58 protein-coding genes (2 of these 58 cut by a window edge) are annotated in these 55636 nt (G+C 71.2%); 32 read left to right on the forward strand and 26 right to left on the reverse strand.

Features of this window, described 5'->3' with window-relative positions; all coding sequences use genetic code 11:
* Nucleotides 1–707, forward strand: the end of a protein-coding gene (locus E9998_RS07025) for an FAD-dependent monooxygenase (protein WP_136528996.1). The gene continues 793 nt to the left of window position 1, outside the view; only the last 707 of its 1500 coding nucleotides appear in the window; its start codon lies off the left edge, out of view; its stop codon occupies nucleotides 705–707.
* A 201-nt stretch (nucleotides 708–908) separates the two neighbouring features.
* Here E9998_RS07025 and E9998_RS07030 read toward each other — a convergent pair whose 3' ends face one another.
* From E9998_RS07030 to E9998_RS07045, 4 genes are all read right to left on the reverse strand, one after another.
* Nucleotides 909–1364, reverse strand: a complete 456-nt coding sequence (locus E9998_RS07030) for a hypothetical protein (RefSeq protein ID WP_136528997.1) — start codon at nucleotides 1362–1364, stop codon at nucleotides 909–911.
* 148 nt (nucleotides 1365–1512) lie between these two features.
* Nucleotides 1513–1920, reverse strand: a complete 408-nt coding sequence (locus E9998_RS07035) for a hypothetical protein (RefSeq protein WP_136528998.1) — start codon at nucleotides 1918–1920, stop codon at nucleotides 1513–1515.
* Nucleotides 1917–2222, reverse strand: a complete 306-nt coding sequence (locus tag E9998_RS07040; RefSeq protein ID WP_136528999.1) for a hypothetical protein — start codon at nucleotides 2220–2222, stop codon at nucleotides 1917–1919. Before E9998_RS07040 ends, E9998_RS07035 begins: the two co-directional genes overlap by 4 nt.
* A gap of 782 nt (nucleotides 2223–3004) precedes the next feature.
* Nucleotides 3005–3895, reverse strand: coding sequence for a hypothetical protein (locus E9998_RS07045; RefSeq protein ID WP_136529000.1), 891 nt, complete (start codon nucleotides 3893–3895; stop codon nucleotides 3005–3007).
* 490 nt (nucleotides 3896–4385) lie between these two features.
* On the opposite strand from E9998_RS07045, the gene E9998_RS07050 reads away from it, so the two are divergent.
* The 4 genes from E9998_RS07050 to E9998_RS07065 all read left to right on the forward strand — a co-directional run bounded on the left by E9998_RS07050 (nucleotide 4386) and on the right by E9998_RS07065 (nucleotide 6935).
* Entirely contained in the window at nucleotides 4386–4763 is a 378-nt protein-coding gene (locus E9998_RS07050; protein ID WP_136529001.1) for a hypothetical protein, read from the forward strand.
* Entirely contained in the window at nucleotides 4760–5140 is a 381-nt protein-coding gene (locus tag E9998_RS07055) for a hypothetical protein (protein WP_136529002.1), read from the forward strand. Before E9998_RS07050 ends, E9998_RS07055 begins: the two co-directional genes overlap by 4 nt.
* Nucleotides 5141–5397: 257 nt before the next feature.
* A complete protein-coding gene (locus E9998_RS07060) occupies nucleotides 5398–5865 on the forward strand; it encodes a hypothetical protein (protein WP_136529003.1) in 468 nt (155 codons plus the stop codon).
* 137 nt (nucleotides 5866–6002) lie between these two features.
* Nucleotides 6003–6935: a UbiA family prenyltransferase gene (locus E9998_RS07065; RefSeq protein ID WP_204745304.1), complete on the forward strand. Its 933-nt coding sequence runs from the start codon at nucleotides 6003–6005 to the stop codon at nucleotides 6933–6935.
* A gap of 76 nt (nucleotides 6936–7011) precedes the next feature.
* Here E9998_RS07065 and E9998_RS07070 read toward each other — a convergent pair whose 3' ends face one another.
* Nucleotides 7012–7356 carry a hypothetical protein gene (locus E9998_RS07070; protein ID WP_158299718.1) on the reverse strand — a complete coding sequence of 115 codons (345 nt, stop codon included), beginning with the start codon at nucleotides 7354–7356 and terminating at the stop codon, nucleotides 7012–7014.
* Nucleotides 7353–7835 carry a hypothetical protein gene (locus tag E9998_RS07075; RefSeq protein WP_136529005.1) on the reverse strand — a complete coding sequence of 161 codons (483 nt, stop codon included), beginning with the start codon at nucleotides 7833–7835 and terminating at the stop codon, nucleotides 7353–7355. Before E9998_RS07075 ends, E9998_RS07070 begins: the two co-directional genes overlap by 4 nt.
* Before the next feature lie 474 nt (nucleotides 7836–8309).
* Between E9998_RS07075 and E9998_RS07080 the strand changes: the two genes are divergently transcribed.
* The 4 genes from E9998_RS07080 (at nucleotide 8310) to E9998_RS25195 (ending at nucleotide 12958) form a co-directional block, all read left to right on the forward strand.
* Entirely contained in the window at nucleotides 8310–8825 is a 516-nt protein-coding gene (locus E9998_RS07080) for a helix-turn-helix domain-containing protein (RefSeq protein ID WP_158299719.1), read from the forward strand.
* Between the two features lie 111 nt (nucleotides 8826–8936).
* Entirely contained in the window at nucleotides 8937–9539 is a 603-nt protein-coding gene (locus E9998_RS07085) for a hypothetical protein (RefSeq protein WP_136529007.1), read from the forward strand.
* A 142-nt stretch (nucleotides 9540–9681) separates the two neighbouring features.
* The gene (locus E9998_RS07090) at nucleotides 9682–11784 is read left to right on the forward strand and encodes a GNAT family N-acetyltransferase (protein WP_136529008.1); all 2103 of its coding nucleotides are present in this window, start codon (nucleotides 9682–9684) and stop codon (nucleotides 11782–11784) included.
* A 25-nt stretch (nucleotides 11785–11809) separates the two neighbouring features.
* Nucleotides 11810–12958, forward strand: coding sequence for a hypothetical protein (locus E9998_RS25195; RefSeq protein WP_158299720.1), 1149 nt, complete (start codon nucleotides 11810–11812; stop codon nucleotides 12956–12958).
* Here E9998_RS25195 and E9998_RS07100 read toward each other — a convergent pair.
* Together E9998_RS07100 and E9998_RS07105 are read right to left on the reverse strand one after the other, a co-directional pair.
* The gene (locus E9998_RS07100; RefSeq protein WP_136529009.1) at nucleotides 12955–14160 is read right to left on the reverse strand and encodes a hypothetical protein; all 1206 of its coding nucleotides are present in this window, start codon (nucleotides 14158–14160) and stop codon (nucleotides 12955–12957) included. The two genes, E9998_RS25195 and E9998_RS07100, sit on opposite strands and share 4 nt — an antisense overlap.
* A gap of 132 nt (nucleotides 14161–14292) precedes the next feature.
* On the reverse strand, nucleotides 14293–15027 hold the full coding sequence (locus E9998_RS07105) for a hypothetical protein (protein ID WP_136529010.1): 735 nt from the start codon (nucleotides 15025–15027) through the stop codon (nucleotides 14293–14295).
* Nucleotides 15028–15423: 396 nt separating this feature from the next.
* Here E9998_RS07105 and E9998_RS07110 point away from each other — a divergent pair, with 396 nt between their 5' ends.
* The 4 genes from E9998_RS07110 (at nucleotide 15424) to E9998_RS26680 (ending at nucleotide 19753) form a co-directional block, all read left to right on the forward strand.
* Complete coding sequence (locus tag E9998_RS07110) at nucleotides 15424–15918, forward strand: hypothetical protein (protein ID WP_136529011.1); 495 nt, start codon at nucleotides 15424–15426, stop codon at nucleotides 15916–15918.
* Between the two features lie 68 nt (nucleotides 15919–15986).
* Nucleotides 15987–16721, forward strand: coding sequence for a DUF7873 family protein (locus E9998_RS07115; RefSeq protein ID WP_136529012.1), 735 nt, complete (start codon nucleotides 15987–15989; stop codon nucleotides 16719–16721).
* A gap of 449 nt (nucleotides 16722–17170) precedes the next feature.
* Nucleotides 17171–17608 (forward strand): hypothetical protein, encoded by a 438-nt coding sequence (locus E9998_RS07120; protein ID WP_136529013.1) that lies wholly within the window; start codon nucleotides 17171–17173, stop codon nucleotides 17606–17608.
* A gap of 156 nt (nucleotides 17609–17764) precedes the next feature.
* The gene (locus E9998_RS26680; protein ID WP_136529014.1) at nucleotides 17765–19753 is read left to right on the forward strand and encodes a TIR domain-containing protein; all 1989 of its coding nucleotides are present in this window, start codon (nucleotides 17765–17767) and stop codon (nucleotides 19751–19753) included.
* On the opposite strand, the gene E9998_RS07130 is transcribed toward E9998_RS26680, so the two are convergent.
* Nucleotides 19719–20288 carry a hypothetical protein gene (locus tag E9998_RS07130; RefSeq protein WP_136529015.1) on the reverse strand — a complete coding sequence of 190 codons (570 nt, stop codon included), beginning with the start codon at nucleotides 20286–20288 and terminating at the stop codon, nucleotides 19719–19721. The genes E9998_RS26680 and E9998_RS07130 overlap by 35 nt on opposite strands.
* Nucleotides 20289–20569: 281 nt before the next feature.
* Between E9998_RS07130 and E9998_RS07135 the strand changes: the two genes are divergently transcribed.
* Entirely contained in the window at nucleotides 20570–20980 is a 411-nt protein-coding gene (locus E9998_RS07135) for a hypothetical protein (protein WP_136529016.1), read from the forward strand.
* 106 nt (nucleotides 20981–21086) lie between these two features.
* On the forward strand, nucleotides 21087–21785 hold the full coding sequence (locus E9998_RS07140; RefSeq protein ID WP_136529017.1) for a sensor domain-containing protein: 699 nt from the start codon (nucleotides 21087–21089) through the stop codon (nucleotides 21783–21785).
* Nucleotides 21786–21842: 57 nt separating this feature from the next.
* Here the strand turns inward: E9998_RS07140 and E9998_RS25200 are convergent, their stop codons facing one another.
* Nucleotides 21843–22943, reverse strand: a complete 1101-nt coding sequence (locus E9998_RS25200; protein ID WP_158299721.1) for a HEAT repeat domain-containing protein — start codon at nucleotides 22941–22943, stop codon at nucleotides 21843–21845.
* Nucleotides 22944–23366: 423 nt separating this feature from the next.
* Between E9998_RS25200 and E9998_RS07150 the strand changes: the two genes are divergently transcribed.
* The 5 genes from E9998_RS07150 to E9998_RS07175 all read left to right on the forward strand — a co-directional run bounded on the left by E9998_RS07150 (nucleotide 23367) and on the right by E9998_RS07175 (nucleotide 31282).
* The gene (locus E9998_RS07150) at nucleotides 23367–24212 is read left to right on the forward strand and encodes a hypothetical protein (protein ID WP_136529018.1); all 846 of its coding nucleotides are present in this window, start codon (nucleotides 23367–23369) and stop codon (nucleotides 24210–24212) included.
* Between the two features lie 185 nt (nucleotides 24213–24397).
* Nucleotides 24398–25243 carry a hypothetical protein gene (locus E9998_RS07155; protein WP_136529019.1) on the forward strand — a complete coding sequence of 282 codons (846 nt, stop codon included), beginning with the start codon at nucleotides 24398–24400 and terminating at the stop codon, nucleotides 25241–25243.
* 903 nt (nucleotides 25244–26146) lie between these two features.
* Nucleotides 26147–26737: a DUF1707 SHOCT-like domain-containing protein gene (locus tag E9998_RS07165; protein WP_158299722.1), complete on the forward strand. Its 591-nt coding sequence runs from the start codon at nucleotides 26147–26149 to the stop codon at nucleotides 26735–26737.
* A 304-nt stretch (nucleotides 26738–27041) separates the two neighbouring features.
* Nucleotides 27042–30035: a S8 family serine peptidase gene (locus E9998_RS07170; protein WP_158299723.1), complete on the forward strand. Its 2994-nt coding sequence runs from the start codon at nucleotides 27042–27044 to the stop codon at nucleotides 30033–30035.
* 182 nt (nucleotides 30036–30217) lie between these two features.
* Nucleotides 30218–31282, forward strand: coding sequence for an arabinan endo-1,5-alpha-L-arabinosidase (locus tag E9998_RS07175; RefSeq protein WP_136529022.1), 1065 nt, complete (start codon nucleotides 30218–30220; stop codon nucleotides 31280–31282).
* Between the two features lie 263 nt (nucleotides 31283–31545).
* Here the strand turns inward: E9998_RS07175 and E9998_RS07180 are convergent, their stop codons facing one another.
* The 3 genes from E9998_RS07180 to E9998_RS07190 form a co-directional block, all read right to left on the reverse strand.
* Nucleotides 31546–33375 carry a hypothetical protein gene (locus E9998_RS07180; protein ID WP_136529023.1) on the reverse strand — a complete coding sequence of 610 codons (1830 nt, stop codon included), beginning with the start codon at nucleotides 33373–33375 and terminating at the stop codon, nucleotides 31546–31548.
* 5 nt (nucleotides 33376–33380) lie between these two features.
* Nucleotides 33381–33698 (reverse strand): hypothetical protein, encoded by a 318-nt coding sequence (locus tag E9998_RS07185; RefSeq protein WP_136529024.1) that lies wholly within the window; start codon nucleotides 33696–33698, stop codon nucleotides 33381–33383.
* A gap of 295 nt (nucleotides 33699–33993) precedes the next feature.
* A complete protein-coding gene (locus E9998_RS07190; protein ID WP_136529025.1) occupies nucleotides 33994–34716 on the reverse strand; it encodes a winged helix-turn-helix transcriptional regulator in 723 nt (240 codons plus the stop codon).
* Nucleotides 34717–35028: 312 nt separating this feature from the next.
* Here E9998_RS07190 and E9998_RS07195 point away from each other — a divergent pair, with 312 nt between their 5' ends.
* The 4 genes from E9998_RS07195 (at nucleotide 35029) to E9998_RS07210 (ending at nucleotide 38489) form a co-directional block, all read left to right on the forward strand.
* Nucleotides 35029–36060 carry a hypothetical protein gene (locus tag E9998_RS07195; protein WP_136529026.1) on the forward strand — a complete coding sequence of 344 codons (1032 nt, stop codon included), beginning with the start codon at nucleotides 35029–35031 and terminating at the stop codon, nucleotides 36058–36060.
* Nucleotides 36061–36129: 69 nt separating this feature from the next.
* Nucleotides 36130–36858 carry an LmeA family phospholipid-binding protein gene (locus E9998_RS07200; RefSeq protein ID WP_136529027.1) on the forward strand — a complete coding sequence of 243 codons (729 nt, stop codon included), beginning with the start codon at nucleotides 36130–36132 and terminating at the stop codon, nucleotides 36856–36858.
* Nucleotides 36859–37296: 438 nt separating this feature from the next.
* A complete protein-coding gene (locus E9998_RS07205) occupies nucleotides 37297–38148 on the forward strand; it encodes a sulfurtransferase (protein WP_136529028.1) in 852 nt (283 codons plus the stop codon).
* Between the two features lie 29 nt (nucleotides 38149–38177).
* Nucleotides 38178–38489, forward strand: a complete 312-nt coding sequence (locus tag E9998_RS07210; protein ID WP_136529029.1) for a DUF1416 domain-containing protein — start codon at nucleotides 38178–38180, stop codon at nucleotides 38487–38489.
* 65 nt (nucleotides 38490–38554) lie between these two features.
* On the opposite strand, the gene E9998_RS07215 is transcribed toward E9998_RS07210, so the two are convergent.
* From E9998_RS07215 to E9998_RS07225, 3 genes are all read right to left on the reverse strand, one after another.
* Nucleotides 38555–39322, reverse strand: a complete 768-nt coding sequence (locus E9998_RS07215; protein WP_204745305.1) for a phosphotransferase — start codon at nucleotides 39320–39322, stop codon at nucleotides 38555–38557.
* Nucleotides 39323–39385: 63 nt separating this feature from the next.
* Nucleotides 39386–39880, reverse strand: a complete 495-nt coding sequence (locus E9998_RS26685) for a carboxymuconolactone decarboxylase family protein (protein ID WP_204745306.1) — start codon at nucleotides 39878–39880, stop codon at nucleotides 39386–39388.
* A 15-nt stretch (nucleotides 39881–39895) separates the two neighbouring features.
* Nucleotides 39896–40804, reverse strand: a complete 909-nt coding sequence (locus E9998_RS07225; protein WP_204745307.1) for a sigma-70 family RNA polymerase sigma factor — start codon at nucleotides 40802–40804, stop codon at nucleotides 39896–39898.
* Nucleotides 40805–40892: 88 nt separating this feature from the next.
* Here E9998_RS07225 and E9998_RS07230 point away from each other — a divergent pair, with 88 nt between their 5' ends.
* Genes E9998_RS07230 through E9998_RS07240 form a run of 3 tightly spaced genes read left to right on the forward strand, consistent with a single transcriptional unit; the run spans nucleotide 40893 to nucleotide 42557 of the window.
* Nucleotides 40893–41540, forward strand: coding sequence for a hypothetical protein (locus E9998_RS07230; RefSeq protein WP_136529030.1), 648 nt, complete (start codon nucleotides 40893–40895; stop codon nucleotides 41538–41540).
* Nucleotides 41541–41572: 32 nt separating this feature from the next.
* Nucleotides 41573–42307, forward strand: coding sequence for a DUF1963 domain-containing protein (locus E9998_RS07235; protein WP_136529031.1), 735 nt, complete (start codon nucleotides 41573–41575; stop codon nucleotides 42305–42307).
* 52 nt (nucleotides 42308–42359) lie between these two features.
* A complete protein-coding gene (locus tag E9998_RS07240; protein WP_136529032.1) occupies nucleotides 42360–42557 on the forward strand; it encodes a hypothetical protein in 198 nt (65 codons plus the stop codon).
* A gap of 17 nt (nucleotides 42558–42574) precedes the next feature.
* On the opposite strand, the gene E9998_RS07245 is transcribed toward E9998_RS07240, so the two are convergent.
* Entirely contained in the window at nucleotides 42575–43660 is a 1086-nt protein-coding gene (locus tag E9998_RS07245; RefSeq protein ID WP_136529183.1) for an NADH-quinone oxidoreductase subunit D, read from the reverse strand.
* A gap of 184 nt (nucleotides 43661–43844) precedes the next feature.
* Here E9998_RS07245 and E9998_RS25660 point away from each other — a divergent pair, with 184 nt between their 5' ends.
* The 5 genes from E9998_RS25660 (at nucleotide 43845) to E9998_RS07270 (ending at nucleotide 50637) form a co-directional block, all read left to right on the forward strand.
* Nucleotides 43845–44285: a DUF1707 SHOCT-like domain-containing protein gene (locus tag E9998_RS25660; RefSeq protein WP_192907051.1), complete on the forward strand. Its 441-nt coding sequence runs from the start codon at nucleotides 43845–43847 to the stop codon at nucleotides 44283–44285.
* Nucleotides 44286–44288: 3 nt separating this feature from the next.
* Nucleotides 44289–44870, forward strand: a complete 582-nt coding sequence (locus E9998_RS07255) for a hypothetical protein (RefSeq protein ID WP_136529033.1) — start codon at nucleotides 44289–44291, stop codon at nucleotides 44868–44870.
* Nucleotides 44871–44939: 69 nt separating this feature from the next.
* Entirely contained in the window at nucleotides 44940–49259 is a 4320-nt protein-coding gene (locus E9998_RS07260) for a DUF4132 domain-containing protein (RefSeq protein WP_136529034.1), read from the forward strand.
* A gap of 14 nt (nucleotides 49260–49273) precedes the next feature.
* Nucleotides 49274–49672: a hypothetical protein gene (locus E9998_RS07265; RefSeq protein WP_136529035.1), complete on the forward strand. Its 399-nt coding sequence runs from the start codon at nucleotides 49274–49276 to the stop codon at nucleotides 49670–49672.
* On the forward strand, nucleotides 49669–50637 hold the full coding sequence (locus E9998_RS07270; protein WP_136529036.1) for a hypothetical protein: 969 nt from the start codon (nucleotides 49669–49671) through the stop codon (nucleotides 50635–50637). The genes E9998_RS07265 and E9998_RS07270 overlap by 4 nt, the downstream gene beginning before the upstream one ends.
* Here the strand turns inward: E9998_RS07270 and E9998_RS07275 are convergent, their stop codons facing one another.
* The 9 genes from E9998_RS07275 to E9998_RS07315 form a co-directional block, all read right to left on the reverse strand.
* Complete coding sequence (locus E9998_RS07275) at nucleotides 50638–50958, reverse strand: thioredoxin family protein (RefSeq protein WP_136529037.1); 321 nt, start codon at nucleotides 50956–50958, stop codon at nucleotides 50638–50640.
* Nucleotides 50959–51282, reverse strand: coding sequence for a hypothetical protein (locus E9998_RS07280; RefSeq protein WP_136529038.1), 324 nt, complete (start codon nucleotides 51280–51282; stop codon nucleotides 50959–50961). It abuts the gene before it with no gap.
* A gap of 3 nt (nucleotides 51283–51285) precedes the next feature.
* Entirely contained in the window at nucleotides 51286–52038 is a 753-nt protein-coding gene (locus E9998_RS07285) for a hypothetical protein (protein ID WP_136529039.1), read from the reverse strand.
* Between the two features lie 8 nt (nucleotides 52039–52046).
* Nucleotides 52047–53102 (reverse strand): hypothetical protein, encoded by a 1056-nt coding sequence (locus E9998_RS07290; RefSeq protein ID WP_136529040.1) that lies wholly within the window; start codon nucleotides 53100–53102, stop codon nucleotides 52047–52049.
* A 2-nt stretch (nucleotides 53103–53104) separates the two neighbouring features.
* Complete coding sequence (locus E9998_RS07295; protein ID WP_136529041.1) at nucleotides 53105–53806, reverse strand: WXG100 family type VII secretion target; 702 nt, start codon at nucleotides 53804–53806, stop codon at nucleotides 53105–53107.
* Nucleotides 53803–54135 carry a type VII secretion target gene (locus tag E9998_RS07300; RefSeq protein WP_136529042.1) on the reverse strand — a complete coding sequence of 111 codons (333 nt, stop codon included), beginning with the start codon at nucleotides 54133–54135 and terminating at the stop codon, nucleotides 53803–53805. The genes E9998_RS07295 and E9998_RS07300 overlap by 4 nt, the downstream gene beginning before the upstream one ends.
* The gene (locus tag E9998_RS07305; protein ID WP_136529043.1) at nucleotides 54135–54545 is read right to left on the reverse strand and encodes a YbaB/EbfC family nucleoid-associated protein; all 411 of its coding nucleotides are present in this window, start codon (nucleotides 54543–54545) and stop codon (nucleotides 54135–54137) included. The genes E9998_RS07300 and E9998_RS07305 overlap by 1 nt, the downstream gene beginning before the upstream one ends.
* Nucleotides 54546–54712: 167 nt before the next feature.
* Nucleotides 54713–55135 carry a hypothetical protein gene (locus tag E9998_RS07310; RefSeq protein ID WP_136529044.1) on the reverse strand — a complete coding sequence of 141 codons (423 nt, stop codon included), beginning with the start codon at nucleotides 55133–55135 and terminating at the stop codon, nucleotides 54713–54715.
* A 14-nt stretch (nucleotides 55136–55149) separates the two neighbouring features.
* On the reverse strand, nucleotides 55150–55636 hold the 3' portion of the coding sequence (locus tag E9998_RS07315) for a hypothetical protein (RefSeq protein WP_136529045.1). It continues 20 nt past the right edge of the window; only the last 487 of its 507 coding nucleotides appear in the window; its start codon lies off the right edge, out of view — the gene reads right to left on this strand; the stop codon is at nucleotides 55150–55152.

The following is a 55636-nucleotide window of genomic DNA, read 5'->3' on the forward strand; positions in this document are numbered from 1 at the left end:
TCGCCGGAACCGATCTCGGGGTGCACTCACCGACCTGGCTGTCCCGCTTCGGCGACGCGACCCGACTCGCCGAGCACTACCGGGTCGGCCGGGTGCTCCTGGCCGGGGACGCGGCGCACATCCATCCGCCGATCGGCGGCCAGGGCCTCAACCTGGGCATCCAGGACGCGTTCAACCTCGGCTGGAAGCTCGCCGCACAGGTCCAAGGTTGGGCGCCCGAAGCGCTGCTCGACACCTACGAGGCGGAACGGCATCCGGTCGCCGCGGACGTCCTCGACAACACCCGAGCGCAAATGGAACTGCTAGCGCCCGGACCAGGTCCGCAGGCCGTGCGCAGGCTGGTTTCCGAGCTGTTGGACTTCGACGAGGTGAACCGCCTCCTGACCGGGAAGATCACCGCGGTCGACGTCCGCTACGACTTCGGCGAGGGCCCCGACCTGCTCGGCCGCCGCCAGCGCGACATCGAGACGTCCCACGGCCGCCTCTACGACCTCCTGCACCGCGGCCGCGGGCTCCTGCTGGACCGCACCGCACGGCTCACCTCGGCCCGCTGGTCGGACCGCGTCGACCACTTGGCCGACACGACCGCTGAACCCGAGGTCCCGGCGCTCCTCCTGCGCCCGGACGGCCACATCGCCTGGGTGGGCGACGACCAGCGGGACCTCGACGATCAACTCGTCCGCTGGTTCGGCGAACCCACCGCCTGAGGCCCCGGCTTACCTGGGCACCGCCCCGTTTCCGCCGCCTCCAACGAATCGGTCCGAATTTTCCGGCGCGACTCGGCGGCGCCCGATTCGCGATTGTCGGTCCGGTATGGCAGAGTCAGGGTGTCGGCGCGCTGCCCCACCGCGGCGCGCCGACGTTCCCCTTGCAGCGGTAGCGGCCTCGCCGCTTCGACGGGACCGGATTCAGGTCTTCGACTGGAACTGCGGTCTGGTCTCCTCCGGCAGGAGCCCGATGAACTTGGTCGTCGCCCCCTCGCAGACCTCCGGGTCGTATCCGGTCGCGATCCTCATGCCGAGTTCCGGATAGGCGTACACGCCGCCGTACGGACCGGCCAGTTCATGCCCGAGACCCCGCATGTTCTCGAGCACCTCCTCCAGCGGCCGGTTGAGCAGCCGGACGCCTCCGAGCCGAACATCGCCTTCATCGTTGTTGATCTCGATGAACACCAGACGGTCGTCTGCGTCGTACTCAAAGGAGACCAACGAGGCGGTGTAGAGGTCCGTGAGCCCTGAATGCGATTCGGACGGCCAGGACTCGAACTCGCCGAACAGTCCCCGGTGCTCGGCTCGATGCTCGCCGAACCGGGCTCCCTCCAATCCGAGCCTCGGAAGTACGGAGAGAGGGAACTCGAGCATCATGAGCACTCCTGTCGGAAGAGGTGGGTTCATCGGCATCGTAGTGGCGTCTCGCCCGTCGATTCAGGCCGAGATCGCCCTCCGATTTCTTCATTCGAAGCGCTGGCCGGTGCGCTACCGCCGCGTCGCACCGACCAGCACCCCGTGTAGGTCAGCCTTCGCAGTTGCGGGCAAGGCTGCCCCAGATCCGAACGGCTTCGGCCACGATCTCCTCCATGTTCGTTGAGGCCCACTCGACCTCGAGCGGTGCGCTCACTCGCAGGCCCGGTTCCGTGGTGTCGAGCCGGATCACCGATCCGAGCGCGCTCTCGGGCACGGTCCCAGCGCTCAGGGTCGTGATCCGAAGGCGCGCTTGCGAGGGGAACGCCTCGAAGTGCAGTTGCCTGCCGCCGATCCGTCTGACGGCATGGGCGGAGGTGAATCCGTGAGCTGATGCGGGCTCCTTCCCTGTCGGGTCCGGTTCGGCGTTCACCAGGCGAAACCTACCCACGGCACCGCTCACCAGGGCGCGCAGGAATCCCGATGCCGGGCCGTTCGGGCAATAGAGTTCGTAGCTCACAGCGCGACCGCCTCTCGGAGGGCGTAACCCGCATCGAAATGTCGTTCCCATTGGGCGAGGTAGGGGTTGACGGGGCGCCGATCCTCGCCCGGCGCCCCGGTGAGCAGCGATGCGGCCTTGACCTTCGCGAGCCCGATGGCGGCGCTCGCGGATCTGGGACGCGCGGGCCGGGGCGCTCGCCTCCATTCGACTTCGATGCACGGCAGCGCCGTTCCGAGTGCGGGTGCCTGCTCGGTCCGCTTGGCCCAGGGCGTCAGGAGCCGAAGCCAGAGGATTCGCAGCGAGGTCCAGAGCCGCGGCACGCGGCGCTCTCTGGTCAGGTCGGCGACGAGGTGTGCTCGGTGCAGCTCATGGGATTCGATCAGGAATCGCGACCAGGCCTGTTCTCGGAGGCGCCCGAAGTCGTGGCGACGGCCGTCGTCTTCGGCGCCGCCTCGGCCCCTGGTCGGCGGTGTCGAAGGCGGTGGCGGCGGTCCGCCGAAGCGACCGCCGCGCGGTTCTTCGGCTCCTTCGGAGGGCGGGCCCGGAGACGGCCTGTGTTCCGGGCGTTCGCCCTCGGCCGGATCGGGCAGTTGCCCTCGCCGGTGCCTGCCGGTCCGCCGGTCGGCGTACCACCCCGGGGAGCCGAAGGACCCGGGATCGGCCGGGTCGTCCGGGCGGTCCCGGTCGATGATCCAGGTGTCACCGGGCCTGTGGCGAAGCTGGGCAGTGTCGGGTCGGGGGTCGGGCCTCTGCGATTCGGGGTCGCAGCGGCCGGAACCAGACTCCTCTCGGCTGGCTCCGGCAGCTTGAACCACCTGGTCAAGGTACGCGGGAAGATCCGGTCGGCGATTCTGGTTCGCACCGGAATGACTGTTTCCGGGCAGCCCGGAATAGCGTATGGTCGAAGACGACAACGGAGCTTGCTCCCTTGTTTTGGAGCCGCCCGGTGGATCTTGTTTGGCGACTAGGGCCACCGGGCGGCGTCGTTGAGACGGCCATATGAAGTTGGAACACGCTTCGAAGCGCGCTGACCAAATGGTGAGGGAACAACTCCCGGTTGTCAACCACCCCTCACGGAGTGTCGCGAAGTCTCAAATGGACTTCAGTCCTCCGGCCCGGCGACCAGCCCCTCCCCGCCTTCGACGGATGAGACGCAGTCTCCTTGTACGCCAACAATAAAGTCAAAGGTCTCAACGGCGATCTCGCCCTCGAGCTTGATGCTCACATCGAAAATCGTGGCGGAAGTCTCTGAGTTTTCATTCTCCACGGCCCCCAAGGAGTACCCGGATCTCCAGCCATTCTCCGTCTCCCACTCGCCGATGACCGAGTTGAGCTGCACAGCCATGATCCCGAAGAACGAGTCGCATTGCATCTCAGTAGCGGCGGTGACATCGCGATTTCCAACGATCTGGGTCATGTAGTCGTTGGCGATCAGGGCCGGATCGCCGACTTCAGTCGAGGAGTCATCAGAGCTCGGCTCTTGGCTCGCAGTCCTAACGGCGTCGGAAACGCAGAACTTCCCACTATCGAATTCCTGCACTGTCACCATGAACTCTTCGAATCGACGTTCATTCCTATAGTTGTAACTGACAGTTCCCGTGATGCTCACTCCAGCCGCCACGCTGATCGGATCACCGGTACTCGCATCGATACGAGGCGCACCACCGAGCTCCTTCGCGTAGTCCTCACTGATGGAGTTCAAGTCCGAAGGCTTTACCTCAGGAGAAGCGTCAGCGCAAAGTACGTTGTCCGCATCCTTCAGGTCTCCAGACGAACCAGCGACCAGGTAACTCCAGGCCGCCCCCTTTGCATCGGTTGCGTCTGCTTCCCAGGGATCCTCATCTTCGGGACTGCCGGTGGCGGCGAAGCCTGGAGCCACCCAAGCTCCGAGGGCCAGAAGGATGATCCAGCCTGCGGTCAGGGTGCCGACGCGCTTCCACTTGCGGGGCGGGTCGGCGAACTCGGTGTTCTCGTCCTCGTCGACCTCGACCACGCGGTACTGCTTCCCCGAGGCGCTCCGGACGACCGAGGCGGAAGCTCGGTTGGCAGACCGTCGCGCACGACCACGGCCGGCGACACGCCGGAAGACACCTCTACGCATGAGGCTCACCCTATTGGACGAGGCCCACCGACATCAAGCAACAGACCAGCTCTCGACCTCACGCGAACACTTCGGTCACCCGCCCTGCCTGTATGAAAGCTACGATTGATCGCCACAGAACGAAACTCGGCCTCACCTCGCCAACAGGAAGACCTGCCGCGGACACGCCGCCTCCGCTCCGAAATCTGTGCCCATGCCCTCCTCCTCCGGCGAGACGAAGAGCGGCACTGGCAAGTACTCCCCCTGAGCAGCGGGCGGTCGACGCCTGGCTTGAGACCCCCGGCAATACGCTGACCACCACCCACGGTCTGGAACTCACGGGAGTGATCTTCCAGAAGTACGAGTATTGAGCGATTCACGATTCGAGAGGGGCATTCTGATCATGATCGAGCTCGCGATCTGGCAGCACGCAGGCGTTCCGGGCCTGAGCGAGGCCAAAGCGCAACTCCAGAGCATCATCGGCGACCAGCATCCTGTCCCCGTGCAGGAACTCGGGCCATCGATGCAGGAGTTCGTGCGAGAGGTTCAACGGCGGGTTCCCGGCATCGGGCTCGTCGGTTCGCAGGGGCCCGCCGAGGACTCGCGCTACTCGCGCCACGGCGTCGTGGTGCAGCTCGGGAACGACCTGCCCGAGAATGCCTACGAACTGGTGTTGAGCACCGCGAACAAGCTGAAGCTCGCGTTCTACGACCCGGACATGGACCTCGCCGTCGGATCCGAGGACATGAGCGACATCGCCATTCACGATAAGAAGTCTTGATTCAAGTTCGGGAGCTGGGGATCTGGTCGGCGCCGCAGTTGCTCGACGTCGCCGCCGCCGAAGCGCGGTTCCAGTCCGTGCTTGAGGACGAGGCGCCCGTGCCACTGGACGGCCTCGAACCACGACTCCAGGCGTTCGTCGGCCGGGTCGCCGAGCACGCCCCACAAGCCGAGATCGTAGCGGTAGGGCGCGGCGGCGGGGGGCCGCTGTACTCGCGTTCAGGAATCGTCGTCCGATTTCCCAACGAGATCACGCGAGAGGTCTACCCGAGTGTGATCAGCTCTGCCATGAAGCTTGATCTGCACACTTATGACCGCTTTCGAAAGTCCGTCACCGGCAGAAGCGTGGATCCCGACATCACCACCCGCTCAACCTGAGCCGTCAGCTCTCAGTCAGGTGGAAAGGCGACGACGATGGCGGTCTTTCACGCCCTCGTCGAACTCGCCCGCCCGAAGCGCTTGTGGCCCGGCAGACTCGTACTCGCCCGAGTCGGTTATCCGACAGCGCTTCAGCGCAGACCCGTGTTGCGATGGCCGGTGCGGGCGGCTTCCGTCGCTCCGAGCGGATTCATCACTGAACGAATCGAGACCGGACCATGGCATCACGTCAGGCGGGCGACAGGATCAGCTTTCGAGTGCGACACCCGTCGATGAGGATCGACTGCCCGACGACGTTCGAGGCCGAGATCCCGTCTCCTGAGGCAGGTCCCAGTTCCTCCCACGCCATATGCGACGAGTGCGGAGAGACGGTCTGGGTCCAGGTCCTACCCGCCCGGCCGCCTCGCACCTGGAAGGGCCGGACGGCCATCGCGGTCCTGGCGACGGCGGCGCTGGGGATGTTCATCGGCGCCATCGCGAGGATCAGCACCTGGACCGACGAGAACATCGACGCGCCACCGAGCATGTCCGCCAACAGGGCCGGTGCCATCGACGCCCTCTTCAGCGACGGCGCATCGGCGGCACTCTTCCTCGGGTTCGTCATCCTGCTGATCGCGCTGATGGCAACGGCGTCGCGAGGCGCCGCCCTCCAACCCCACCCCGACTACATCGGCAGGCACGGACTCAGCGAGGTCAAACGACAGGAGCACCGCGCCGCCGAATGAGCAAGTCGCCCTGACCTTCGAGACCGCCCGATCAGGTCGCTGCGACCGAACCGCCTCCAGGCCCCTCCCTCGCGCGGGGGAGGCGGGACCCGCCGGAGAGGGACGCCGATCGGTTGCGGCGATTCGAGACTGGGGGCATGAGCCTCTCGTTTCAACAAGCGCTGCATATCGTCACGACCGCGCCGGCGCCGCGGCGGCGGCCGGTGCGGGATGTGGTGGCGATGTCCAGGCCGCGGTTCTGGACGGCGTCGGTGGTGATGGCGGAGATCGGGTTCGTGCTGGCGACGCAACGGCTGGTGCCGCGCGGGCCGGAGCTGGTGGTGATGGCGCAGTTGATACTGGTGACGGGCCCGCTGCTGTGGCTGGCGGTGCTGGCGGTCAACGACGCGCACGACCTCGCGAGCGACCGGTTGAACCCGCGCAAGGCCGCCTCGCCGCTCGTGGCGGGCAGGGTCTCACCGCAGGGCGCCGTGCGGATCGCGCTGGCGGCGGGCGGCGCCGCGGTGTTGGCCGCGTTGTCGATCGGGCCGCTGTTCGCGTTCGGGACCGCGCTGGTGGTGGCGCTCGGGTGGGCGTACTCGGTGCCGCCGGTGCGGTTGAAGGCCAGGCCCGGCGCCGATCTGCTGGCGAACGCGGTCGTGGGGGTGCTCGGGCCGCTGGGCGGCTGGGTCGCGTTCACCGGTGGCGCGCACGGCTTCCCGTGGCAGCTGGCGGTCCTCGGGGTCCTCGCGGCGGCGGCGCTGTACCTGCCGACCACGGCCGCCGACAGGGACGCCGACCGGCGGGCGGGGATCGCGACGATCGCGGTTCGGCTCGGCCCGCGCGGGACGTTCGAGCTCGGCTTCGCGCTGTGGACGGCGAGTGCGGTCATGGCGTTCTTCCTGTCGTACAACGGCGTCGTCCTGGACCGCTCGCTGCTGCCCGTCCAGGCGGTCGCGACCCCGATCCTGCTGGTGCTGTATCGGGTGCTGCTGAAGGGCAGGCCGTCCTTCACGGCCATCACGGTGGTCGCGACCGCCTATCTGGTCCCCTGCGCGGCCTTCGCACTGACCTATGTGGAGTCCATCTGAGGCCGGTGCGGCGGGCTGCGGGCGCTTGTCCTTCCCGAAGCGCCGCTGCTGAACGGCCGCGCCCGAAGCGGTGACGTCACTCGGGGAGGTTCTCGAGTTCGGGGAGGCGTCCGTGTGCGACGGCGGCCGCGGCGGCGGCGAAGTCGGGGGCTTCGCCTGCCGCGACGAGGAGTCGGGCGAGCGCGTCGGCGGCGGAGGCCTTGTCGGCCGCCGCCGCTCTGCGTTCGAGTGCGTTCGCGCCGTTGAGGGCCCGATGCGCGCGGAGGTAGTCGGCGACGAGGAGGGCCCGCAGTTCGCTCCAGCGGACGGCGTTGCCGAGTTCGGTCGCGGTGCACTCGCAGTCGGGCCTGGGCTCGCGGCAGCGGCGGCAGGGGCGGTCGGTCGTCCGCGGTCCGCCGGCCTGGGGACGGGCGCCGGTCATCGGGTGCCGTTCACGCGGGTCGGGCCGGGGCTCGGCGAGGCCCGGAGGCGCTCGCCGAGGGCCGGGGCCGATTCGAGCGGGAGCCCGTTGTCGCCCTTGCCTTCGGGACTGAACCGGTGCGAGTACCCCTCGGTCATGGTCGCCGACACGCCTTCGAGCCGGCCGGCGGCGGCTTCGAGCTCGACCGAGATGGTGCGGACCTGGTAGGCGACCTCGCGCAGGCGCACGACGACGTCTCGTTCCTTGGTGCCGTCGTCGAGGTGGATGACGTGGTTGGCGAGGGCGCGGCTCAAGTCGTGGAAGCGCTCGTCGAGGGCGCCGACGACGGTGTCGTACTTCCAGGAGGAGAGGCCGCGCTGATGCAGGCCTGCGGCGGCGAGCGCGAGGTCGTCGAGAGCGTCGGCGACGAGCTGCCTTGCGGTGAGGACGCGGACGACGGCGTCGTGCACGTCGACCGGTTTCGTCGTGGACTCGGTCATGTGGGACTCCAAGCATGGTGCGGTGGATCGAGGGGGCCGACGGAGGATCGCCGCATTCGGCGTCCCGCTCGCCGCGGGTTTGCAGGGAGGCCCCGCCCCCTCCAACGGGGCCTCCCGATCGGGGGAGTCGTGCTCTACCCCGTTCTCGGCGGCCCCCCACCCTTCAGAAGTGACCGGCCGAGCGTCCGAGGGCTCCCGCAGCGGAGTGCCCTCTCGCATCTGGTGGCATATCAGGTTTCCACTCAGATGACGTATCGATGCGTCGTATCTTAGCCACATGACCTACAGATAGGTCAAGACTTCCGGGCGAAAAACTTCTGCCATAGCGAGAACTCCCTGTTCAAGTGCGCCATGAAACCTGAGCGTCACCCCCCGAACACCCGCAGCAGCGACCGCATGGCTACGATGACGTATCCATGAGCACTCCTATATCGGACAAGGAGGGAAGATTCATATGCCAGCTACACTGTGACCGTGACAGATGAAGACTCCATCCAAGACGGGCCCGGCGAAGTTCCGTCGCTGCGGAACCCCGCGTTCAAGGACTGGGTCGAACGTTCCGTCACCGAACTGCAACGGCTACACGGCTGGACGAAGGCCGAGGTCGCAAGGCGCGGAGGCCTGTCGCGTCAGCAGGTGAACCGGTGGCGCGGCATCGGCGGACCGCAATCGCTCCCCGAGGCCGAGACGCTCATCGTCTTCTGCCGGAGTCTGGACCTCGATCTGGCAGAGCCCTACCGCATTCTGGGATGGGACGCCGCGACGCCGACGGCCGGCGGTCGCAGGCCCGCCCCGCACCCCGTCGCCGACCACGAGCTGCGCATGAAGATGCAGCGGGTCCGCTTCCTACTGGAGGACCCGTACCTCGACGATGACGATCGCGCGCTCCTGGAGCACATGATGGACACCCTGATCGTCCAACTCGAGGTCCGCGTGGCGCGTCGGCGGGAAGCCGTCGAGCGGGACGGGACCCGGTCCGCGGGAGGGTGACGACGACGGTCCCGATCGGATACCGTCGCCGTCGAGTACGTGAGCGTCTCGTAACCGGCCGCCACCACTGTGGCGTCCGAGGATCGTCACCACCTGAAGATTGGTCTCGTCATGGCCTATCAGCACAACGGGATTCGCATCCCCTCCGATCACATCAGACACCGGAGTTCACGCTCCGCCTCCGCCGCCGCGCTCATCGCAGGACTGGCAGGGCTCCTCGGCATAGGAAGCCTCGTCCTCCTCCGCCCGAGCCCCTCGGCGAGCACGGCGATCGCGGTCCTCGCCAGTTCCGCGTTCGTCTGGGCCATCGCGTACTTCGCGGTGTTCTCCATCAAGCGGGCGGTCGCCCGGGCCTGCACCACGCAGACCGAAGAGGCCGCCAACCTCCTGGCGCACCTGATGGTGCTGTCGCAGGAGAACGCGGCACTCGCGAACGACACCGTCCTGTTCCGCAGCGCCCTGTCCCGGCAGGCCCTGGAGATACACGTCCTCAACGGCCACCACACCGAACTGCGCCTGCGGTTCGACGAGCAGCAGCTCCTGCTGCGACGCCAGGCGAAGTCCTCGGCCGACGCGCTGCGGCGCGTCAAGTCCATTCAGTACATCCTCAGGATGGCGCCCGAGGAGGAGCCGTTCCCGAGCGCCTATGCGGGGGTGGACGAGGTCGCCTCCGGGCGGCGCCGTCTGCGGCTCATACGAGACGACCAGTCCTGACCGGACGCGGCGGGGCGGGCGGGTGGGCACCCGTCCCGACGTGGGACGAAGGCCCGGTGGGACCGAATCGGGTCGGGCGCGCCGCTCCCGCTGGGATACTGGTCGCGTCCGGAACGGCTCGCGGAGGGGCACGGTGGGGGTCGTGGAGTTCGCGGTGGTGGAGGTGCGGCGTCCGGGGGCGATGAGCGCCCGGGTGTACCGGGAGTTGTTCGCGCCCTCGTTTCCGGCCGAGGAGCTGGAGAGCGAGGCGAGCGTGGAGGCGGCGCTCGACGCGGGCGAGGGGAGCCTGCTGGTCGCCGTCGACGAGGACGGCGCGCCCGGCGGGGCGGCGTTCGGGCGGTGGTCGGAGGCCTCGCGGGTGCAGTTGCTGACGTACCTGGCGGTGGACGGGCGCACGCGCGGGCACGGGGTGGGCGGGCGTCTGCTGCGGGAGGCGGTGGGGGTGTGGCGGGAGCGGTACGACCCGTGCCTCGTCGTCGCCGAGATCGAGTCGCCCGACGCGCCCGCGAGCGAGGCGCACGGCGATCCGCGCCGGCGCCTGGCGTTCTACGAGGCGGCGGGCGCGAGGGTGCTCGACCTGCCGTACTTCCAGCCGGGCATCGGCGGGCCCGCGCACCGGGTGCCGGGGATGCTGCTGCTGGCGCTGCACGTCGCGCCGCCGTTCACGCCGGACGGACCGGACCTGGTGGCCGCGGCGCCGCTGCGCCGGTTCATCGTGGAGTACCTGGAGGCCTCCGAAGGCAAGGTCGGCGCCGACGCCGAGACCGGGGAGCTGCTGCGGGCCCTCGACCGGCCCGGCGGCGTGCGGCTCGACGCGCCCGGAGGTGGCCGGGCCTCGTTAGCCTCGGGCGACATGACCTTCGGACCGCCCGCGCCCCATTCGCACCTCGACGTCCTCGACGGCCTCGGGCTCTTCGAGTTCGCCGTGGGGCACAACGCGTTCGAACTGCGCATCGGCGGCGACCCGATCGCCTGCGACGAGCACGACCAGGGCGGCTCGATCGGCTGGATCGCGAAACGCCTGGTGCCGCAACCGGACCGCGACGCCCTGCACCGCCCGGACGCGTGGGTCGAACCCGAGGAGTGGGACGTGCTGCGGCAGTGGCTTCGCCATGTCGAGCCCGGCGACGACCCGGCGCCGCTGCGCCCGCTCGTGTCGCTCATGGAGTCCGGCTCCTACCGGGTCTCGATCCAGACGCTCCCGTACGTCCACATCAGAGCCGCTGATCCGGCGAAGCCGTCGTTCTGGTACGCCGACGAGGACCTCCCCCAGTTCGGGAACACGTTCATCCCGACCCACCACTGGCCGCCGCCGGACCGGGAGGCGGTGGCCGACTACCGGGCCCGCCTGCGCACCGGGCGGGCGCATCCGGCGGTCGTGCTGCTCACCCACCCCGAGTCGGCCGCGTACTACGTGCTCGACGGGCACCACAAGCTCGCCGCCTACCTCGCGCTGGAGCGGGACCCGGTGTGCGTGATCGTCATGCCCGAGACCGAGCGCTCCCGCGGACACCTGTCCTATCTGGACCACGAGTCGGAGGAGTACCGGTTCGAGGAGAACGCGTTCGGCGAGGGCGTGCTCGCGCTCCACGGCGTCGACGGGGCGAGCGCGCTGCGCATCGGCGGGAAGCCGTTCCTGGTGGAGGGCTACACGGGCTCGGGCACGGTCGACCGGTTGGCGGTGCGCTCGGGCAATCCGTGGTTCCGCCGCAAGGTCCGGCACCTGCGCGACTGGCTGCGCGAGCCCGACCAGTGCAGCGCCGCGGAGATGACGCGCACCATCTGGCGGCTGCTCGCCCCCGGCCGGTACGGCCTGCGTCGCTGGACCCCCGAGGTCTACTACGTCCAGTCGACCGCCGAGCGCCGATACACGAGCTGGTACGTCGGCATCACCACGCCTGATCTGGGCCCGGTGCTCGTCCCGACCGACCAGTGGCCGCCGCCCGACCGAGACGCCGTGCACGAGTACCGCCGCATGATCGAGGACGGCAAGCGGCCCTTGGTGCTCACGATGCGGGCCGGGCCCGCCGAGGACGAGGAGGACGCCGTCGCGTTCATCGTCGACGGGCACCACAAGCTCGCCGCGTACGCCCTCGCGGGCGTCGCCCCGCACTGCCTCGACGTCGCGAAGTCCTCCGAGGAGGTCGCGTGCGCCCCGCACGACCTGGTCACCGTCGTCGGCGGCGATCCCGAACTCGCACGGTTGACGGCGAACCTGCTGCGCTACCTTGAGAAGCCGACCTGACCGAGGGATCGCGAGGAGCGCCGACATGCCCGAGACCCCGCAGCGCGACAATCCCTGGATCCGCTGGAGCCCGCCGGGCAAGGCCCTGCGGATGCGGGCCCTGCGCGCGGACGCCGCGGTCTCCCACGACCGCGCCGAGCTCGACGCCGCCGGCGAGGCGCGGCCGGGCCTGCTGCGCCTGCGCGTGGTGACGACCGCGACCGCGGGACCGGTCGACCAGGTCCGTGCCACGAAGCGGGGCAAGGACATGTGGGTCCCCGTCTGCACTGTCGACGACGAGCCGGTGTCCACCGGCTTCGGCACGCTCACCGTCCCCATCGGACCGGGCTCGCATGTGGTCGCGGTGCAGACGCAGGACTCCGCCGAGCCCTGCTGCACCGCACTGCTCGTGGACGGGGAGGCGGGCGCGAACCTCGTCTACGCCGCCCCGCACCTGCCTTCGGGGGCGGGACTGACCGAGGTGTCCCAGCACGGGCGCCTGGGCCGCCCGGGCGTCATGCCCGCGCTGTGGCCCGACTACCGGTACCTGCGCTGGTTCTCCTACGCCGTGCTCGCGTTCCTGCTGACGGCCTTCGCGACCGGCGCCGTCGGCGCGCTGACCGTCGGCTCGGGGCCGGTCGCCGTCGCGCTCGCCGCCGCGATGGTCCTCGTACCGTCCACATTGGTCGCCTACGTCGTGGGCGGCCGCGTCAAGCGCCGCCGCGACCGCGCCGTGGCCGACGCCGCCGCCCGCACCGAGACCGCGCTCGACTTCGCACCCGTTGCGGCGCAGGACTGTTGGCATCTCGCCGAAGGCACCGAAGCCCCTGCGCCGCGGCGGCCGGGCCACGGCCTCGTCGTGGTCCGTCAGGAACTGCGCCAGTGGCCCGACCCGGTCCCGCAGGAGCCCTTGTTCAAAGCGCTCCCCCAGGCCGCGGCGACCACGCCCGCGCCCCGCGTCGCCGTCGGCGGCCGCAACCTCCCGACCGGCTGGGGCGCCTGGGCCCTCGAAGTCCCCGTCGGCCGCCACCTCGCCGAAGCGACCCTGAACGGCGCCAAGGGATCGACGCAGGTCGAGGTGACCGCGGGAGGCCACACCGACGTGGTGGTCGCCGTCCGCACCGAGCACCGCTGGAGCGGCACCGGCGCGGACGCGACGCTCACCGCCTCCACGCACCGGGTGGAGGTCCGCTAGCCCTCGGCGACCGCGTGCAGGTCGTCGTGGATCGTGCGGTCGGTGCCCTCGTACGTGTCGCGGACCTGCTGCATCTTGTCGCCGTGGTCGGCGAGCGTGATCGATACGAACTGGACGTCCTGCTCGTACGTCGCGGTATTGTCGTTGTAGCTGCCCGCGAAGAACAGGCCGCAGATCCCCCAGGTCATCTCGCCGCCGGCGATCTCCTTGATCTTGTCGCTGATGTCGGCGGCGTTGCCCGACTGGGCGACGAAGCTCGCCTTCGCGGTCGTCAGCTCCTCCAGGTCCACCGCCAGGCCCGCGTCGAGGTTCGCCTCGACCGCGCCCGCGTTCCCGCCCCGGTCGAAGCCCTCGCCGAACAGCGTCCGCGCCGAAGCGGCCGTCGCTGCCACGAGCGCGCCCAGCAGCACCCCGTAGATGCCCTTCGTCGTGAACACCTTCTTCAGCGCCTTGAGCAGCGCCCGGAGGATGCCCTTGACCGCCCAAGCGATGAACGCGCCGATCGACCCGCCGAACGTGAACGTCGAGGACGCCAGCGCGATCGCGCCCGCGTACAGCAACTCCTCCAGCAGCGCCGCCAGGATGCCCTTGATGACCTCGTAGATGAGGTTCGCGAGCGCCTGCGCCCAGGCCAGGCCCCGCTGGATGACGTCGGCCTGGTCGGAGAGCGCGTCGATCGTGTAGCACAGGGCCGCAACGCTCTTGCTCGCCCCGTTCGCGGCCGCGCCGCCCCAGGACTGGAGCGCCGTGGCGGCCTTCTCGGCGACCTCGCCGGAGAGCTCGTGCAGGGCGACCTTCACCATCTCCCAGTCGTCGATCTGGTTCTGCATCTCCTCGGCGTCCCCGGCGACCTCCTTGAGCAGGTCGTCGAGCGGCTCGATGTAGGCGAGCAGCAGGTCGATGATGAAGTTGGCGCCCAGGAACGACAGCGGCGACTGGCCCGCCGCGCCCATCTTCCCGGTCATGTCGGCGAGCTTGAGCCCGAAGTCGGCGACGCTCGCGGCCGCGCCGACGACGCCGCCGAAGATCTCGTCGCCGCCGCCCTCGTTGATGCCCTGGAGGTTGTCGTACATGCCCTTGAGCATCCCGCCGAACAGCGGCATGGTGCCGAACGCCTTGATGGCCTCGGTCGTCGATTCAGGAGGCTTGTCCTCCTTGTAGGCGTTGATGTCGGAGCCATGCTCGGACCACTGGTCGCTCACGGTGCACCTCGTTCGTGCTCGCCTCCGCGCCCGAGGGGACCGCGCGTGCGCGCACCGGCGGGGAAGGGGTGATCAGGTAGGACCCGACGATACCGAGCACCCGCCACCGCACGGCCCGTTCAGGACCGGGCCTCAGCGTCCGCCCTCCAGGTAGCGCAGGAGGTTCGCGGCCGACGCTTCGAGGCGCCGGTCGCCGCCGGTGACCTCGCGCAGGTCCTCGGGCCTGCACGGCCTGCGGTCGGCGAGGCGGGCGATGTCGAGGAAGTGCGGGGCGACCTGGGCGCGGCGGTAGGCGGCGAGCTTGTGGTGGCCGTCGAGGAGGAACGCGGCGCAGTCCTGCTCGTCGCCGGGCGGCTCGGAACGCAGGAGGACCGCCAGGGGCCGCTCCCCGCGCTCGATCGCGGCGGCGTACCCGGCGAGGGCCTCCTCGTCGGGCGGGGGCCACTGGTCGGTGGGGATGACCGCGGTGCCCTCGGTGCCGATGGGCTCGTACGGGTACCACCAGGCCGTCCGGTTCTCCCCGAACGGTTCGATGTGGACGTTCGCGTCACGCCAGACGCGCACGCCGTAGTCCCCCGGTTGCAGCAGCGCCAGCAGCGGCCGCGCCAGGCCCACCGGGTCCTCGTCGGGGACGGTCGCGGCGAGGCGGTCGCGCAGGACCCGCAGCGAGGAGCGCAGGCGGGTGTCGCGGGAGCGGATGGCGAACCGGTCGATCGAGCCCGAGCCGGTGTAGCCCTCCACGATGACCGGCCGCCAGCCGACGCGGAGGGCGCTGGCGCCGTCGTGGCCGCCGACGGCGATGGTGCCGTCGCCGTCGCCGACCTCCACCACCCGGTATCCGAGTGATTCGGCCAGTCGCGTGATCATCCGCCCCTCCGTCCGCGTGCGGCCGGCCCGGGCAGGGCCGACGGGCCCGCCCGGTGCGCGCCCCCTGCCGGCCTGGGCCGCCGCGAGGCGGCCCGGGCCGTGGCGCGATCGGGCTCCTGGCGGGCCTCCGCACATCGTAGGGCCCGGCGGCGTTCCGGGCCGGTGCGGCCGCGTCGGCCTCCGGGCCGTGGGGCGGATACCCCGGGCGGGGCCGGTTCGAAACCTGTTCGCGGCCCCCGATTCCGCCGTTCGGGGAGGCGCGGCGGCGCCGCGGGGCCATTACACTGAAGGGCACTGTCACTCAATGGCACGGCCGCTGCGCCGCACGGCCTTCCCCCGGCGCCTCGCCGTTCCCTTCCGCCCCCGGGCCGGTTCCCCCCTTCAGGAGTGCACGTCATGAGCGACCCCCTTCCTCCCTTCCCTCCCGGTCCGGCGCCGGGGGCGATGCCCGGTGCGACCAGGGCGGCCGTGGTGCTGCTGTGGATCGGTGTCGGCTTCGGCGTCTGCGGGGGTCTCGCGTCCCTGTTCGGTGCGGCGACGCTCGGCGCGCTGGAGGACGACGGGCAGGTCATCCTGCCCGAGTCGTTCATGCCGCTGCTGGTGGTGTCGATCGTGCAGATCACGGTGTGGACGGTGCTGCGCGGCGTCTTCGCGGTGAAGATCGCCCGGCGCAGCGCGACGGCCCGCAAGGGCGCGGTGATCCTGGAGGCGGTGGGGCTGGCCCTGTCGCTGGTGTCGTGGGTCGTCACGCCCGACATCGAGGTGGTGGGGGCGCCGACGCAGACGAACGAGGGCGCGGCGATGGTCGGCGCGGTCCTGGGCGCGGCCGTGGCCGCGGTCGTCATCGGCACGCTCATGTCCGAGGCGTCGCGGCGCTGGTGCGACCGCTGAGGCGGTTATCGCGTTGCCGGTGTTGGCGGCGGGACCCTATGGTGTTGAGCGAAAGTGAGGGTCGACCCGTGACGAAGTTGAATCAGATCATCGCGATCGAGAAGAGCGTCAAGGCGAAGGCGGGGCGCGTGCTCGGCGACGCCGGGCGCGAGCTGTCGAAGGCGCCGCTCCTGTCGGGCATCTCGCGGACCTACCAGCCCAAGGACGAGGAGGGCGAGCAGCTGCCGCCGGAGTCGACGAAGGTGCAGCGGCGGGTCGAGGAGCAGCTGCGGGAGGTCGCGTCGGCGATGACGCGCCTGTTCGACGTGACCGCCACGAAGGACCGCACGAACGCGGTCGCGACCGCTGACGTCGTCGTCGACGGCGAGGTGCTCGTGCCCGACGTCCCGGTGACGTACCTGCTGTTCCTGGAGAAGCAGCTCGCCGAGCTCCAGGCGTTCGTGAAGTCGCTTCCGGTCCTGGACGCGGCCGAGTCGTGGGCGTTCAACGACGCCGCCGACTGCTTCGCGACCGACCCGGTGAAGACGGTGCGCACCAAGAAGGTCCCGCGCAACCACGTCAAGGCCGAGCCGACCGAGGAGCACCCGGCGCAGGTCGAGGTGTACTACGAGGACATCCCCGTCGGCTACTGGACGACGGTGCGGTTCTCCGGTTCGGCCCCGGCCAAGCGGGTCGCGCAGCTCTCCGAGCGGCTCGAGAAGCTCCAGTTCGCGGTGAAGTTCGCGCGCGAGGAGGCCAACGGGACCGAGGTCGTGGACGAGAAGATCGGCGACAGGGTCTTCGGGTACCTGTTCGGCGAGTAGAGACTCCCCTGCTTTGAGCGGCAGGGGTGGCGCGCACAGCGCCGACGACGCTGAAACTGAAGTTCAGCCGCAATAGAGCGCGGTTCGAGTGGGGGGTTCGATTCCCTTCCTCCCGGGCATGACCGCCCGGGAGTAGCCCAAAGGCAGAGGCGACCGCGAAGACTGAGGCTCTCGCTCTAGATTCAGCATTTTCCACACCGCGCGGCTTCGCGACCGGCTCACCTGTACATCGGGGTTGGGGGTTCGAATCCCTCCCGCCGCACCACATGCGGCGGTAGCTCAACGGCAGAGCGCGATGCTAGCAGCAGTCTCAAAGGCCGGCGTAAGAAGCCACAGCGGCGACTATGTGGACTCAGCGGCCCGGTGTTGAGGTCAACAACCCGGGCCGCGCCACCCTCCCCCGCACCCCTGGTGCATCATGGTGTGTATGAGCGACAACAGAAAGGGCGATGCCGCGTAGGCCGCCCGCGCGAGTCCGCGCACAGCAGCGCCGCCGCCTCCCCGACGCGCGCCGCCTCCGCTATTACCATCCCGTACAGCGCATCATCCCCGCCCGCAAGGTCTTCAACATTCCCGGCGCCTCCGGGTCCCTCCGGGCCGCGATAGTCCGCCTCGAACGCGAACACGCCCGCCTGAGCTACGCCGCCGAGGCGTTCCGAAACTGGCGGCGCCTCGCCTACGGCCCGCTCCGCCACACCTTCAATCCCGGATGCGACTGGTGCGAGGGCCCGCACAACCGCGACCAGCTGGAACTGCTGCTGCACGTGCTGCCGAAACGCTCCGCCCGTGAACTGCGCCGGCTCCTGGCCCCGATCGACCGGGCGTACCTGGACCGCACTTTCAACAATCCGATGAGGGACGGCCCGTGGTGGCACCGGCGCTGCTGAGCCGTCCGTTCAGTCGCCGTCGCGCGGTTCGGGGAGGCGTGGTTCCTCAGGCACGAGCGCCTCGACGCGACGGCCCATGGTGGAGGAACCGGATCTGAACCCGTTGCGGCCCAATCGGGTGCAGCGGTCGCGGCACGGCTCCGCTACTGTCGGTGCATGCTGCTCAAACCCGGCCTCGACGTCATCGTGCTCTGCCATCCCGGCGATCACGGCCTGGCCGCGCGGCCGTTCGAGCGACTCTGGGAGCACGTGCACCGCGACCGGCCCGACGCGATGGCGGGCGGCAGCGTCGAGGTGTACCTCCACAGCCGCGCCTGGGACGGCGAGTCCGGGCCGCCGCGGTGGCTCGCCGCGCTCGAACGCGGCGCCGACCGCATGGACGAGGCCTGGTTCACCACGGTCGTTCCCGTCCTCGGGCCGGCCCTCGCCCGCGCCTACTCCCAAGACCCCGTCTGGGCCTCCGCGATCGACCACCTGCTCGCCGCCGCCGACGGCGGCGCCGACCGGCTCAAGGTCGCCGCCCTCCAGACCCCGACGGCCGGGATCATGACGAGTCCGCTGTGGCACACCGTGAAACGGCGGCTCACCCTCGACGCGCGCAGCTTCGACGACGGCGCGGTCCTGTGCCGCGAAGTCGCCCGCGTCAGCGCGCAGACCGTCTACACCGCACTCGGCGAGCCCGACCCGATCAAGGTCTTCGTCAGCCACGCCAAACGGGACCTCGAACCGGACGGCATCGTCGAAGTCGTCCGGGACGTCCTGCGCGACATGCACATGGGCGAGTTCTTCGACGCCGTGAGCCTCCAACCGGGAGAGCTCCTCTTCGAAGGCCTCGACGAGGGGACGGAGGCGTCGGCGATGCTCGCCGTCATCACCGAGCACTACTCCCAGAGCAAGAGCACCGCCAGGGAGCTCATCCGCGCCAAGACCGAGAACCGGGCCATCGCCGGCGTCGCCGACCTCGCCGGGCGCGTCGAGCACCGCACGTTCGCCACCAGCGACTTCCGTGTCGCCCACGCCAGTTCGAGCGACCTGCGCGAACCGGTCGAGCAGGCCCTCAACCACCTGGTCGACCGGAGCCTGGAGGTCGCCCTCGACCTGTACAAATGGGCCGCGCTCCAAGACGCGCTCGGCCACGCCGTCGCCACCACCGCCCAGCCGTGCATGGTCACCATCGACCACTACCGCGAACGGCTCGCCGCCCGCGGCGCCACGGACACGCCCGTCTGGGTGTACAGCGGCCCGCGCGCGTTCCCCGACGACCTCGCCATGCTCCACCGGCTCTCGCGCTCCCCCGAACTGCCCCAAGGCATCCGGATCGTGCACCAGCGCGAGATCAACGCCGCCGAGACTCGCGCCGACGCCCCCGGCGTGTTCACGCCCCTCCCCGAAGACGCCCTGGAAGGCGTCTGCGTCCAGTTGTCGGTCTCCGACAGCTTCGACCTCGAACGGCTCGGCCTCGACCAGCGCCACTGCCGCCTCGCGGTCGCCGAGATCGCCCAAGCGGTCTTCGCCGCCGGCGGCACCGTCGTCTACGGCGGCGACCTCCGCGAGGACGGGTTCACCTGGCTCCTGGCCGAACAGGCCGCGAAGTACGGGCGCCGCGGCTTCCCCGTCCTGCGCGTGTTCCTCGCCGCCGGCGTCCACGCCCGGCTCGGCCCCGACGACCTCGCCCGCTTCGACGCCGTCGCGGGCATCAACGGCGAGACCGTGCTCCTAGGCCCCTCCGGCGACACCGTCCCCCAGCCGGCGCCGACACCACTGCCCCAACAGGAGAAGGCCATCGCCATGTCGGCGGCCCGCCGCACCATGGCCGCCGCCTCGGACGCGCTCGTGACCGTCGGCGGCCGCTACGACCCGGTCCTGCGGCCCCGCCCGGGCGTCTGGGAGGAGATCCTCCACGCGGCCGCATCGAACAGTCCGCTGTTCCTCGCGGGCGGCTTCGGCGGGGCCAGCGCCGCCGCCCTCGCCGCCGTCGACACGCCCCGCCCCGACACCGGCGACCTCCACGCCGCGCTCCGGTCCGCGACCGTCAACCCCGGCCTCGACGCCGAGGAACGCGCCGCGCTCGCCGGCACGCACCGTTCGAGCCTCATCGCGTCGCTGGTCCTCAAGGGGCTGCTCGCCGTGAAGCGGGAGGCGTAGCGGCACCGCCCTCGCGCGGCTCGGGCAGCTCCAGGTCGCCCGGCAGCAGCGACTCCACGCCCGCGACCTCGCCCAAGAGCACCGCGATGTCGGTGAGGTTCCTGCGGACCTTGTCGATCTCGCCGCGCAGCTCGTCGATGCGGTCCCATCCGCGCTCGTGCGCCACCGTGTCGACCCCGTCGGGGCGCCGCTCCTCGTGCGCTGCCAGCAGCGGATGCCACGTCGCCAGAACAGGCCTGACCGAACCGTTCAGCATCGCGACGGCGATGCGCCCGAACGTGATCCTCTTCGAACCGCCGCGGGCCACCGCGGGCCCGTGACGCCGCAGGATCTCACGGGTGATCGCGAACAGCTGATAGAAGGAGGTCAGCGCCTCCCGGGCCTTGCCCTCGTCCGCGCCGAGCGGCACCACCGAGACACGGGTGATCATCTCGACGTACAGCTCCCAGGCCGCGTCCCGCTCGGCCCGGTCGGGCTCCCACGTGCCCTCGATCCCGCCGACGAACGGGATCTGGAGGTTCACCTTGACCTGCACGGACCCGGACTCCCCTCATCGGCACTCGACATTCGACTCTCGACCGCAGATGACCAGCATACCGGGAAAGCAGGTCCGCGTCGGTGCCCGCCGCCACAGTGTCAGGAACACGATTGTCCAAGGGGCGCATCAGAACCAGCCTCCGCTAACGCGAGCGGCCCGTACGTGCCGGACCCGGCGGAGCCGACGCAGCCCGATCCCCTGGCGCGCAGCGAAGTAGCCCGGATCGCCGAAGCGGCCTACGATGGGCACCTGCACACCGGCCGGCGAGAGGACGGGGAATGAGCGAGGCGACCATCGCGGCGGCGTTCGCGTTGCAGGTCGAACTGTCGACGCGCATCGCCACACGGCCCCTGCCCGAAGGACAGGGCCTGCTCAGCGAAGCGATCGGGTCGCTCAAGGCGCTCTTCGACGCCGCACGCGCCGCCATCAGGGAACTCGGGTCCGCCGACCGCGACGACGAGGTCGCCCTCCTCGCCGGGAAACTCGCCGAGACCCTGCGGCCGTTCCTCACCGAATGGCAACCCCGCCTCGACGGCCACCTCTCCACCCGCCCGCCCGGCGTCGGCGTCCTCACCCACGAACAGGCCTGGGAACACGCGGACGCGCTCCGCGCCGAACTGCCCGGCCTCCAGGCGACCCTCAGCGAAGTCCTCGACCGCCTCCGCGAAGTCACCGGCTCCGACCTCTGACACCCGGGCCGGGAACGCCCCCCGGACACCGGTAAGGCAGGCCCTACCGGTGAAATGCCTGCTCGCAGGCTCGTAAGCGAGCCCCGGGCGGCCGAGAATTGACCGTATGAACACGATCATCAAGCAGCTCGGCGCCGACACCGGCTACCTGCTCTCCTCGCTCCCGATCGCCCTGCCCGCCTTCGCCATCACCGTCACCGGCTTCGCCGCCGGCATCGGCACCGCCGTCGTGTGGGTCGGCGTCCCGATCCTCGCCGCCACCCTCTACGCCATGCGCGGCCTCGCCGCCGCCGGACGCGCACAGCTCGCCGCCGTCCTCGGCGAACCCGTCCACGCCCCGCACTACCGGCGCACCGACGCCACCGGCGTCCGCCGCTTCCTCGCGCCCCTCGCCGACGGCCAGTCCTGGCTCAACCTCCTGTGGGGCCTCATCAACCTCCCCATCGCCATCGCCGGCTTCGCCGTCGCCCTCTCCCTGTGGGCCGCCACCCTCGCCTCCCTCGCCTACCCCCTCTACGCCTGGGCGATCCGCCGCGCCACCGGCGACGGCGACGGCCTCGAACACGCCACCAGATGGCTCGGCTGGGGCGACTCCTACACCGCCGTCTCCGCCCTAGCCGTCCTCGGCGGGCTCGTCCTCGCCCTGCTCCTGCCGCTCATCCTCCGCGGCTTCGCCCTCACCCAGGCCGGACTCGCCCGAGGCCTCCTCGCCTCGCTCACCGAGCACGACACCCCGCACCTGCCGACCCGCTCCCCCGCCGCCGAAGCCGAGATCACCCGCATCCACGAACGCCTCAGCGCCTGAACGAGACGACGACGGGCGGCCGCGAACACGCGGCCGCCCATAGTCGTCTCCGAGGACTCACTCCTCCTGGTCGAGCGTCCCCGACTCGATCTCCAACTGGAACAACCGGTCCAACGCCGCGATCCCGTACACGTCGTCGAGCCCCTCCGCACACGCGAAATCGCTCAGCAGGTCGAACCCGTCCCGCACCCCCAACCGCCCCAACCGGAACGCCGCCTCGATCCGCCCGAACCAATGGAAGTACGCGTCCGCCGCCAGCACCGAGTACGCCTCGACCCCGACCTCCGGACTGATCCCGTGCATCGCCTCCGCCGCGTCGATCCCCAAGTGGTAGTCCATGATCGCCTCCACCCCCTTGATCAGCCGCCACAGCGCGTTCTCCGCGTCCCCCGCGTTGTACTCCGCCAGCTGCTCCGCGCAGATGATCCGCAGCCGCGACGTCACCAGCGGCGACGTCGCGAGATGCCGCAGCGCCAGCGCCGCCGACGACCCGTCCACCGGCCGCAGCATGTTCGCCGCGCTGTGCCGCACGTACTCGCTCACCGAACCGTCGGTGACCAGCTGCATGAGCGCGATCCCGGCCGGGCGCGCGGCGCAGTCGACGAGGGCGCTGGCGGCGTCGAGGCGGTATTTGCCGTCGACGGCGGGGTCGGCGGCGATCGCTTCGAGGGCGCGGGTGGCTTCGGCGAGGCTGAAGCGGCTCATGTGCTCGGCGGCTTCGAGCCGGACTTCGACGTCGACATCGGAGGCGGCGGCGACGGGGGAGAGGCGCATGGCCATGTCCTTGCCGCCAAGGTCGACGAGGTCTTGGATGAGCTGTACGCGCAGGTCGGCGTCGATGGTCTCGTTCTGGATGGAGCGGACGAGGTTGGCCATGGCGCGGTCGCGGCGTTCGGCGGGGACGGCGGCGGCGTCGAGGGAGACGGCGAGGCCGATGGCGGTCTCGGGGACGTCGGCGAGGTCGGGTTCGGGGTCGTCGTCCCAGAATCCGGTGCGGGTCGCGGGGGCGGCGGGGGCGCCGGTGCCGAGGCGGGCGAGTCGGCGGCGGCGCTGCCAGCGGCCGGTGGCCCAGGTCGCGGCGATGGCGGGGCCGATGAGGCCATAGCCCCACAGTCGGTTGACGCCGAAGAGCTCGACGACCGGGACCGGTGCGAGCACGGCGGAGAATCGGAGCGTCCAAAGCCGCATTGCATTGGCATTCGCCATACGTCGAACCTCGGGTAGGTGCGTTGCTGAGTGCTGCCAGAACTGCTCGGTACGGCTCCGCGGCGGCCGCGGCGGGGCGCGGTCTCCTGGGCGGCCTCGGCGTCGAGGTGGAGGGGCCGCCTGCGGAGTGCTGGGGCATAAAGCGTAGTCCCCCAAGACGAGTCGCGGTCGCACAGGGTGTGCGATGGGCGCCGGAGCGGCGCGGCGGCGGGTGCGGTTCGTGCCGGTATGCGACCGATGCCGCCGATGGGGGTCCGGACCTGGTCTTTCTGGGTGCGTCGGGGTCGCTCCGGGCCTGTACGATCGGGAGAAACCCCCGGTGGAGCCCATTCACCGCGTCCGGTGCCCCCTAGGAAGACGAGGCGTGTTAGAGCGATGACGTATCCGCCCCCCGGCGGCCAGAACCCGCAGTATCAGCTGCAACCCGAGCCGCAGCAGCCCAGTGACCCCTACATGCAGGGATACGGGAGCACGCCTCCGCCGCCGCAGCCTGGCCACTACCCGCCGCAGCCGAACTACACGCAGCCGCCGAGCCAGCCGATGATGCCGCCGGTGGGCGTGCAGCCCGGTTATCCGACGGCGCCGGGGACGGTGCTGCCGCCGCCGATTCCGCCCGCACAGCAGGGCGGGAACCTGACCGTGATCCTCGCGGTGGTGGTGGGCCTGGTGGTCGTGCTGGGCATCGCCGCGGTCCTGATCATCCCGGGCATGATGGGCGACGAGGACCCGCAGGCCGGCGGCGGGGACGACCCGACCACGGGCGAGGCGACCTCGGAGGAGCCGACCGCGGAGGAGACCGAGGCGGCCCCCACTGAGGAGGAGACCACCGAGGCCGCCGCGGCGATCGAGGGCTGGGGCTCCCCCATCAGCTCCGAGGACGACTACGACCCGAATTCCCCTGTGGGCGTGGCGATCACCTACCAGCTCGCGTACAACTCGAATGACGACGCGACGCTCGAGTCGCTGGTGAGCGCGGACGCGACCGAGGACATGAAGTGGGACCTCGACGCCAAGCTCGCGGCCGAGGACGACTACGACTTCATCATCTGGGGCCTCAAGCGCGAGGGCGGCACCGACAGCGAGGTTCAGGCCTGGGCCGGCTGGACGTGGGACGACACCGCCCCCGCCACCGACGACGACCTCAGCCTCAGCTACACGTACACGCTGGTCCAGGAGGACGGCGAGTGGAAGCTGTACGACCTGGTCTACGGGGCGCCCTGACGCGCCCTGGCCAGTAGTTTCGACGCGGCTGCGCCCCGACACCTTCGGTGTCGGGGCGCAGCCGCTTCCCGCACACCGAAGTTATCCACAGGCCTTGACCTGCCGCGACAATCTCTTCACGCAGAGTTATCCACAGGCGAGAAGAAGTTGTTGACGCTGTGTCGCCGACCGGCCACAGTTGATGCATGAGCCAGATGCCGATGTACCGCACCACGACACCCGCGATCACCGAACCCTTCTTCGCCTCGGCGGAGGCCGAGCCGGCGGACGACCTGCTGCTGCGCTTCGAGGCGGTCTTCGAGGCCGATCTCAGGCAGGTGGCGACCGGCCGCACGGCGGCATGGATCCACGGATTCGATGTGCTGCCGCCGGGGAGCGACCAGCGCGACTGGCCGGTGGAGAGCTCGCCGGACCCGCCGCTGTCGGACATCGCCGTGGTCGACGGCCTGCCGGTGACCGCCTTGGCGCGGACGCTGGTGGACTGCGCCGCGGACCTGCCGCGGCTGGAGGCGGTGGCCGCGGCCGACCAGTTCCTGCGGGCCGGCATCGACTCGGGCGATCTGGCGGCCGCGCTCGAACCGATGCACGACGAACGGCTGCGCCGCGCGAACGCGACGCTGCTGGCGGCCGATCCGCGGTCGGAGTCGCCGATGGAGTCCTGGACCCGCTGCCTCATCGCCGACGCGGGCCTGCCCGCGCCGGTTCCGCAGCTGCGGTTGCGGTCGCCGAGCGGCCGGTCGGTCTTCCTCGACCTCGGTTGGGAGCAGTGGCGGGTCGGGGTCGAGTACGACGGCACGGCGACCCATTCGGGCCTCGCCGCCGAGACCGCCGACCGGAGGCGCCATGTGGTGCTCCGCAATCTCGGCTGGAGCATCGAGATCGTGACGGCCCCTGACGTGATGGAGGAGCCGAGCCCGTGGCTGCTGCGCCTGCGCGACACCCTCCTCGACCGCGGCTGGGATCCGAGCCCGACCCGCCTCAAGGACGTCAACGCGCGCATCGAGGCGGTGAGCGAAGCACTCCAGCGGTGAGGCCGGGCCGGCGAAGCGGGAAGGCGCCTCCCGCCCGCCGGACCCGCGGCAAGAGAACAGCCAATGGCAGGAAGGTGGGCCGGGCAGGTAGGTACGAGCGAGGAAGCTGCTCGCCCCGGTGGGCGGCGACGGAAACCGGTCGACCCGTCGCTCTCATGAGGTGAAGGCCAACAGGGAGACCGGCTGGGCGGCACCTGCAGCGCGGTGCGGTGGCCGCAACGGGCCACCGCACCGCTGCGGAGTTTCGGGGTGGGGCGATCAGGGGAGGGGAGAGGGGTGGGTGGGGGGGGAGGGGACCCCCCGGAGGGCGAACATCGGCGGTGAGGGCGGCTCGCCTCAACCGGGTCGGATCACGGGCCCCGCCGTGAGGCCCGGCGGGCCTGCCTCGGCGGTGGACCTGGTGCGGGGCGGCGACCGGTTACGATCGTTGCGAGCATTGTTCGATTCGGCGGAGGCGCACGTGGCGGAGGGGTCCTTCACCGGTTTCGCGCGTCCGGCGGTGCCCACGCCGCAGGAGATCCGCGAGTGGGCGCTCGACCCGCAGTCGGTCGCGCCCGAGGGCCGGCAGTGGGATCTGACACTCGCCACCGACGAACTGGTCGACACCTGGCTCGAACTCGCGGCCGACGCGACCTGCCCGAAGCGCTCCTTCGCCCTCCATGTCCTCTACATCTACGCCGGCGACGCGGTGCGCACCAAGTTCCGCGTCCACGCGCGCAAGCGCGTCGACCGGCTCCTCGAGAAGGCGGGCGAGTCGCGCGACCAGTATGTTGGACTCTGGGCCTCCAACACGAAGGCGCTCATCCGCCAGCCCGACCTGTTCGACTACGACGAATGGTGCAACGGCGGACTCGTGCGCCGGCCGCGGCGGCTCAACCCCGGTCCGACGAGAAGGTTAGCGCCATGGTCACGCCCGACCCGAACATGCGGGTTTCGAACGCCGAACGCGAGGCGATCCTCGCCCGACTCCACGCCGCCACCGAAGAGGGCCGCCTCGACCTCGACGAGTTCGCCGACCGCTCCCGCCAGGCCTACGAGGCCCGCACCTACGGCGAGGTCGAGCGCCTCCTCGCCGACCTCCCCGAGACCGCCGGGGCCCTCGCCATCCCGACCCCCGCCCCCGCCCCGAAGCCGCAGCCGGAACTGCGGCTCAACCCCGTCATGTCCTCTGCGGAGCGCACGGGCGACTGGCTGGTGCCGGAGAAGATCGTCGTGGAGGCCAAGATGAGCTCGGTGAAGCTCGACTGCCGGCACGCGACGATCGCGTCCGGCGAGGTCGAGATCAAGCTCGCCATGGCGGCTTCGTCGCTGGAGCTCGTGCTGCCCGCGGGGGCGTACGCGACGGACCAGGACACGAACACCATCATGAGCTCCGTGGAGAACAAGGCCCCCTACAAGGGAGCTTCGGGAGTGCGGTTCGTGCTTTCCGGCCGCGCCAACATGAGTTCGGTGACGGTGCGGTACGAGCGCCGGTTCCTCTGGTGGCGCTGGTGAACGGGCCCGAAAGGGCCTCGCTTTTCAGTGAATGAACCGCCCGCGGATCGTCCTTTGTAACGGCCGCATAACAGTCATGCCTGATCCCGGCATTCTCCTCATATGAGGGTTTACACCGAACCTTCCTCGCAATAGGCTCGCTTTCGTGCGCCGCAGCCACGGCGAAGCTCGCGAACCGTGGTCGAGTAGTCACCCGCGGCGGCGCTCGTCCCCCTTGAGAGGAGCTCATCGCATGGGATCTCCGTCCCCCCGTCTGCTGAGACGGCGCGCCACCGCGCGCGCCGGATCAGGAACCCGAGCCGTGATGGCGGCCGCGTCGGTACCCCTGGTGGTCATCGCGCTCACCACCGCCGCGAGTCCGGCCGCCGCCGAGCCCCCCGCACTGCCCGAGATCACCCCCCAGTACTTCAAGGAGGCGTCGGCGCCGATCGAGTACGAGGACGGCTACTACGTCGTCCAGCTCGCCGCCGACCCCATCGCCACCTATGAGGGCGGCGAGGCCGGCCTGGCCGCCACCGCCCCGGCCGAAGGCGACACCATCGACTTCTCGACCGGTGCGGTCGAGGAGTACGGCGACTTCCTCGCCGAGGAGCGCGCCGACGTCATCGCCGAGCACGACGTGGACGCGCTCGCCGAGTACGACACTGTCATCAACGGCTTCGCGGCGCACCTGAGCGCGGCCGAGGCCGAGGAGCTGGCCGCCAGCGACGACGTGCTGGCCGTCATCCCCGACGTCATCTACCAGACGACCGGCGCGGTCGACGCGACGAAGTTCCTCGACGTCGCCGGCAAGAACGGCGCCTGGGAAGAGGAGTTCGGCTCCTCCAAGCGCGCTGGCGAAGGCGTGATCGTCGGCGTCCTGGACACCGGCATCTGGCCGGAGAACCCGGCCCTGGCCGCCCTGCCCGAGCCGCGGCCCGACCAGGCCACGATCGACGCCAAGTGGAACGGCGAGTGCGAGACCGGGGAGGACGAGGACCCGGCGGGCAACATCGAGTGCAACAACAAGCTCATCGGCGCCCGCTGGTTCGACGCCCGCGGCGTCTCGGCCGACAGCTACGCGTCGCCGCGCGACGCGGACGGCCACGGCACCCACACCGCCACGACCGCCGCCGGCAACTACAAGACCAAGGTGAAGGTCGACGGGAAGAACATCGGCACCTTCTCCGGTCTGGCCCCCGCCGCACGCGTCGCCGCCTACAAGGTCTGCTGGGGCGGCTGCTCCGGTCTCGACCTCGTGGCCGGTATCGAAGCGGCCGTTGACGACGGCGTCGACGTCATCAACTTCTCGATCGGTTCGACCGGCACCCCCGAGTTCCTCGACTCCGTGTCGATCGCGTTCTTCAACGCGGCCGCCGCGGGCGTGTTCGTGGCGGCGAGCGCCGGCAACGACGGCCCGACGTCCACCGTGGACCACCAGGAGCCGTGGGTGACCACGGTCGCGGCCTCGACGCACGACCAGACCTTCCGCACCGAGCTGGAGTTCGGCCGCGACGAGGTCGACGCCGCGGGCATGGTCGGCAAGGCGAACTGGTACGTCAAGAACGCGGTCGACGCCGCGTACGACGGCACCGACCCCGCCGCCGCCGCGACCTGCAACGCGGACACGCTGGACCCCGAGAAGACCGAGGGCTTCGCGATCGTGTGCGTGCGCGGGAACCTGTTCACCGACAACGCGAACCAGGTGGCCGCCGCGGGCGGCGTCGCCCTGATCGTGGTGGACCAGTTCGAGCGGGGCCCGGCCAACACGGTCACCTCGCAGGCGGTCCCGGTGCTGTCGCTGTCCTACACGGACGGTCAGGACCTCCAGGCCTGGATCGACTCCAAGGGCAACCCGAGGGTCTCTGTCGAGACCTCCGAGCTGGAGTACCAGAACGCCCCGAGCATGGCCGCGTTCTCCTCGAACGGCCCGGCCCTCTCGGCCGAGCAGAACCTCCTCAAGCCGGACATCACCGCGCCCGGCGTCGAGGTCGTGGCGGGTGTCACCCCGGACAACCACGCGGGCAACGACTTCGCGACGAACCAGGGCACGTCGATGGCGAGCCCGCACATCGCGGGCCTGGCCGCGCTGCTGAAGTCGGCGAACCCGGACTGGTCGCCGATGGCGATCAAGTCGGCGATCATGACGACCTCGTACCAGACCGACCAGGACGGCAACCCGATCCAGCGCGGCACCGAGGACGCGACGCCGTTCGACTTCGGCGCCGGTCACGCGGACGGCGCGGGGATGCTCGACCCGGGCCTGGTCTACGAGTCGACCCCGGTCGAGTGGATCCAGTACATCTGCGGGACGCCCGAGGCGTACAAGATCCAGTCCAACTGCGACGCGCTCGGTTCGATGGAGCCCTCGCAGCTGAACTACCCGTCGATCACGGTGGCCGAGCTGACCGGCTCGTACGACGTGTCCCGCACGGTCACGAACGTCTCCGACAAGAAGGCGACCTACAAGGCCGACATCACCGCCCCCGCGGGCTTCGAGGTGTCGGTGGACGTCGAGCAGTTCACGCTGAAGCCGGGCGAGTCGGCGACGTACACGCTGACCGTCACGCGCACCGACGCGGCGTTCGGCGACTGGGCGTTCGGCGACATCACCTGGGTGGAGAAGAAGGGCACCCGCACGGTCCACGAGGTGCGTTCGCCGATCGTGGTGAAGCCGACCCAGCTGGCGGCGGCCGACGAGGTGTCCTTCACGGGCGCTTCGGGTGCGACGACCCTGGCGGGCGTGGCCGGCTTCGACGGCTCGCTGAGCGCCTCCGTGTCGGGCCTGGTGGCCTCCGACGCGCGGACCGCGACGCTGACCGACCCGGACTCGGGCACGTTCCCGGCGGCCGACCCGCAGGAGAACTCGCACGTGGTCTCCTACGAGTTCACGACCCCCGAGGACGCGGCGCTGGTGCGCTTCGCGACGTTCGACGAGGAGCACCCGACCGGGACCGACCTGGACCTGTTCGTGTACCTCAAGGACGCCGACGGTTCGCTGACGCTGGTGGCGAACTCGGCCTCGGGCGGTTCGAACGAGACGGTGACGCTGCCGGGCGGCTACACGTTCGTGGTGTTCGTCGACGAGTGGGCGGGTCCCTCGCCGCTTGAGGCGACGCTGCACGCGTGGGTGGTGCCGGGCGCCGACGAGGGCAACCTCTCGGTGTCCCCGGCCGAGCAGGACGTGGTGCTGGCGGGCGACTTCTCGCTTGACCTGGCCTGGTCGGGCCTGGCCGCGGACTCGCGCTACCTCGGCACGATCGACTACGCCGCCGACGGCGCGGCGGTCGGTTCGACCGTGGTGAGCATCGGAACCTGATGAGTTGAGCCGCAAGGCTCGAGCGATCGCGGCGCCCGCCGCGTCGGCCCGACCGGGAACGGTCGGCCGATGCGGCGGGCGCTTTCGCGCGCCGGGTGGGGGCCGCGTTCATTGCCCGCAAGTCATGTTTCCGTTAACATCGAGCCGTCTCGATTCTTCAACCTCTGAACCAGGCGGTCCTCATGACGCGCAAGCGCACCTCCCTCATCGCGGCGCTCGGGGCGGTCGGCATCGCCGCCGCGAGCCTGACGGCGTTCAGCCCGGCCGCCTTCGCCGGGCCCGGCGGCGGCCGCGGGCACGACCACGGCCACGGAAGGCAGACCTGCGAGCTCGAAGCGCCCGCGAGCGTCGGCGGCGACCTCGGCGCCCACGACCCGGGCCTGTTCGCCCCCTGCGAGGACGGCGAGCCGTGGTTCCTGTTCGCGACCGGCTGGGGCCCGCTCGGCGAAGGCAACATCACCATCCGCACCTCGGCCGACGACGGCGCCACGTGGACCTATGTGGACACCGTCTGGGACGTCAAGCCCGAGTGGCTCACCGAGGCCGTCCCCGGCGTCGACAACCTGTGGGCGCCGGAGATCTCCTACGACGCCCGCCAGGGCCGCTACTACCTCTACTACTCCGCCTCGACCTTCGGCAACCAGCGCTCGGTGATCGGCCTGGCGACCAACACGACCCTCGACCCGGCCGACGAGGACTACGAGTGGGTCGACGAGGGCCTGGTGTGGGAGTCGAACGCCGGCGACCCGTACAACGCGATCGACCCCGCGATCCTCCAGGCGGGCGGCAAGCACTACATGGCGTACGGTTCCTGGTGGCAGGGCATCTACATGCTCGAACTCGACTGGCCTTCGGGGAAGGTCGAGGACGGCGCGGAGCCGGTCCACGTGGCCGGGCGCGGCGGCGCGGGCATCGAGGCGCCCGCCCTGGTCAAGCACGGCCGCTACTACTACCTCTTCACCTCGTGGGACGTCTGCTGCGCGGGCGCCGACGCGACCTACAACATCCGGGTCGGGCGCTCGACCTCCCCGACGGGCCCGTTCACGGACGCCGACGGCGTCGCCCTCACCGAGGGCGGCGGCACCCTGGTCCTCGGCGCGCACGGCGACTACGTGGCGACCGGCGGGCAGTCGATCGTCAACGGCCTCATGGCGTACCACTCCTACCACGAGGACGGCCACTTCGACATGGGCATCGAGGCGATCGAGTGGACCCGCGACGGCTGGCCGGTCCTCGACGGCGCCTGACCACCCGCCTACCGCGTGTCGGCGCGCGTGTCCGCCTTCGGATTCGCGGCCCCCGGGGTCGACCGTCCCTAACGCCCACCCTCCCGAGAGGGGAAGGAAGTCTGGCGCGATCGTTTCACCGGGCACCGACAGAAATCGGGGGCGCAGCGGCCCGCGCACCCGGAACTCACTCGAAAGCGTGGGTCCGGGCGCGCGGGCCTCATGTTCGAGGGCGGCGGCCGCGCCGGAAGGCGCGGCCGCCGCCCGGGGTTCGTGAACGCCCCTCAGGCGTACGGGTCCACGTCGATGTCGAGGACGCCCCAGATGTCGGGGTCCTCTTCGAGCCAGGTCGCGTGCTCGCCTTCGGCGGGCTGGTCGCCGTTCATGCCGCCGCGGGCGCCGCCCGCGCCGCCCATCATGCCGCCCATGCCGCCGGCGCCCCGGCCGCCGCCTCCCGAGCCGCCGCCGGCGCCGCCCGCGGCGCCCTCGCCGGTGGAGGACGCGGCGCCGACAGGGAACGACCCGCCGCCGCCGAGGGTCGCGGGCCCGCCGCTGGCGAGGCCGCCGCTGGTCCCGCCGGGCGGTTCCAGTCCCCCGCCGCCACCCCCGCCGCCGGGCGGCTCGTCGCCGGACTCCAGCGCGTTCGCGCCCGAGTCCAGGCCCTCGTAGGAGTCGGCGAGCATGTCGGAGGCGCTGCGGAAGGTCGAGGAGTTCGAGGGCTGCGCCTCGGGCGTGAAGGTCCCCGCCGACTCCTCGGCGTTCTCCCACCGGTTCACCACGTCCTCGTTGGCGATCTGCGAGCGCTGCTCGTAGTCGTCGAGCCCGGCGTTGACGTCGGCGGTGATGTTCTGGTTCGCGTCGGCCTCGGCCCAGATCTTCGCCTGCTCGGGCGTGGTCTTCGGGTCCTTGTTCTTGCCCTGCGCGATGTAGTACTCGGTCTGGGCCGCGACGTAGTCCCCCACCTCGTCCACATAGTCCATGTTGAACCCGGCGATCGACATGAGGCTCCGGACGTACTCCCCGCCCTGGTCGCAACCGCTGATGACGTAGCAGTCGCCGTTGGAGAACGGCGGCCGCACATGGGCCATCGGGTCGGTGTACATGAGGTCGGGGTTCGGGATCCAGTACATGGGCGCCGGGTACGGCAGCTCGCCGGAGTCGCCGCCCTGGAGGGCGTAGAACTCGTCGGCCTTCTGCTCCAGCAGGCCCACCGCGCCGGACGAGGCGTCGCCGATGTCGTCGCAGATCGCCGCGCAGTTGGCGAGGACGACCTCGACCTGCTCGGCGAACGCGTCGAAGTCGTCGCCCTTCCAGTGCTCCGAGAGCGTGCGCAGCCCCGACTTCATCCACGCCGAGACGCTGGTCCCCGGGTCGGTGTCGAAGCCGTCCTTGAACGCCTGCCAGTGCTCGCTGATCGCCCTGAGCGCGTAGCGGTCCGGCGTGTCCGGCCGGACCTCGTTCACCAGGGACTGGATGTCCTCCTGGCTCGGCGCGGGCGTGCCGGCGGTGACGACCGTGAGCCCGGCGACCTGCCCGGTGGTAGGGATCGCGGAGACGAGTTTGATCCAGGCGTTCTCGGCGGTGTTGCCGACGTTCTGGCAGCTCGGGTCCGAGCAGGGGCGGCCGGAGAGGAACAGCGCCTCGGCGTCGCGGCGCTGGTACTCGACGACGGTCGAGTCGTCGGGCGCGGCGCCGGACTCCCACTCCTCGCGCTGGTGCCCGTGGTCGTCGTCCTCGTCTTCGTCCTCCTCCTCTTCCTCCTCGTCGTCTTCGTCTTCGTCCTCGTCCTCGTCGTCATCCTCGTCTTGGTCGTCGTCTTCGTCTTGGTCGTCGTCTTCGTCGTCCTCGGAGGAACCTTCATCCTCGTCGTCGGCTTCGGCGTCTTCGTCGGGGTCGGACTCGGCGGGTTCCTCTTGGGCCGCTTCGGTCTCCTGCGGTTCCTCGGCCGGCGTCTCCGCCGGCGGGGACTCTTCGAGCGGGGCCTCCGCGGCAGGGGTTTCCTCGGCAGTGGCTTCTTCGACCACGGCCTCTTCGGAGGTCGCGTCTGCGGCCGGGGTCTGCTCGACGTCCGGGGCGGGTTCCACCGCCGGGTCCTGCGATTGGTTGTCGGACATGGCGATCAGTCCTCGCTTCGGGACATGTGGAGGGCGGACTCGTCGTCGGTCTCGACGGCGCGCTCGGCGACCCCGTCGAGGGTGGCGATGATGCCCGCCAGGTCGGCCCGCAGGTCCTGGAGGTTGGACCAGGTCTGGCGGTGGAATTCGCGGTAGGCCTCGCGGGCCACCTGGCCGCTGTCGAGCAGGCCGAACCCGGGCTCGACGCCGAGCTCGTTGCCGTGCCGCAGCTGGCCGATGAGCGTTTCGAGGTAGTCCAGGCGGTCCAGCGCGATCTCGCGGAACTCGGCCAGGGCTTCGGGGTCGACGGCGCGATCCGACACGGGGTCACACTCCAGGGGGCGAGCTGATGGGGTCCAAAGCGAGACCCATTCTATCCACTGAGCGCCACCCTCTGGGTACGCACAGTTGCCGCTTTTGTCCCGTTAGGACATGTCTCAACTGGTCTCGACTCGATTGCGAATCCACATTCGAGCAGAATCGAGCACCATCGCAGCACGACCGCGCATTCCCATGAGAGCAGGAAGAACACCAGTACCAGTGTCAACTTTGGACACACGAGAAAATGGGCCCGCGAAGCGGACCCATTTCAGACTCGACGCCCCGAAGGCGAACCCGTCAGGCGTCGACGCGCACCGGCAGCGGCTCGCTCTCCCGGAGGTTCTCCGGCGGCGGCGCCACGAACTTGTAGCCGACCTGGCGCACCGTGCCGATCATCGACTCGTACTCCGAGCCGAGCTTCGCACGCAGCCGCCGCACGTGGACGTCCACCGTCCGCGTGCCGCCGAAGTAGTCGTAGCCCCACACCTCCCGCAGCAGCTGCTCGCGGGTGAACACGCGCCCGGGGTGCTGGGCGAGGAACCGCAGCAGCTCGAACTCCTTGTACGTCAAGTCGAGCGGCGTGCCCTTGAGCTTCGCGGCGTACGTGTCGGGGTCGACGGTCAGGTCGCCCGCGCGGATCACGGCCGGACCGGCGGCCGTGGCCGCGTTCGGCTTGCCCGTCGCCAGCCGCAGCCGCGCCTCGACCTCGGCCGGGCCCGAGGCCGCCAGCAGGAAGTCGTCGACGCCCCAGTCGGCCTGGAGCGCGGCGAGGCCCGCCTCGGTGACGATGGCGTAGAGCGGGACGGTGAGGCCGGTGGCCTGGAGGACCCGGCAGGTCGCGCGGGCGTCGGCGAGGTCCGAACGGGCGTCGACCATGACCGCGTCCGGGCTCGGACCGCTCAGTAGGGCCCGAACGTCCCGGCCCGCGTACCGCGCGCGGTGCGGCAGCAGTTCGAGGGACGGCAGGATGGATTCAGGTGACTCCGGAACGGGATTGGAAGTGAGGATCAGGATTTCCACAGAATTCCTCCGCTGGTAGGTGAGCACACGCGACTATCGCTCTTCCCGGCTTCGGCGACGGGTGGGCTTACATGCGGTAGGTGGAGTCCAGGCCAAGTGTAAACGGTCACCATTGAAAACACCAGCGTCACCGCTGTGCGACCTCACTATGCGGGATCGGTCGATGCAAGCTCCGCGACCGACGCCGTTCACGCGCACGACACGCCCCGAACATCGGACCGGACCACCCGAACGGGGCGTTCGGGCCGACACTTCGCACTGCGGCCCTTCGAAGGTGAGCAGTGCACAAGGGGCTTGCCGTAGGCTGTGCTCGTGTCGTACAGCCGACCCGACGAGACCTGGGGCCACGAGCCGCCCGAGGCGGCCGAGCCCGCCTGGGGCGGGGCCTACGCCGAAGCCGAGCCGGCCGACGAGCGCCGCGGCGAGGCCAGCCGGACCGAGGACCCCCCGACCGGCGCGAACCGCTGGGAGACCACCGGCTCCTACCGCTCGACCGGCCCCGACGGCGAAGTCGACCACACCCTCCCCCCGCCCAGCCCGAGCCTGCTCTCGCGCCTCCCCGCGCTGGCGGTGACGGTCGCGATCAGCGCCGGGCTCGTCCTCGGCACCCAGATGGAGCGCCCCGTCTACGCCGCGGGGATCGCGGTCCTCCAGATCGCGATGGTGGTCCTGGCCGTCTGGGTCCGCAAGGTCGAGGGCGCGTGGGTGACGCTCCTGGTCGCCTCCGGCCTCGCCGTGGCCGCCGACTGGGCGGCCGTCTCGTGGTCGCCGGTGTCGCTCATGCCGATCACGGTGCTGGTGGCGCTCGCGTTCGCCGCCGCCGTCGTCGGCCAGCTCGTGCGCCGCGAGCACGCGGGGGTGACCGAGAGCCTCGGCTTCACCATGCTGCTGTGCGTGGCCGTCGCCGGCTACACCTGCTATATAGCCCTGTCGCGGCTCGGCTCGGCGCCGCCGGCGATGTACTCGGCGGTGGTCGCGGCCGGGACGGCGATCCTCGCGGCGCGAGCGGTGGACCTCGTCATGCCCGACCCGCGCATCAACCGGCAGGTGACGCGCGGCGCGTTCGGGATCGTCATCGGCACCATGTGCGGCACCGCCTCGGCCGCCTACGCGGGGCTGGTCATCGAGGGCCCCGAGCCCTCGCACGCGGCGATCGGCGGCCTGCTGGTCGCGCTCATCGCGGTCCTGTCCGACCTCGCCTGCGGCTACCTCTCCGCGGCGCGGCGCATCGACGGCGCCGGAACCGCGCCCGCACCGGTGGTGAGCGCCGCCGGGCCGCTGCTCGCGTTCGCCGTCACGGGACCCGTCGTGTACCTCTTGAGCGTCTATTACATGATCGACTGACACACCCGTCCGCGATCGCGCGCGGCCCACCCCCGCGCGCCGCATACACGCCGTTTTGGAGCACTCCAGGTGAAGATCCTCCGCCGCCTCCTCATCACCCTGGTCATCCTCGTCGCCGTGGTCGCCCTGGGCGACCGGGTCGCGAACGCGGTCGCCGAGCGCCGCATCGCCACGGAGGTCGCGAACACCGCGGCCGACCACGGCGCGTACTCCGACCGGCGCCCCGAGGTGACGATCCACGGCTGGCCGTTCCTCGACCAGGCCTGGACGGGCGAGTTCGAGCAGATCGACATCACCCTCAAGGACGTCGGCGCGAGCGGCCTGGTCTTCCCGTCCCTCGACCTGGTCGCGCGCGGCGTCGAGGCCGACTGGCGCGAGCTCGCCGACGGCGGGGACGTGGTCGCGCGGGACCTGGAGGTCTCCGGCAGCGTCTCGGTCGCGTCGGTGGAGGCGCTCCTGGCAGAGGAGACCGGGTACGACCTGACGATCGGCGAGGACGGCCAGGCGACGCTGCGCGCGACCAAGCAGGTCGACGCCCTGAACATGTCGGTCGACCTGGAGGCGACCGGCCGGATCGTCATCGGCGAGAGTGAGCTGAGCTTCACCCCCGACGCCGTGGAGACCCTCACCGAGGGCCTGCCGCCGGGCGCGCAGCCGGTCATCGAGCAGTTCGCCTCCGAGCTCGGGTCCTCGATCCCCCTGCCCGACCTGCCGTACGGCATCGTGCTCGGGGAGATCGTGTTCGACGGGAACGCGGTCACCGTCTCCGGTTCGGCCGAGGACGTCGTCCTCACCTGAGCGCGCGCGGCGGTTCCGCATCGCGAGAACGTGTGTGGATTCGCGCGGGGAAGTCTGCTAGCGTTCACGCCATGCGCAAGCCGATGCTCACCAAGCGGCGCGCGATCGACTACTGCACGATCGCGGCCACGCTCTGTCGAATGCCGTAGGCGACTCGCCGGGCCCACCGAGGCCTGAGGCAGTCGCCGCATTGCGGCCCAGCGTGCGCGAACATCAGAGCAAGGCTTGCGACCCACTCCCCACACCGCCTCAGGCGCGATCCGGGCGTGACGTCACATCGGCTTGAACCCGGTCCCGTGGACCGGACGTCCTCTGGACGATCCCTGCTCAGCCGCGATCAGCGGCGACTACGCACCGCACCCGCCTCACTCTGGGCACGCTCTCGAACTCGGAACAGTCGAAGTCAGTCATTCCATTTACGTTCAGGAGAGAACAGCCATGGCCCGTGAAGACGTGCTGGTCACCGCCGATTGGGCGGAAGAGAACCTCGACACCCCCGGCGTCGTGTTCGTCGAAGTCGACGAGGACACGTCCGCCTACGACAGCGGACACATCAAGGGCGCGGTGAAGATCGACTGGAGGGACGACCTCCAGGACCCGGTCCGCCGCGACTTCGTCAACCAGGAGCAGTTCTCGCAGCTCCTCTCGGAGCGCGGGATCGCCAACGACGACACCGTCGTCCTCTACGGCGGCAACAACAACTGGTTCGCGGCCTACGCGTACTGGTACTTCAAGCTGTACGGCCACGCCAGCGTCAAGCTGCTCGACGGCGGCCGCAAGAAGTGGGAGCTCGACGCCCGCGAGGTCGTCACCGAGGTCCCCTCCCGCCCGGCCACCTCCTACGTCGCCGGCCCGCTCGACTGGAGCCTGCGCGCCAAGCGCGACGAGGCCGAGGCCGCGATCGGCGTGAAGAACCTCATCGACGTGCGCTCCCCCGACGAGTACGCCGGCCGCCTCCTGGCCCCGGCCCACCTCCCGCAGGAGCAGTCCCAGCGCGCCGGCCACATCCCGACCGCGCTGTCCGTGCCGTGGTCGAAGGCCGCGAACGAGGACGGCACCTTCAAGTCCGAGGCCGAGCTCCGCGAGATCTACGTGGACGAGGCGGGCCTGGACGAGTCGAAGTCGACCATCGCCTACTGCCGCATCGGCGAGCGCTCCAGCCACACCTGGTTCGCGCTCCGCGAGCTCCTCGGCTACGAGGACGTCAAGAACTACGACGGCTCCTGGACCGAGTACGGCTCGCTGGTCGGCGTCCCGATCGCCCTCGGCGACGAGCCCGGCACCAAGTAGCACCGGCGACGGAACGGAAAGGTACCAACATGTCTGACAGCTGCGCAGCACCCGATCAGGACACGGCCCTGCCGGCGTCGGTCGACCTGGAGAAGGAGACCGTGCTCACCGGCACCGTCGTCAACGACGAGGGCGAACTGGTGCAGGGGGCGTACGTGCGCCTCCTCGACGGCACCGGCGAGTTCACCGCCGAGGTCGTCACCGGCGAGGGCGGCCAGTTCCGCTTCTTCGCCGCCCCCGGCAAGTGGACGCTGCGGGCGCTCTCGCGCTACGGCGACGCCACCGGCGAGGTCGAGGCCGTCCGCGGTCTCAACGAGACCAAGCTCGCCGTCAGCCGCTAGACCGACCGGGGCGATTCAGCTCGTAACCCAGTCCTGAGGGCGGGGCCGCACCAGCGGCCCCGCCCTTAGCGCTGTTCCCGTCGCGGTCGCCCGGCTTCGATGTACGCGACGATCTCCTCGCTCGAGACCTCCACCGGCGGTTGAGCGGCGATCCGCGCGATCACGTCGGCGTTGGACGTACCGTCCAGCCGGGCCCGGACCCGGTCCCGCTCCGAGTCGCCGACGTTCGGGTCGGCGTGGCGGAATCGCACGCCTACGGCGAGGCTCGCGGGCGGCAGGTCCGCCGCGAGGCGGTGCAGCAGCGGCCCGAGGCCTGCTGCCAGGCAGGAGTCGACTTCGGAGGGGTCGACTTCGGCGAGGATCGCCCAGGTGACGGCGCGGTCGACGGCCGGATCGCCCGCCGCCGCGTTGGTCCAGTCGATGACCTGCGGGCCGTCGTCGGTGAGCAGCACGTTCCCCGGATGCAGGTCGAGGTGCAGCACCGCGCGGTCGGGGGCGGTCGCCGCGAGGTCGACGCCGCGCGCGGTGGCGGCGAGCCACGGGGGCGGCTCGATGCGGTGCAGGTCGCCGAGCAGGGCGAGGAGCGTCTCAGCGGCGGCGGCGAGGTCGACGCTCCCGGTGAGCAGGGCGTCGAGGAGGGTCGGGCCGTACAGGCGCTCCATGGTCATCTCGGCGCCGCTCGCGGTGTACACCTGCGGGACCGGGTAGCCGCGGCCACGCAGGTATCGCATGAGGCGCGCCTCCGTTTCGCAGTCGGAGGCGCTGCGGCGCAGCACGGTCCGGTCGTCGACCGCGTACACGGCCGAGGCGCGGCCGGAGGCGAGGAGTTCCATGCGGCCACGCTACCGGCCGCCCGGGGCGGGACGCGTGGTCCCGCCCCGTGCTCTGCTGTGCCGCTAGTCCTTCTTGTAGCGGGCGGCCTTGGTCGCCGGGTCGTAGTGTCCCGCCGGGTTGCGGAGGATGACGTTGACGCGGTTCCAGGCGTTGATCTGGGCGCACATGGCGATGAGGGCGGCGGTCTGCTCGTCGTCGTAGTGCTTGCGCAGGAGCTCCCAGGTCTCGTCGGAGACGCCGTGGGGGTTGTCGGCGAGGCGGGCGGACTCCTCGGCGAGGGCGAGGGCGGCGCGTTCGGCGTCGGTGAAGGCGGGGGCCTCGCGCCAGACGGTGACGAGGTTGAGGCGCTCGGGGTCCTCGCCGGCGTGGACGGCGTCCTTGTAGTGCATGTCGGTGCAGAAGCCGCACCCGTTGATCTGGCTGGCGCGGAGTTTGACGAGCTCCATGGTGGCGTGCGGGACCGGCGAGGCGGTGTGGAAGAGCTTCTCGATGGCGAGCATGGCCTTGTAGTGGGCCTTGCCGAATTCGGTGTCCTGGTAGGAGAGTCGTGCGGTCATGGCGGTGTCCTTCGGTCAGGGCCCGATCGTGTGCAGGCCGTGGAACTTGTCGGGGTTGCGGACCATGTCGACGGTGGTGATGCGGCCGTCGACGATGCCGAGTGCGGTGACGTTGGCGACGCGTCCGGCTTCGGTGAAGAGGAGGGCGAGGCCGCCGTTGACGAGGATGGTGCGCCGTTCGCCTTCGGGGTGTTTCGCGTTGACGCCGATGAGGAAGCGGGCGACCTTGTCGGCGCCGCGGACGGGCCTGCGGGCGGCGCTGACGCGGCCGCCGCCGTCGGAGGTGAGGACGGCGTCGGGGGCGAGGAGCGCGAGGAGGCCCTGGAGGTCGCCGGTGCCGGTGGCGGCGGCGAAGGCGTCGACGACCTCGCGGTGGCGGCGGGGGTCGACGTCGAAGCGGGGGGTGCGGGCCTCGACGTGGTCGCGGGCGCGGCTGGCGAGTTTGCGGCAGGCGGCGGGGGTGCGCCCGAGCGCGGCGGCGACGTCGTCGAAGGTGAGGCCGAAGACGTCGTGGAGGACGAAGGCGGCGCGTTCGGCGGGCGTGAGGGTTTCGAGGACGACGAGCATGGCCCAGGAGAGGGAGTCGGCGAGGCTGACGGTGTCGGCGGGGTCGGGCGCGGTCTCGACCGGTTCGGGGAGCCAGGGGCCGATGTAGGTCTCGCGGCGGTGGCGGGCGGAGCGCAGGACGTCGAGGGCGAGGCGGGCGGTGGTGGTGACGAGCCAGCCGGTGAGGTCGTCAATGGCGTCGATATTGGTGCGCTGAAGTCGGATCCAGGCGTCCTGGACGGCGTCCTCCGCTTCGGGGAGGGTGCCGAGGAGGCCGTAGGCGACGCCGACGAGGCGGGGCCGGAGTCGCTCGAAGTGCGCGGCGGCCTCGGCCGGGGTGCGTGCTTCGGGTTCGTTCATGCCGGGTGGACGGGACATGGTTCAAGAGTGTGACACCCGCGGGGCGTTTGTGACGGGGATCGCCGCGGGCGGGGCGGGCGGGTGGTGATGGGGCAGACTGTCAGGCGTGTTCTCGAACGTCTCGGCGCGGTGGCGCCGCCGCCTGCGGGCGCTGGTCGTGGTGTGGGCGGTGCTGCTGGTGGCGGTGTCGTTCTGGGGGTCGCGGGCGACGGTGCGCGAGCAGGTGGGGGCGGCCGAGGCGCGGACGGTCCTGGACGGCCTCGTGGGCGAGGCGGCGGCGTCGCTGACCGGTGCGGCGGTGCTGGCGGTCGGGCCGCTGCTCGTGGAGGCGTGCGACGTGACGCCCGCGCGGCACGGCTGGTCGCTGTCGCGGACCCTCCAGGTGTCGGGTGCGACGGTCTCGCAAGTCGAGGACCTGGTGGCGCGGTTCGAGCTCCGGTCGGTGTCCTCGGGCCCGGAGGGCGCGTCGTGGTCGGGCGAGAGCGCGGACTTCGTCGGGCTGCGGGTGACCGCGTCGAGCGCGGAGCCGGCCGGTGGCCGGTGGGCCGACCCGGTGTCGTTGCAGGCGACCTCGGGGTGCCGCCCGGCGACGTCGCCGGTCGGCGTCGTGTCGCCGGTGCCGCCGCTGGAGTGGGAGCCGTCGTGGGACTTCGGGTCCGTCGAGTGTCCTGACGGGACGGTCCTGGCGAGCTGGACCGAACCGGTGGAGGCCGAGCCGCTGCGGGTGCACGAGACCTCGGGCGGCTGTTCCTGAGAGGGGTTGCCGGGCCTGTGCACAATCGTCCCATGAGCGAGTTGATCTTGGACGCGGCCGACGACTGGGCGGCCCTGCGGCGCGAGTACATCTCCTTGCGGCACAAGGACAAAGATTCAACCGGACCCACCGTGGGCCATGTCGCCGGCGAACCGGAGCTGCCGGATTCGCTGGCATGGCCGACCGACTCCCACGACCGTCCGATGCAGCACCTCATGACCCTCGACCTCGCGGCCCTGCCGCGCGTGGGCCTGGACCTGCCCGCATCGGGGCGGCTCGTGTTCTTCCTCGACGAGGAGTACGCCGAGCCCTCGATCCTGTTCTTCGACGACCCGGCCGCCCTGCGCCCGCGCGCCTACCCCGAGTCCTTCCGCTGGGTCCCCGACGCCCGCATCGACCTGGTCGCGGCGACCGAACCGTGCTGGCCCGAGGGCGACCACCCCTACCTCGCCCGTTTCCCCAAGGGGCACTTCGACGGCGTACCCCGCGAGGACCCGCCTGAGCCGCTGCTGGTGGCCGACCACCGCATCGGCGGCTACACCGGCGTGGGCGTCCAGTACGACTTCGACTGCGCCCCCGATTCGACCCTTCCCGAGGGTCTCGGCGCCGAAGCGGAGAACCTCCCGATCCTCCTCGCGCAACTCGACTACGACCCCGACGCCGGCATGGGCTGGGGCGACTGCGGCAACGCCCACTGGTCCATCTCCCGCCCCGACCTCGCCGCCCGCCGCTTCGACGCCGCCGAATTCTCCTGGAGCTGCCACTGAGCGGCGGCGCGTTAGGGTGGACCCGCGTTCCCCCTACCCCCGAGGAGTGCCGATGTCGTACCCCGATCCCCAACGGCCGCACGAATCCGCGCCGCAACCGCCGCCTTCGCACCAGCCGCCGGCGTATTCGGGGCCGGTGCTCGATCCGAACGTGAACAAGCGGTTCGAGCGACGCATCAAGTGGATCATCGCCGGAGGGTTCGTCGTGGTCGTGGGCGGGCCGCTGCTGATCTGGCTGCTGTCGCGGTAGACGTCACTTGCCAGTCTTCATTTGTCAATGTCGCCGACGACGAAGAACATGGAGCCGAGGATCGCGATCATGTCGGGGATGAGGCAGCCGGTCATGAGGGTGGCGAGGGCCTGGACGTTGGCGAAGGAGGCGGTGCGGAGCTTGAGGCGCCAGGGGGTCTTGTCGCCGCGGCTGACGAGGTAGTAGCCGTTGGCGCCCAAGGGGTTCTCGGTCCAGACGTAGGTCTCGCCGGCGGGCGGCTTGAAGATCTTGGGGAGTCTGACGTTGACGGGGCCAGGCGTGGCGGCGGCGCGGTCGAGGCAGGTGCGGGCGAGGTCGAGGGAGACGGCGACCTGGTCGAGGAGGCAGAGGAACCGGGCGTGGCAGTCGCCTTCGGTACGGGTCACCACGGGGACGTCGAGGCGGTCGTAGTAGAGGTAGGGCTCGTCGCGGCGCAGGTCGAAGTCGAGGCCCGAGGCGCGGGCGACGGGGCCGCTCACACCGTAGGCGGCGGCGACGGCGGCGTCGAGGACGCCGACGCCCTTGGTGCGTGCGGCGAAGATCTCGTTGTGCCGCAGGAGCTTGTCGAGGCGGACCATGCCCTGCTCGACGGCGTCGAGGGCGGCGCGCGAGCGGTCCTCCCAGCCGGCGGGCACGTCGGCGCGCAGGCCGCCGACGCAGTTGTACATGTAGTGGACGCGCCCGCCCGAGGCCTCCTCCATGACCGCCTGGAGGCGTTCGCGTTCGGTGAAGGCGTAGAACATCGGGGTGATCGCGCCGATCTCCAGCGGGTACGAGCCGAGGAACATGAGGTGGTTGAGCACCCGGTTCATCTCGGCGAGCGCCATGCGCAGCCACACGGCGCGCTCGGGCGCCTCGATCGCGGCGAGGCGTTCGGCCGCCAGCGCGACGCCGAGTTCGGAGGAGAACGCCGAGAGCCAGTCGTGGCGGTTGGCCAGGAGCATGATCTGGCGGAAGTCGCGCACCTCGTAGAGCTTTTCGGCGCCGCGGTGCATGTAGCCGATGATCGGCTCGCACGCGGTGACGCGCTCGCCGTCGACGCGCAGGCGCAGTCGCAGCACGCCGTGCGTGGAGGGGTGCTGGGGGCCGATGTTGAGCACCATGTCGGCCGGTTCGGTTCCGGCGCCGACGCCGACGACCACTTCCTCGCGCTCGATCACCGCCCCATCGTCTCAGTTCCGGGCCGGTTGGGGAAGTGCCGCGCTCCGCGCGGTCGGCGATTGTATTGCCGGGGTTGCCGGGCCCTGGCATCCTAGGGGAAGCATCCGACAATGGAGGTACGCCCGAATGGACCGCGATCAGATGCGCGCCTCGGAGTCCGACCGGCAGGTCGTCATGGAGCGTCTGCGCCAGGCGGTCGAGGAGGGGCGCCTGGACGTCTCGGAGTACCAGGACCGGGTGGACGCGGCGATGCGCGCCCGCGTGTACTCCGAGCTCGACCTGCTGCTCGCCGACCTCCAGCAGCTGCCGCCGCCGGGGTTCGAGGCGGCGCCGGTGGAGCCGACCGCGGTCATGCAGCCTTCGCTGTCGAAGGTGAACCAGCAGTTGCGGGACGGCCAGGAGTCGGGGTCGAAGAAGTGGAAGATCACGGGTGTCGCCGCCGCCATCGCGGCGGTCATCGCGCTGATCCTGTTCGCCATCGCCCCTGAACTGCTGCTGTACATCGCGATCGGCGTCCTCGTGATCCTGGTGCTGTTCGTGGTCGCGGCGCTGTCGGGGATGTTCTGAGCGGTGACCGACCATCTCGCGTCCTTGCAGGTCAAGGTCGAGCGGCTCCAGACCTCGGGCGCACTGGAGGCGTTGGCCGCCCGCTGGTTCGAGGACGAGGGCGAGGAGGAGGCCGAGGACCCTGACGGGATCTGGGACCGCGACCACCTCGTGCTCGCCGATCCGGCCGAGCCCGTGGGCGACTGGCCCGGCGGCCTCGCGGACTGGTTCCGCCTCGCCGGGAGCGCCACGTTCGGCGTCGTCGACGTCGACGCGGAGGCGCAGGTCCGTCCGGTGCGCCCCGTGGACTCCCTGGGCGAGCCAGTCGACGACCGGCGGTGGCTGCGGATCGGCTCGGTCGGCGGTGAGGACCTCCTCATCATGGACGCCGAGTCGGGCGAGGTCGCGGTCTACTTCAACCTGTACTTCAAGTACGGGTGGGAATCGCCGCTCCTGCTGCGCCGCCCCGGCGTCCTCGCGTTCCTCGACACCGTGGCGATCGGCCCGGACTACCGGCTGGTGCGCGGCCCTGTGGTGAGGCAGCGGGACCCGTGGTGGGACGCCGATCCCTGGTTCCGGTACCTGGCCGAGACCGGCGCGGCCTGATTCGAACACGGGCGCGTCGCACGGCCCTTCTACCCTGCACGGGACGACGCCGCCTCACGAGAGACCCTGATGACCGAGCACGCCGCACCCCGTGAAGACCGCCTCGAACTGCCCGTGCTCTGGCAGCGGTGGGCACTGCCCAGGCGCGCCAACGCCGTCCGCCCGCGTCTGGCCGCCGATCCGGAGGCCGCCGCCCTGTACGAGGAGCGGCTCGCGGGCGCACCGGACCTCCTGGTCCGCGCCCGCAGCGAGGAGCGCACCGACCGGGCGCTGCTGGCGAGGGCCGAGGCGCACCTGGACGGGTCCCCCGACCCCGCCGGGGCCGCGGTGCTCGCCGACCTCCTCGACCGGCGCGACGTGGTGTCGCGTCTCGCCGAGGGGCGGGACCGGCCGCGCCCCAAGGCGGGACGGTACGGGGAGCGGACGCACCTTGAGGCCTGGCTGGAGCGCGGCGGCCTGGCGTTCGCGGTCTGCGCGGCCGTCGAGGAGCTGTCGCTGCGCCCCCTCCACCCGAACCGCGACCGCTCGTTCCACTCGGTCGGATACGGCGATCCGGACGCGGGCCGCTGGGGCCGGTGGGCGGGCGAGGCGCGGATGCTGCACCTGCTGCGCCTGCGCCTGGCAGAGGCCCCGCAGGAGGTGTACGACGCGGTCGCGGCCGCGGTCGAGGGCCATCGCGACACGCGTGCGAAGCGGTACGCGGCGGCGGTGGTCATGCCCGACCGCCACGACTGGGTGGCCGACGTCCTCGCCGACTCTCTGCGTCCCTCCGGCACGAAGGTCTTCGACCGCCTCGCATGGTCCATGATGGGCACTGGTGGGCATCTCGCCATGCACCGCAGGAGCATCAACCCGAAGACGTTCGACGAGCGCTCGGTGGCCGACCTCGTCGCGAACCTCGGGCCCGCGGCGCTGCCGGTGCTCGCCGCGACCCTGCGGTTCAAGCGCCTCGGCCCGACGCACCGCCACACCGTCCTCCAGGGCGTCGCCCTCGTTCCGGCCGACCGCGCGGTGTCGGTGATCCTCGACGACGAGGGCGGGTACGGCGCCGCCGAGGCCTTCGCGTCGGTGGCCGCGCGCTTCCCGGCCCGCACGGTGCGGGTCGTGCGCGCCCGCGCGGCCGCGGCCGGTGCGGGGGAACGGGCGCGCCTGCTCGGCTCGCTCAAGGCGCAACCGGTCGTCGCCGCCCACCTCGAAGCGACCGAACCGGCGGCGGCGCAGGAGGACCAGGTGGTCATGCCCGAGTCGTGGGAGGGCTGGGCGCTGCCGCGGCGCGGCAACGCGGTCCGCGAGGCGTGCGCGCCCGACCCGGAGGCGCCCGCCCGCGAGGACGAGCGACTCGCCGCCGCCGGCGCGGTCGTCGCCGCAGCGGCCGAGGACAGCCCCACCATGGCCGCGTACGCGCGCGACTACCTCGACGGCGAGGTCGACCCGGTGGCCGCCGCGTGCCTGGCCGAACTCCTCGACCGCGACCACGAGCGGCGATGCCGCGCCGAGCGGCGCACGGGCGAGCGCGTCCCGGTCGACTTGCGGCGCGAGAGCGACCGCATCGACACCTGGACGATCCGCCACGGCCTGCCGTTCGCCGTCTCCGCCGCGGCCGCCATGCTGGGGTGCAGCCTCCTGCACCGCGGCCTGCGCGAGACCCGCGGCGCGCGCTCGGGCTATCGGCTGCTCCCCTGGCTCACCGGCCCGCGCCTGCTCTACACGGTGCGCGCCCGCGTCGCCGAGGCCTCGGCCGAGGAGTACGCCGCGATCGTCGCGGCCGTGGCCGAGCACCGCGGCAACCGCGAGGGACGCTTCGCCGCCGCCGTCGTCCTCCCCGACGAGACCGACTGGGCCGCTGAGGAACTCGCCGACCCACTCTTCCACGGCACCGCGCACGTCGACCGCATTCTGTGGTCGCTCGTCACCGAGCCCGCGCAGGTCGCCCTGCACCGCAAGGACGTCGACCCGGCCACGTTCACCCGCCACAACGTCGCCGACCTCGTCGCGAACCTCGGCGCCGAGGCCCTCCCGGTCCTCACCGCGACACTGCGGCGCAAACGCCTCCCGACTCCCGCGCGGCGCGACGTGCTCCTCGGCATCGCCCTCCTCCCCTCCGACGCGGCCGTGGAGGCGCTCCTCGACGCGACCGGCGACCACGGTGCGGCCCAGGCGCTCGACGCCGCCGTCGCGCGCTTCCCCGACCGCGCCGAGCGCCTCCTGACCGCCCGCGCCGCCGCGGCTGAACCGGGCGAGCGCGCCCGCCTCCTCGGCGTCCTCGCCGCCGCCGGTCGCGGCGGCGCGGACACGGCGGCACCGCCGCAGGCGCGCGCCGAGGACCTGCCGCGCGTCCTCGTCTCCCCGCCGTGGACCGAGAAGCGCGCGAACAAGGTCCCGGCGACGATCGCGGGCCTCGCGGTACCCGAGCCGCAGGTGGTGGGCCGCCCCGGCGAGTTCGAGCGCGCCCTGGCCCTCGAACCCGACCTCGTCTCCTGGGGCGAGGACTACTGGGACGCCGGGCCGTCCTTCGAGGACTACCGGACCGGCTGGCGCTACCCCGACAGCCGCCTGTCCGAGCTCGCCCGCCGCGGCCCCGCCGTCGCCGACGCCGTGGTCGAGGCCGTGCGCAAACACCCCGTGCACGGGCGCGTCATCGTCCCCGTCCGCAGCGCGCCCGCCGCGAGCGCCGCCGCGCACTGGCTGCTGCGGCTCAAGGCGGGTCACGCCGCGGGCCTGGACTGGTTCGACCGCCACGGCCTCCACGCCGTCCCGCTCCTCCTCCCGGAGGCCTTCGGCCCCAAGGCCTACCAGCGGGTCACCGCGCGCGGCGCGCTCCGGCTCCTCTCCTGGCGCCACGGCGCCCAGGCCGTCGCCGACCGCGCCGCGCAGGCGAGCCCCGAAGCGGGCGAAGCGGTCGCCGAACTCCTCGACGACCCGCTGCGTCCCCTGCTCGCCAATCCCGCCCCCGGCGCGTGGGCCGACCCGGACCGGCTCCCGCCGGTCCTCCTCGAAGGCGGGTCGGCGACGCTGCCGCGCACCGCCGTCGCGCACCTCGTCGCCGCGCTCACGCTGTGGGCGCCGCGCGTGCCCTACCCCGGCATCGAGTCGGTCGCCGCGCACTGCGACCGCGGCTCGCTCGAACGGTTCTCGCTGGCGCTCACCGAACTGTGGATCAGCGCGGGCGCCTCCGGCGACAACGCCTGGGTCGTCCTCCAACTCGGCCGCTTCGGCGGCGCGGGCGCGGCGGCACTGCTGGAGCGGCACGTGCCGCGCTGGGCCGCCCGCCGCCCCGAACTCGCGACGGCGGGCCTGGAGGCGCTGGCGGCACTGCCGGCGAAGCACGGCTTCCCGGTGCTGTACCGGCTCTCGCGCGGCGACGCGAAGCCCGTGGTCCGCGAGGGCGCGGCCCTCCGGTGCGCGGTCGTGGCCGACCGCGTCGGCGTCGAAGTGGAGGTCCTCGCCGACCGCCTCACCCCCGCGTTCGGCCTCGACGATCCCGAGGCGCTGGTGCTCGACTACGGTTCGCGCAGGTTCCGGATCACTGTGGACGAACGCCTGAACCTCGGTGCGGTCGACGCCGCAGGTAAGGTCCGGCCGCGCCTGCCGAGCGCGGGGGTGCGCGACGACCGGGACGCCGTGGCCGCCGCGAAGGCCCGCTTCCAGGGCCTGGGCAAGTCCCTGCGGGCCGAGGCGGCCTTCCAGACCGCCCGGCTGGAGGAGGCGATGCTCACCGGACGCGTCTGGTCAGGCCCGGACTTCGCGCGCCTGGTCGCCCACCCGGTCCTCGCCCCGATCGCGCGCGGCCTGCTGTGGCTGCACGACGACCCCGAAGGGCCGCAGGGGTTCCGCCTCGCCGAAGACGGCAGTTTCGCCGACGTGCACGACAAGTCGGCCACGCCGCCGCCGGAGGCCGCGGTGCGCCTCGCCCACCCCGCGCTGCTGGGCCCCGACCTCGCCGCGTGGACGGAGGTCTTCACCGACTACGCGATCCTCCAGCCGTTCGACCAGCTCGCGCGCTCGGCGCTGACGTTGACGCCCGAGGAGGCCGAGAGCGGCGTCCTGCACCGCTTCACAGGCGCCGAGACGACCTTCGGCGCGCTCCTGGGCGCCCTGGAGTGGCGCCGCCTGTGGTGGGGCGACGAACGCCCCGCATGGGCCGCCTCCGCGTGGACGCACCTGTTCTCGCGGACGCTCCCCGGCGGCGTCCACCTCCTCGCCGAGATCGACCCGAGCCCGGACACCGAAACCCCCGACCTCCAAGGGCGCCACAGGATCGCGCAATTGTGGTTCGCGCCCACGAAGAACCGCAGGCGCGGCGCCGCCGTCCTGCGCGGCGACGCGGTCAACCCGGTCGCCGTCGCCGAACTCCTCGCCGACCTCGTCCGCGCCACCGGGCTCCGCTGATGGACGACCCGCCGATGCACGTTCCTCCAGAGGTCACCGCAGCCATGCGCGGCGCCGAGTCGGCGCTCCGGGCGGTCTTCGGGGAGCACGGCGTCCCGGTGAGCGGGCCGTACGACCGCGGCCGGGGCCCGGGCGTGCAGATCGAGGTCGACACCGTCGACGATCCCGCCCAAGGCGTGTACGTCGGCTGGTACGTCGGGTCGGCTGCTGCGAAGGCGGCGGTCGCCGCGCTCGCCTTGCGGCGTTCGGACGACCTCGCGATCCGCGTGCACGGCGAGCGCACAGTGGAGGGCCTGGCGACCGTCCGCGCGGTCCTCGCCGAAGCCGGCGTGCGGTTCGAGGAGGTCGAGGACGACTACCGGCCCTTCACCGTCCGCGTCCCGCATGAACAGTTCAACCGAGGAGCCTCATGAGCGGCCCCCCGAACTTCGCGTTCGAGCCGCCCCGCACCGACCCCTGCGACGGCGCTGCGTCGTGCGCGGACCTGCGCGTCCACGTGCACTTGTGGATCGAGCACGGGAACCTCTCCAGCGCCGACCGACCGGTGCTCGACTACGCCTCCGCCTGGGCCCGCGCCCGCGACGCCCGCCGCGACGCGGACGGCGCCGAGGTGCGCGGAGCCGACGGGACGGTCTGCTGCACCCTGGAACGGGACGGCGACCGCGTCCGTGTCCGCTCCGGCGAGCGCACCGGCGCGTTCGACCTGGCGGGTCTCGACGCGTTCGTGGAACGGGTCGCCCAGCGCGCCTGCTCGCTCCTGTACGCCCTGCACCCGCACCTGGTCGACGATCCGAGCCTGCTCGCCTTCCGCGAGGACCTCGGCATCGGCCCGCCCCGGGTCGCCCCGGTGGCCGACGCGGACCTGCGGGCGCTCGCCGAGGCGACGCTCATGCAGCCCTACCCGTACGCGGTGGACTGGGAGGCGGTGCGGGCCGCGACCGGTTTCGGCGTCCCCGCGGACTACCGGGCCCTGGTCGAGCGCTTCGGACCGGGCGCGTTCGACTACTACCTCCATGTCCTCGCGCCCGGGGCCGAACTCGACGCGCACGATTCCGCGAAGCGGGCCCTGTGGTGGGACGAGTACCTCGCGGAGTACTGGGAGCAGAGCCCGAAGGACCTGCCGGAGCGGTTGCGCGGCAAGGCGTTCACGATCCTGAACTGGGGCGTGACCGAGGACGGCGCGCACCTGTTCTGGATCGCCGAGGAGGGCGTGGCGCCCGAGCGGTGGCCCGTGGCGATCCACACCACCGAGGGGCAGCGCTGGGAGTTCTACGAGGAGTCCACGACCGCGGTGCTCGCCGCGCTCGCGCACGGCGAATCGCCGACCGACCTGATTCCGGCCTTCGACGTCACCGCGATCTACCACCCGCTGTGGTGACTAGTCGAAGTACTCCTCGATCGCGTCGCGCAGGGCCCGCGCCGAGCGGACGCCCAAGAGGACGCGCTGCATCACGCCGTCCTTGAAGACGACCTGGACGGGCATGTTCCGGGGCATGACGCCCCAGGCGGCGGTGGCGTTCGGGGCGCGGGCGACGTCGAGGAGGCCGATGGCGACCTTCCCCTGGGTCTCCTCCTCCAGCTCGCCGAGCTGGCGGCCGAAGACCTGGCTGCTCAGGTCGGAGGCGGAGCCGAACACGAGCATGCGCACCCCGGCTCCGGCGGTGAAGGCGGGGACGCTCACGTCGTCGAGGAACTGCATCTAGTCCTCCTCGTAGTGGGTGTCGCGCTTCCACTCGACCATGGTGCGCCAGCGGTTGTTGCCCGACAGGTAGCTGGTGAAGGCCGCGAACACGAGTTCCTTGGTCGGGACGTTCACCTGGTAGTGCCGCCCGGCGTCGCCGTCGCGGTAGTCGAGGTTGTACATGTCGATCTGCGGCACGTAGGAGGTCTGGATGTAGACCTCGTCCTCGGTGCCGAGGATCGCCATGGAGTGCTCGCCGTCGCCGATGGACTCGATGAGGTCGACGACCTCGCCCTGGGTCGCGTTGTCGGAGACGGTCGCGAAGTCGGTCTCAAGGTACACGGTTCACCTCCCGGTGGTCGTGAACGACCATAGCCGAGGACGGATCTCCTCGGGGTCGACGGGGACGTCGGTGCTCCCGGCGTCCCAGACGAGCCCGAGCTTCCGGTCCCAGGTCGTCTTCACCGCCTTGTGGGTGTAGTTCTCGCAGCGGACCCAGCCGTGGTCGGCCTCCATGACGCGCTTGAAGATCCACACCATGCGGTTCATGTCGACGGTGACGGGCCGGTCGTAGGTGGTCCAGTAGTCGCCGGGGTCCCGGTAGGCGAAGGTGACGGCGATGAACGGTTCGGGTTCGCGGTCCCAGCGGGCGTGGTCGGGGCCGCGGCGGTACAGGTTGTAGGCCGCGGCCTCCGACTCGGTGAGCGTCACCTCGCACTGCCAGCCGGGGAACAGGCCGTAGACGTGGGCGTCGACGCCGGGGTCGCGCCCGTTCGTGGGCCGCAGCTCGGCCGCCGAGGGCAGGACGGATATGGCGGTGTCGCAGCCGTACCCGTCGAGGCGCAGGCCGCCGACGGCGGCGGTCGGCACGGCTTCGGCGAGCTCATGGGCGTGCTGGTGGGCGAAGCGGAAGAACCGCCGCAGGTCCGCCTCGGCGGTCTCGGTGCGCGCGTCGACGCGGAACAGCGACCGGCCCTCGGGTCCGGCGAGGTAGTGGGTGCGGACCTCCGGTTCGTGGGCGAGGACGGTCCAGGCGCCCGCGACCCCGGGGAACGGCGCGAGCCGCACCTGCGCCCCGAGGCGCTCGACCATGCTCATCGGCACTGCTACTCCTTGCCCGGCTTCGCCGTGTAGCCCTCAGAGGGGCTCGGCTTCGTCTGATCGTAGCGCCAGCGGCTGCCCTCGCCGTCCGCCGAACCCTTCCCGGCGTTCTCCTTGGAGTCCATCGGCCGCAGGTTGTCGGCGTTGTCGTACCACTTCTGGCGTTCGTCGTAGGACTGCTTGTAGCCGTCCTCGTTCCAGTGCTGCGCGGCGGGCTTGTTGTGGTCGTACTGGAGGTTGGTGACGACCTTGCCGTCGGAGTTCTCGCGGTAGTAGTCGACGTTGGGGCTGTTGGGGTTGCCCGGGTCGCCCGACCAGGTGAGGCGGTCGCGCGGGACGGGCCTGCCGGTGGCGGTGTCGACCGGGACGCCGTTCTCGACGCGGTAGTTGATCGGCGGGGTGTTCTTCCAGCCGTCGGCGGGCTGCTTGCCGTCGGGGCCGCGGCCGCCGGGGATGGTCCCGGTGCTGCCCTCGGGCTGGCTGCCCTCGCGGGTGTACCGGTTGACCATCTGGTTGTGCGTGTTGGTGGAGAACCCGTCGGGGTAGTACTTGTTGCGCAGGCTCTGGTTGATCTCGTCCGGGTGGCCGGTCTTGTGGCCCCGGTTGTCGTGCAGGGTCCCGTTGGCGTCGTAGCCCCAACCCTTGGGGAGTTCGTCCTTGGGGATGCGGCCGTTCTCGTCGCGGCTGGTCTCGTCGAACAGCTGCCGCATCTGGTCGGGGTCCTTGCGGTCGACGATGGGGCGGCCGTTCTCGTCGCGCTCGAGCGGCGGGCGCTCGCCGTCGTTGCTCGTCGAGTCGTCGTCCTTGTTCGAGGGCCGGTCGCCGCCGTCGCCGCCGGACCGGTTGTCGGGGTCGAGCTGCTCGGCGGAGGTGCGCGCCTTCTTCTGGACCTGGGCGGCGCTCTCGCTCTGCCCGCCGCCCCTCCGGCGCTTGCTGCCGGTCGAGGAGGTGTCGTTGTCGCCGTTGCCGTTCCCGTTGCCTCTGTTGCGCGGTTTGGGCGCGAGCGCCGAGACCGCGACGAGGACCGCCAGCAGCCTGAAAGTGTTCCTGAATGCGCCCACGGTCAGCCCCTGACCAGCGTGATGAGGTCTTGCAGGCTGCCGGTGAGGGCGTCGACGAGGCCGACGATGATGCCGAGCCACTTCACGACGGCCGCGGCGATCTGCGAGGCGATGATCGGGATGGTGACGACGAAGATCGCCTCGACGGCCCAGACTATGACGCGGGCGACGAGGTCGGCGATGAGGTCGCGGACGGCCTCGCGCACGGCCTGGACGAGGTTCCCGGCGGCGTCGGTGGCGGCCTGGAGGCTGTAGGCGGCCCCGGCGAGGCCGCCGGCGGCCTCGACGCCGTAGGTGATCTTCTCGGCGTAGGCCTCGGCGGCCGACCCGACCCACTCGGTGAGGTCGGACTTGGCGGCCGCGTCGATGTCCTCGGCGGCACGCGAGAGCGCGTCGCCGATGTTGCCCCAGGTCTCCGCGTGGGAGCGGACGACGTCGGGGTTGCCGGTGAGGTCGTCGAGGATGGACCGCAGCGGCTCGAAGTACTCCATGGCCCAGCTGATGCCGGCCGAGAGGAGGCCGCCGATGGGGTCCATGACGAGGGAGGCGGCGCCGAGTCCGGCGCCGAGGCCCGCGAGGACGGGGTCGATCCAGTTCTCGGAGCCGATGGAGTCGACGACGCCCTTGGCGTCCTCGTAGATCCAGAAGCCGGTGGTCGCGGTGTGGGAGGACTGGACGTCGGCGACCAGGGGGTTGTCGCTCACGGCGCGGCGCTCCCTTCGATGTCGGAGCCGAGCTTGGAGAAGTCGCTCGCGGCGTCGCCGTCGGCGCTCTCGTAGTCGTCGGCGGTGCTGCGCAGGGCGTCGGCGACCTTGCCGAGGTTGGTCTGGAGGAGTTCGGTGATGGAGTCCTGCTCCTGGTGGCGCTCTTCGAGGATCGGCGGGATCCACTGGCACAGGAGGCCGTAGGCGGTGTCGTCCTGGGCGATGTGGTTGCTGGCGCCGAGGATGTCCCCGAAGGTCGCGGCGATGGCGTCGAGGTTGGCGGCGTGGGTGCGCAGCTGCTCGGGGTCGACTTGGAGGCGGTCGGACATCAGGGCGCCGCCTCGTCGTCGGCGTAGCGGCTGAGGACGGCGCGGCCGGTGGAGGACTCGCCGCCGACGGTGTCCTCGACGATCTCGCGGGTCTGCTCGGCGAGTTTGGCGCGGGCGGCCTTGATGACGGCCATGACGGTCTGTCCGAGCCAGTCGGGCTGGCGGCCCCGCACGCGGTCGGAGAAGACGAGGTCGGTGACGTGCCCGGCGCTGTCGACGGTGACGGTGACGACGCGGGCGTCGTCGCTGGCGGTGGCCGATATGGATTCGAGGCGCTGCGCGAGCTGCTGCGTCTCCTCGGCGCGGCGTCTGGCGTCGGCCTGGAGGCCGTCGAGTCGTTCGCGGACGGAGGCGATGTCGATGCCGCCGGTAGCGCCCGTGCCGATGGTGTCGTCGAAGCCTGTCGCCATAGTGGATCCTCCGCGCGTTCTGGGAGCTGAGCTGATCCGAGATTACTTCATGACGGAAAGTGGTGCGCTGCACAAGTTTCGCGGCCCGCTCCCGTGCGGGGGCCTGGGTGCCGGGGACGCGACAGGGGCGGCCGGGTCGCCCCGGCCGCCCCTGCTCCCTGCCGCTGCTAGGCGGGCGCGATGTCGCAGTTGTTCAGTGCCCCTTGGCGGAGCACGTCGAGGGCGCGTTCGGAGACGACGAGGCTGCCGTTGGCGGAGGCCCCGAAGTCGTCGCTCCCGGCGCGTCCGGGGAGCTGGAGCCACTGGAACTTCGGGAGGTCGATGGGCCCCCCGGCGAGTTCCTCGGCGTCCTCGCCGAGCACGACGTCGGCTTCGGCGAGGCGGTAGCCGGTGAGCCCGGCGCCCTCGATGAGGCCGGCGAGGTGGTCGGTGACGATGAAGCAGGGCGTGGATTCGAGGATCTCGTCCCCGAGCCAGTCCTGGACCACGTACTGGAGCCGCGACACCGTCGGCGGGTGCGCCGAGGCGTCCATGACCGTGTCGTCGCCCAGCTCGCCGGCGACTTCGGGCCCCAGAAGGTAGTAACTCATGGGCGCATCCTAACTTAAGGGACGGACGGGGTGAAGTTCGTGCCGAGCTTGAGGTCGACGGCGGTGGCGTGGTCGAGGATCTGCTGCCGGGAGGCGTTCGGGTGGTCCTTGTAGAACTGGTTCCACTCCTTACGGATCTCCGAGAGGTGGACGCGGCTGTTGACCTGGCCCTTGGGGATGCCGCGGAGGTTCTCGACGGAGTGCAGCTCTCCGGGCTTGAAGCGGCCGGGGTAGCGCTTCATGACCTGCTGCTCGACGGCGTGGTGGACGACCACGCGGCCTTTCTGGTTGGGGTGCTTCTTGAAGAAGTTGCCCTTGTAGTCGGTGTTGGTGGTCTTGCCGACGGTCGCGCGGTGGTTCCTGCGGCGGGTGAGCTGCGGGCGGCTCTTGACCGTCGTCTTGACCCACTTCCCGCCGCCCTTGCCGGTGCGGAAGAACTTGGTGTTGCTGATGAGCCCGGCGATGAGCTTGGCGCCCTTGGCGGTCGCCTTGCGGGGCGGT

Origin of the sequence: Glycomyces paridis (assembly GCF_004912155.1) — a bacterium.
Classification (GTDB): Bacteria; Actinomycetota; Actinomycetes; order Mycobacteriales; family Micromonosporaceae; genus Glycomyces; species Glycomyces paridis.

Excerpts from the sequence above, each read along its gene's own strand:
- E9998_RS07065 (WP_204745304.1), top strand. The coding sequence starts at position 6,003 with ATGAGCCTCTCGTTTCAACAAGCGCTGCATATCGTCACGACCGCGCCG.
- E9998_RS07210 (WP_136529029.1), top strand. The coding sequence starts at position 38,178 with ATGTCTGACAGCTGCGCAGCACCCGATCAGGACACGGCCCTGCCGGCG.
- E9998_RS07070 (WP_158299718.1), bottom strand. The coding sequence starts at position 7,356 with ATGACCGGCGCCCGTCCCCAGGCCGGCGGACCGCGGACGACCGACCGC.
- E9998_RS26685 (WP_204745306.1), bottom strand. The coding sequence starts at position 39,880 with ATGACCGCACGACTCTCCTACCAGGACACCGAATTCGGCAAGGCCCAC.
- E9998_RS07235 (WP_136529031.1), top strand. The coding sequence starts at position 41,573 with ATGAGCGAGTTGATCTTGGACGCGGCCGACGACTGGGCGGCCCTGCGG.
- E9998_RS07105 (WP_136529010.1), bottom strand. The coding sequence starts at position 15,027 with ATGATCACGCGACTGGCCGAATCACTCGGATACCGGGTGGTGGAGGTC.
- E9998_RS07140 (WP_136529017.1), top strand. The coding sequence starts at position 21,087 with ATGAACACGATCATCAAGCAGCTCGGCGCCGACACCGGCTACCTGCTC.
- E9998_RS07120 (WP_136529013.1), top strand. The coding sequence starts at position 17,171 with ATGCCGCGTAGGCCGCCCGCGCGAGTCCGCGCACAGCAGCGCCGCCGC.
- E9998_RS07135 (WP_136529016.1), top strand. The coding sequence starts at position 20,570 with ATGAGCGAGGCGACCATCGCGGCGGCGTTCGCGTTGCAGGTCGAACTG.
- E9998_RS07275 (WP_136529037.1), bottom strand. The coding sequence starts at position 50,958 with ATGCAGTTCCTCGACGACGTGAGCGTCCCCGCCTTCACCGCCGGAGCC.
- E9998_RS07030 (WP_136528997.1), bottom strand. The coding sequence starts at position 1,364 with ATGATGCTCGAGTTCCCTCTCTCCGTACTTCCGAGGCTCGGATTGGAG.
- E9998_RS07170 (WP_158299723.1), top strand. The coding sequence starts at position 27,042 with ATGGCGGCCGCGTCGGTACCCCTGGTGGTCATCGCGCTCACCACCGCC.
- E9998_RS07050 (WP_136529001.1), top strand. The coding sequence starts at position 4,386 with ATGATCGAGCTCGCGATCTGGCAGCACGCAGGCGTTCCGGGCCTGAGC.
- E9998_RS07245 (WP_136529183.1), bottom strand. The coding sequence starts at position 43,660 with ATGGTGCTCAACATCGGCCCCCAGCACCCCTCCACGCACGGCGTGCTG.
- E9998_RS07165 (WP_158299722.1), top strand. The coding sequence starts at position 26,147 with ATGGTCACGCCCGACCCGAACATGCGGGTTTCGAACGCCGAACGCGAG.
- E9998_RS07225 (WP_204745307.1), bottom strand. The coding sequence starts at position 40,804 with ATGTCCCGTCCACCCGGCATGAACGAACCCGAAGCACGCACCCCGGCC.
- E9998_RS07085 (WP_136529007.1), top strand. The coding sequence starts at position 8,937 with ATGGCCTATCAGCACAACGGGATTCGCATCCCCTCCGATCACATCAGA.
- E9998_RS07270 (WP_136529036.1), top strand. The coding sequence starts at position 49,669 with ATGAGCGGCCCCCCGAACTTCGCGTTCGAGCCGCCCCGCACCGACCCC.
- E9998_RS07175 (WP_136529022.1), top strand. The coding sequence starts at position 30,218 with ATGACGCGCAAGCGCACCTCCCTCATCGCGGCGCTCGGGGCGGTCGGC.
- E9998_RS07110 (WP_136529011.1), top strand. The coding sequence starts at position 15,424 with ATGAGCGACCCCCTTCCTCCCTTCCCTCCCGGTCCGGCGCCGGGGGCG.
- E9998_RS07180 (WP_136529023.1), bottom strand. The coding sequence starts at position 33,375 with ATGTCCGACAACCAATCGCAGGACCCGGCGGTGGAACCCGCCCCGGAC.
- E9998_RS07285 (WP_136529039.1), bottom strand. The coding sequence starts at position 52,038 with ATGAGCATGGTCGAGCGCCTCGGGGCGCAGGTGCGGCTCGCGCCGTTC.
- E9998_RS07240 (WP_136529032.1), top strand. The coding sequence starts at position 42,360 with ATGTCGTACCCCGATCCCCAACGGCCGCACGAATCCGCGCCGCAACCG.
- E9998_RS07260 (WP_136529034.1), top strand. The coding sequence starts at position 44,940 with ATGACCGAGCACGCCGCACCCCGTGAAGACCGCCTCGAACTGCCCGTG.
- E9998_RS07155 (WP_136529019.1), top strand. The coding sequence starts at position 24,398 with ATGAGCCAGATGCCGATGTACCGCACCACGACACCCGCGATCACCGAA.
- E9998_RS07075 (WP_136529005.1), bottom strand. The coding sequence starts at position 7,835 with ATGACCGAGTCCACGACGAAACCGGTCGACGTGCACGACGCCGTCGTC.
- E9998_RS07300 (WP_136529042.1), bottom strand. The coding sequence starts at position 54,135 with ATGTCCGACCGCCTCCAAGTCGACCCCGAGCAGCTGCGCACCCACGCC.
- E9998_RS25195 (WP_158299720.1), top strand. The coding sequence starts at position 11,810 with ATGCCCGAGACCCCGCAGCGCGACAATCCCTGGATCCGCTGGAGCCCG.
- E9998_RS07150 (WP_136529018.1), top strand. The coding sequence starts at position 23,367 with ATGACGTATCCGCCCCCCGGCGGCCAGAACCCGCAGTATCAGCTGCAA.
- E9998_RS26680 (WP_136529014.1), top strand. The coding sequence starts at position 17,765 with ATGCTGCTCAAACCCGGCCTCGACGTCATCGTGCTCTGCCATCCCGGC.
- E9998_RS07305 (WP_136529043.1), bottom strand. The coding sequence starts at position 54,545 with ATGGCGACAGGCTTCGACGACACCATCGGCACGGGCGCTACCGGCGGC.
- E9998_RS07310 (WP_136529044.1), bottom strand. The coding sequence starts at position 55,135 with ATGAGTTACTACCTTCTGGGGCCCGAAGTCGCCGGCGAGCTGGGCGAC.
- E9998_RS25660 (WP_192907051.1), top strand. The coding sequence starts at position 43,845 with ATGGACCGCGATCAGATGCGCGCCTCGGAGTCCGACCGGCAGGTCGTC.
- E9998_RS07265 (WP_136529035.1), top strand. The coding sequence starts at position 49,274 with ATGCACGTTCCTCCAGAGGTCACCGCAGCCATGCGCGGCGCCGAGTCG.
- E9998_RS07215 (WP_204745305.1), bottom strand. The coding sequence starts at position 39,322 with ATGGAACTCCTCGCCTCCGGCCGCGCCTCGGCCGTGTACGCGGTCGAC.
- E9998_RS07205 (WP_136529028.1), top strand. The coding sequence starts at position 37,297 with ATGGCCCGTGAAGACGTGCTGGTCACCGCCGATTGGGCGGAAGAGAAC.